Below are 57671 nucleotides of genomic sequence, written 5' to 3'. Positions count from 1 at the left end.
GGCGGATGCTGAAGTCGAGGATCCGCTCGTCGGTACGGCCGCCGAGCCGGTCGAGCAGCCACAGGTACGGGGAGACCTCGTCGATGGCCTTCTGCACCGCCAGCACCACGCGCGCCAGGATGTCGTTGATGAGCATGAAGTCGCGACGCAGCCCGTGAATGGCGGGGCCGGGGCAGGTGTCCGCCGCCGCGATCGCGAGGTCCAGATTGATGTGCGCGTTCACGCCGAGCAGCAGGTGCTGCACGATAATCGTGTCCCGGTCGGGAAGCAGCCCGAACGCCGTCCGCCAGCACCGGGGGCCGCCACGATCGCGCAGCCAGGCGTCGCGGGCGTCGAAGTAGCGGTTGCCGAACAGCGTGTCGAACCGGTCCATCCTCGGGCCGTCGTCGAACTGTCCACTGTGGATGGCGGCGCGCACCTCGACGGTCACCTGCCGGTACAGCGCCGCGAAGAACCCGGCCCGGTCGCCCGCCGCCCGCGCGTCGCGCACGATCCCGGCGAGCGCGGCCACCACCTCGTCGATGTTCCGTGCCGTCATGAGGGCACCTCCCTGGCACCAGCGTGCCCGCCCCGCCCCGGACCGCTCCCCGCGCCGTGTGGTAGCGACGCACATCACGTGCGCGGGAGCGCGAACGGGGAAACATCTCGCCGGGTCGCGCGTTGTACAGGGTGCCGGTAGGGAACCAGTCCCCGGGCCTCACCCCTCGCCTTCACGGAATACCGCTCCGGGCGGAGCCGTGTCGTGCCACCCGCCGCGAGGCGACGCCCTACCGGCCCTCAAGCCCCCGCTCCCGCTCGCAGGGTCTCCCCCACCCCTTCGCTGAGCGGGAGCGGGCCATTCCCCACTAACCCGGGCGGAGGACACGATTTGATCGCGCGCCCGGTAGCCCGGACAATGTCAGCTCGTGACAGACAGTGACCAACCTCGAGACGACGGGCAGCAGGCCGGGTCGGCGCCGATGACGCCGGCGGAGGCGCTCGCCGACGACCACCCGCTGATCCGCTACCAGGCCAGGCAGCAGCAACTGCTCGACAGCGGCGAGCGCCCGCTGTCGGACGAGGCGATGACCTCCCCGGACCTGATGCGCCAGCTGTGGCAGCGCAACCGCGACCGCATCCGCGCCCACCGGCGCCTGTCCGCGGTGCGCCCCCGGCCCGGCGGGCGCCGCTCCTGACCCGTTCCGCACTGTCGCGAGTAGACAGTCGATCGCCCGCCGCTGCGCCCGCGCGGCGAACTGCCCGAGGGACGCCCTGGGTGCTCTGGACGCACCAAGGGCGTCCCTCGCCGCGTTGGGCGCACCGAAGGCGTCCCTCGGCACAATCGGCACCCTCTCAGCCCCGAACGGCGGCCTCGAGATCCCGGCCGCCCCGCCCGGCCGCCGAGCCGGTTGTTGACGCGCCCCGCCGGCTGTGCTTATCGTCACATCTGCCATACGGAAGGCGCTTTCCGCATGGCGAAACACGCCAGCCACATCGGACCGTCAGGCCGGTGGGCCGCGGCGCGGCCCGCCCGCACGGAAGGATCGAGGCCCCATGCGGATTCCCCAGTTCCGGAAGGCCGCGCGCCGGCTCCGTCCCGAGGACGAGCGGCCTCCCGTCCGCCGCCAGGTCGTCTACGGCCTGCAGCACATCCTGTCCATGTACGGCGGGGTGATCGCGGTCCCGCTCATCATCGGCGGCGCCACCGGCCTGCCCCCGGAGCGGATCGCGCTGCTGGTCACCGCGGCGCTGTTCGTCAGCGGCGCCGCGACCATCCTGCAAACGGTGGGAATCCCGTTCTTCGGCTCGCAACTCCCGCTCGTGCAAGGCGCCACCTTCGCCAGTGTCGCCACGATGACGGCGATCGCGGCCCGCGGCGGCGGCCTGCCCTCGGTGTTCGGATCGATCATCGTGGCCAGCCTCGTCGGGCTCGTGCTGAGCCCGTTCTTCAGCCAGCTCATCCGGTTCTTCCCGCCGGTGGTCACCGGCACGATCATCACCGTGATCGGCATTTCCCTGCTGCCGGTGTCGTTCCGCTGGGCGATGGGCGGCACGGCGGGCACGCCCGGCTACGGGTCCGTCGGCAACATCGCCCTCGCCGGTCTCACCCTCCTGATCGTCCTGCTCGTGAGCAGGCTGCTCCAGGGTCTGCTGTCCCGGCTATCGATCCTGCTCGGCATCGTCGCGGGCACGCTGGCCGCGTTCGCCCTCGGCAAGGCCGACTTCTCCGGCGTCGGGCACGGGCCGGTCGTCGCCGTTCCCGAGTTGCTTCCCTTCGGCGCCCCGGTGTTCTCGGTGTCCGCGATCGTGTCCATGACCGTGGTCATCCTGGTGACGATGATCGAGACGACCGCCGACATCGTCGCGCTGGGCGAGATCGTCGGCACCGAGGTGAGCCCGCGCCGCGTCGGCGACGGCCTGCGCGCCGACATGCTCTCCTCCGCGGTGGCCCCGCTGTTCGGCAGCTTCCCGTGCACCGCCTTCGCCCAGAACGTCGGCCTGGTCGCGCTCACCCGCGTCAAGAGCCGCTACGTGGTCGCCACCGGCGGCCTGATCCTGGTCGTCCTCGGCCTGCTGCCGGTACTCGGGCGCGTGGCCGCGGCCATTCCCCAGCCCGTCCTCGGCGGCGCGGGGATCGTGCTGTTCGGCATGGTCGCCGCCAGCGGCATCCGCACCCTCGCCAAGGTCGACTACGAGCACAACCTCAACCTCGTCCTCGTCGCCACGGCGCTCGGCTTCGGCATCATCCCGATCGCCGTGCCGGAGTTCTGGTCGCACTTCCCCGGCTGGTTCGCCACCATCATGGACTCCGGCATCAGCTCGGCGAGCGTCGTCGCCGTCCTGCTCAACCTGGCGTTCAACGAGATCAGGGGACGGCGCGCCGCCGGACCGTCCACAGTGGCCGCGGCGCCGAGCCCGGGCGCGGTGCCACCGCGGACCGACGGCCCGGACACCACCGGCTGACACGCTCAGGCGTCCGGGCGCAGCGCCACCACCGGCAGCCGCGAAACCAGGTGCTTCCGCGCGACGTCGCCGCCGTCGTAGGGCTGGCCGAGCAACCCGCTCAGCACCCGGTGCAGCACCGGCCGGATCCAGCGGTTACGCCGTTCGTAGGCGGCCAGCACGGCGAACGCCTCGGCCTCGTCCAGCACCCGGTGCCGAGGCGTGAACCGGCGGCGGCCGATCCGGACCTCGACCGGCGGGCGGGCCAGGATGTTGCGGTACCAGTCGGCGCCGGGGCCGAGCCCGGCGATGACCATGACCTCGCCGGAGGCCGGATCGGCGCCGATGACCTCCAGCACGGTGCGGTAGGCGCGGCCCGACCGGCGCCCGAGATGGGTCAGGCACAGGAACCGCCCGCCCAGCACCCAGCCGAACCCGTGGTCGTAGAGCCGCAGCGGCGCCCGGAACACCGCCCGCAGGACGGGACCGACCTTGGTCATCGCGTTCTCCCTTCGTCGTTCCGGGACGGCACACGCGGCCGCCCGGATGGGCCGTCGTCCCGCAACCGGTGGATCAGGTCCGTCGGCCTGCCCGCCACCGCGGCGGTGACCAGCCGGTCCACGCCGGGCAGCCGGACGGCGCGCACCGCGAGCCTGCGCACGCGCAGGCGTGCCCGCGAGGCCGGGACGAACCACCGCGCGGTGGACCGGGCGTCCCGCTGGGTGCGCTCGGCCGCCGGTCGCCACATCCGTTCGTAGGCGGCCAGGCCCGCCACCACCGACGCGGAGCGCGCCAGCCGGTCGGCGAGGACGTAGGCACCCGCGACCGCGAGCGAGGCACCCTGGCCCGCGAGCAGCGAGACGGCGTAGGCCGCGTCGCCCAGCAGCACCACGCGATCCCGGCTCCACCGGGGCAGCTCGATCTGGGCGACCTGGTCGTAGTACACCTCGGCGGACGGCGGGCACCGGTCGAGCACGGCGGGCACGACCCAGCCCAGCGAGCCGTACGCGGCCCGCAGCGCGGCGGGGACGTCCGAGGGGACGGCCGGGTCCGGGGCGCGGTGCACGGCGAACACGGCGACCTCGTCCCCGCCGAGGCCGTAGCACCCCAGCTGCGCGCCGACCGCCTCGGTCAGGCAGAAGCGGCCCTTGAGCGCGGCGTGGATGTCCGGGTCGCGGAAGCGGTAGGCCGCGGTGTGGAAACCGAGGTAGCGCAGGAACTCCGGTTCGGGCCCGAAGCACAGGCGCCGGACCGCCGAGTGGATGCCGTCGGCTCCCACCAGCAGATCGGCCTCGACGACCGCGCCGTCGGCGAGGACGCACCGGACGCCGTCGCGATCCGTGTCGATGCCGGTGGGGGAAGCGCCGAACCGCAGGCGGACCCGCTCGGGCAGGCTGTCACGCAACACCTTCTCGAGGTCCGGGCGCAGGATGCTCGACAGCCTGCCCGCCACCGGCCCGGCGAACCGCGCGAGCCGCACTCCCCCGCGACGGCGCCCGGCCCCGTCGATCAGGACGGCCTCCTCGACGTCGTGCGCGCGGGCCCGGATCGCGGGCAGCACGCCCATCGCCTCGGCCGCGTCGTACCCGGGGCCGAAGAAGTCGATCATGTACCCCTGCTCGCGCGGTCCCCCGGCCTTCTCCAGCACCACGACCTCGGCGCCGAGCCCGGCCATCCGGTGCGCGCAGGCCAGCCCCGCGATCCCGGCCCCGCAGATCACCACCCTCATCCGGCTGCTCCCTTCCCGATCACGGCCGCACCGGCTCAGGCGCGGTCGACGAGGCGGCGTAGGACCGGCGCGACCGCGGCGCGCGTCAGGCCCGGGTTCAGTGCCCGGTGCAGCAGCACCCCGTCGATCGCGGCCGCCAGCACCGCCGCGGTCTCCGTAGGCGCCGGGACCTTCCGCGTGTCCAGCCACGCGGCGAGCTCGTCCCGGAAACCCGCGACGACCTCACCGATCGCCTCGCGCAGCCGGGCGTCGCGGTTCGCCGCGAGGTAGGCCTCCATGAACAGCACCGACATCGGATCCCGGCCGTCGTAGGGCTCCAGCGCGGCGAGCATCGCCTCCAGCAGTTCCCCCGGGGTCCGCACGCTCGCCAGTGCCGCCGTGGCCTCGGCCAGCAGCCCGCGCATCGCCGTCACGACGGCGTCGACGAGCAGCGCGCCCAGCGACGGGAAGTGATAGTGCACGACGCTCGGTGTCACCCCCGCGCGTTCGGCCAGCACTCGCGTGCTGACCGCCGCCCACCCCCGCTCGGGGATGAGTTCGACCGCGGCACGCGTCAGGCGCCTTCGCGCCTCCTCGCCCCGCTCCGCCGAGGTCCCCATCCGCCCCGCCCTTCCGGTAGGGCAGTCGCCCTGTACGACTGCCCTACCAGGATGCCAGACAACTATTGACCCGTGCAACAGTTGGCCGATGCCCCTTCGCGGCCCCGTGTTCCACCGGCAGCACCGTCCACAGTGGAGCCTCATGGTGGCCGCCACGGGCGGTGACCGGGGCCGTATTCGCCGGGTGGTCGCGCGGAACCGGACGCGGGGGCCTAAGTTCATGGGCATGACTTACGGGGGAGCAGGACACCACCCACAGCAACCCGGCTGGCAGCCACCGGGGCCGCCGCCCCAGGGCATGCCACCACAGGGGACGCCGTACCAGGGCGCGCCCCAGGCCATGCCACCGCAGGGCATGCCGCCCCAGGCGATGCCGCCGCAGGGAGCGCCTCCGCAGGGCGGGCCGTACCAGGGCATGCCGCCGGGCGCGCAGCCACCGGGCGTGCCGCCGCGGCAGCAGCCGTATCCGCCCCGGCCGGCCGGCGAGACCCCGCTGACCCTGCCCGGCTGGGGCGCGATCCCGGCCCTGCTCGGCGTGGTGCTGGCCGCGGTCGGCCTGTTCGCGCTCAAGTGGGCCGGTGACGCGACCTTCGCCGATCTCAACAAGGCCATCCGGCAGGCCGCGGCGGGCGCGAACGGGCTCTCCGGCAACGACCAGTGGATCAAGATCTACTTTCCGCAGGGGGTCATCATCGCGCTGGCGCTGGCCGCGATCCCCCCGGCGCTGTGGTCACTCGGCTCGATCCGCTCGGTGAAGGGCGCCAAGAGCCGCGGCGGGCTGACGAAGAAGAGCCTGATGGAGGGCAGAACCGGCCCGACAAGGACGATGCTCTCCGTGCTCGCCGGGCTCTGCCTGCTCTACCACGTGATCAGCCTGCTGATCCTCACCGACGGCGGCAAGCACCTCGACGGGCTCGGCCCCGGCCCCTGGCTGCTGGTGGCGGGGACCGCGTTGTCCGTCGCCGGCGCGGTGATCGGCCCGCGCGTGCCGGGGAACGCGGCGCGGCGCCCGTACTGACCGTTCCTCGGCGGCCGTTACGAACGGCCGCCGAGGACACCGGCGACGTTCGTCAGCGTGGTGGGCCAGGAGCCGACGATGCGGCTGCGCGCCCACCGCAGGGACACCCCGGTCGCGAGCACCAGATAGGGCCCGGCGCCCCAGCGTGTCGCCACCACGGCGCCGGTCCGGTCCGGCTCCCCCTCCGCCGGGGCGCCACCCGGGAGGAAGTCGATCGTGAACCCGCTCCCCGACCCGGACAGGTCGTCCTTCAGCCCGGCCGAGGCCGCGGTGTAGCGGCGCAGTCCCGCCCGGGCGGTCGCGTCCTCCGGCATCGGCGCGGCGGGGTGCGCGCTGTTGTAGGCGGCCAGGGTCTCGTAGCACGGCACGGTCATGATCGGCACCGTAACCGGCCCACGGCTCCGCGCACCCGCCGTTTACCACCCGGTTACTAACCACACAGCCCCTTCACAGGTACACCCACTCCCAACGTCCACAAAGGACGAGCCGACCGTCCAGGCACGCGAGCCGACCGTCCGGGTACGCGAGTTCGCCGTCCGGGTACGCGAGTTCGCCGGGATACGTTCCGGTGACAGCCCTTTTGAAGCCGGGGTTTTCGGGGTAGTCGTCAGGTATGCCGATTTTTGTCAGCACACGCGGGACCCGGGTCACGGCGATCGTGGCGGCCTCGCCCGGAAGCTAACCGCCGGACGCGCGTTTGCGCTTCCGCGCCACGAAGGCGGCCACGGTGCCGAGCAGCAGGGCACCGACGCCGCCGATCAGGGCACCCCACGGAAAGCCGCGGTCCTCGACGGCCGCGGCGGCCGCGCCCTGCCCGCCGGTCCAGCTCACCCCGCCCGGCGCGACACCACCGACCGTGGACGGCGGCGGACCGGACACCGACGGGGAAGCCGGCCCCGGCGCGGCGGACGAACTCGCCGGAGCGCCCGAAGACGGCGACGACGCCGACGACGGCACGGACTTCGGCGCGCCCTCCCGGCCCGGAATCGCGCTCTGCCACACCTGCGACGACGGCGGTGCCTCGACCGGCTGACCGGGCCGCACCGGGCCGAGCCTCGGCGGCGGGTTGGTGCCCGCGGTCTGGTCCTTCGAGAACGACCAGCCCTCGAAACTCCCCGGCGGCGGCCTGCGGTTCATCGCGCCGTACTGGCTGCTCTCCCAGCTGCCGCCGTTCGGCGCCGTCCAGTACATCCAGGCCGCGCTCGCCGGGGGCGTGTCCACGCAGTCCTCGCTGCCCGGCCCCGGCTTCCCCTCCAGACGGCAGACGAAGCCGAGTCCCCACCGCTGTGTCCCGGTCACCTCGACCCCGGCGTTCCGCAACGCCGCGAGCCCGCTTTCCTGCGCACCCCGCGCGCAGCGCACCAGCACGTCCCCGCCGAGCTGCTGGAAGTCCACGACCACCGTGACCCCGTCGCCGTCCGCGCAGTATCCCGGGCCGCCCCGGCCCTGATCGACCGCCGCCGCGGGGGCCGCCGCGCCGGCCAGCGCCACGCACACCGCGGGCAGGACCAGGTACTTCCGCTGTTCCCGCACCCGCTATCCCTTCGACGTCCGGCTCTTGCGCGTGACCAGCCAATAGCCCGCGACGGCCATCGCGAACCCCGCCAGCACCGAGGCGGCGATCCCCCACGGGCTCCGCAGGAAGTCCAGGAAGTCCGCCTCACGCGGTGGCAACGCCGCGGCGCCACCGATGCCGGCGACCGGTTCCGGCTCCGCGACCGCGACCGGCGAGGCGAGCGGGGGCACCGCCGGGGCGACGGTCGGCGGACCCACTTCCGGTGTGCCACCGGAGGATCCGGCGGCCGGTCCCACGCCCGGACCGGCGGCGGAAACCGCGGGCGCGACCGGGGACGCGGACGGGGCCGGTGGCTTCCCGGCCCGCGACGCGGGCACCGCGGGATCGGCGGGCGCCACCGGGGGCGGCGGCACCTCGCCCACCGGGGCGGCGGAAAGACCGAGGACCGCCTGCGCGGTCGCCCGCCGCAGCTGGTCCTGCTGCCCGGCACCGGCCCAGTATCCGGCCGGGTCACGCTGGATCGTCAGATAGGCGTCGGCGCTCGCGGCCACCGCCCCGGCCATCGCCGGCACCGCGCCACCGGCGGGCAGCTGCATCGACACCAGCCAGCCGTTGGCCCGTCCGGCGTCGGCGACGTCCCCGGCCTTGGTGAACGCCAGCGCCGCCAGACCGGTGCTGTTGGCGCTCGGCGCGCCGTCGCGGTTCTTGAAACTCCCGTCCGCCAACTGATGCGCCCGCAGCCACCCCACCGCCTTCGCGAGCGCGGCCGGGTCGCTCCTGGTCTCGGCCAGCGCCCAGGCCCCCATCGCGGTGTAATCCGCGTCCACCACCGTCTTCTCGTCCGCGCAGGCCGCGACCGGGTCGGCCGGGGGCGGCAGCGCGCGGAAACCGCCGCCGGGGCACTGCTGACGCAGCAGATAGCCCAGTGCCTTCGCGTGATCGCCGGTCCGGCCCAGTTCGTGCAACGCGATCATCGCCAGCGACTGCGAAAAGACGTTGGACGCGTCCCGTCTTGGATCATACGAACCGGCGTTAAGATCACGGTACCGGCCGTTTTCGTCCATAGTGGACTCCAGCCGTCGCACCAGGTCGATCGGTTTCCCCTGCGAATCCGTACCCCACGAGGCCGGATCCACCCCGGCCCTGGTCGCGACCATCAGGTACTTCGCGACGAACCCGGACGCGGTGAGCGCGCCGTTGAAGAACGACTTCCGCAACGCCGCCGTCGCCGCGGTGAACTCGCCCCCGGTCATCCCCGCCGCGTGCATCCCGATCAGCGCGTCGGCGATCACGCCACCGTCCGGGTTGCCCGTTATCGGTGACGGATAACTGTGGCCGAGCCGGGCGAACTCCCGTGCCAGGAAGCCCGCAGCCGACGTCGCCGCGGGAGACGCTCCCGCGGCCGACGACGGGATCGCCGGTGTGGCCAGCACACCGGCGATCAGCAGGCACCCGAGCAGGGCACCGGCCCGGCGCGAGATCATCGGCCGGGCGGGTTCCAGTTGGGGTCCTTCGCCTGGGCCAGGGTCAGGCTCATCGCGTTCGGGTCCGACGCGGTACCCGCGCCGAACGAGAAGCCGAGCACGACACCGGACGCGGGGTGATAGGTGTCGACACCCTCCAGCGCGTAGGTCCAGTTCGCATTGGCCGTGTCCGGGACCCAGAATCCCCAGTACCCGGCGTCGGGCACGAACCCGGTACACGGGTCCTCGGCCGCGGTCGGGTGCCCGTCGATCCGGCACAGGTACTCGTACGGGCCGTTCTGCCCCTGCCCGGTGCCGTGCTCCGGGGAAAGCCCCACCTCGGCCAACGCGGCGAACGCGGTCGCCGGGCTACCCGTGGCACACCGGCGGACCACCTTGCCACCGGGGAACTTCGTCAGATCCGCGACCACGGTGATCCCCGGCGTACCGGCGCACGGGCCCTCGGTCCAGGCCGCGGTGGGCGCGGCGTTCGCCGGGGCGGCCGTGACCACCAGTGCGGCGAGGAAGGCGAACAGGACACCGAGCGTGCGCCGGTACCCGCGTCTGTCGTTCATGAGCCGTGCTCCCCAGGTCCAGACCACGGTGCCGGGCGGCACAACGGTCGATTCACGATGGCGGAACCAGCCGAGCCGCAAGCTCTCCGCCCCCAGTTTCGGACCGCGTTCACACGGCCCTCCGGAAAGATTAACGCACTCCGGACCGGCACGGAAGCTTGATCGTTTCCGGCGGCACCACGTCCGGAACCCGGCACGAAACCTCCTCGCGGGCAAGGAAATGCGACCCAGACCACAGCGGCCGACCGGACTGCTTTTCCGTCCATCCGATTTCCGGCCGGAGAAATGTCAAGGTGTTTTTCCCGTCGATCGTGGGACACATTCAATTCGCGCGTTTCGTGATTGGTCGGTTCGGCGGACGGCGACGGTGCGACCAGCACGTACGATGAATGACTGGCTGGCCGCGCAAAATCCGTCCCCGCATTCGGCATCATCGACTCATCAGGGGTGGAAATGCTCATGTCCCCCGTGAAAACCCGTCTCGCCGCGCTGTTCGGCGCCGCGCTCCTCGTCCTCGGCGGCACGGCCGCCGCCGCGGCGGAATCCTCCGGTCACCGGTTCGGCGACTGGCCCACCTGGCAGGGCAGTCCCTCCGGGTCGCGGTTCAACCCGGCCGAGCACCGCATCACCCCGCGCACCGTGGGCGGGCTCGGCCTCAAATGGGCCTTCGCCTACCCGAAGTCGTTCTTCCCCGTCAAAAGCCAGCCCGCGGTGGTCGGCGACGGCGTCTATTTCGGTGGCCCCGACGGCAAGTTCTACGCGCTCGACAGCGATTCCGGCGCCACGCGCTGGACCTTCGACCTCGGCACCGTGGACAAGGGCGGTGTCGTCATCGACGGGCCGTCCGTGGCGCGCGGCAAGGTGTTCTTCGGCGACAGCCGGGGATACCTGTACGCGCTGGACCAGCGGACCGGGCGGCTGGTGTGGGCCAAGCAGACCGAGCCGCACCCCGCCGGGATGCACACCAGTTCGCCGCTCTACCACGACGGCCACGTCTACGTCGGCTCGTCCAGCGGTGAAATGCTGAACCCCGACGTCAAGTACCCGTGCTGTACCTTCCGCGGGCACCTCGACTCGTTCGACGCGGACACCGGCGACCTGACCTGGCGCTACTACACGGTTCCCGAGCCCAAGGCCGTCGGCACCTGGCCGAGCGGGGCGACCCGGTACGAGCCCTCCGGCGCCGGGGTGTGGAGCTCGCCGGTGGTCGACGAACGCACCGGCACCCTCTACGTCGGCACCGGGCAGCTCTACTCCGGTACGACCGGCGACTTCGACAGCCTGCTGGCACTCGACGCACGTACCGGCGCGGTGCGGTGGAAGCAGCAGGTGACCAAGGCCGACACCTGGCGGCTGCTGTGCGGCAAGCCCGACAACGAGGGGTACTGCCCAGGACAGAAGGACGGTACCGCGCTGGACTACGACATCGGCGCGACCCCGACGCTGTTCCGGGTGGGCGGGCGCACGATGGTCGGCGTCGGCCAGAAGAGCGGCGTCTTCCACGTGTTCGACGCGCGCACCGGCGAGGTTTCCTGGCGGCGCCAGCTTTCCGAGCCGATGCCGGGTGGCGGCCTGTCCGGTATCCAGTGGGGCACCAGCTTCGACGGCCGGAACCTCTACGTCGCCACGAACTGGGCCAACCCCGGCACCCTGTTCGCCCTCGACCCCGAGGACGGCGACATCGTGTGGCAGACGCCGAGTCCCGCCGACGGCTGCACCACCGGCGGCGCGGCCCAGTTCCCCACGGTGTGCAAACGGGCGCACACCCCGGCGGTGACGTCCAGTCCCGGGCTGGTGTACGAGGGCAGCGTCGACGGCAAGATGCGCGTCTACGACTCGCGGACCGGGGCGGTGCTCTGGACCTTCGACACCGTCCGCGACTTCGCCGGGGTCAACGGCCTGACCGGGCACGGCAGCGCGATCTCCGGCAACGGCGGCGCGGTGGTGTCCCACGGCACCCTCTACGTCCAGTCGGGCTACTGGCCCAGCTATCCGAGTGACCACGGAAACGTCCTGCTCGCGTTCGGGCCGATCTGATGCCCGGCTACCCGCCGAGGAGCTTCCGATGAGCATCTCCCCGTTCCGGCGCTTCGCCCGCGCGGCGCTGGTGGGTGTCCTGGCCGTCTCGCCGCTCACCGCGGCGGCGTCGGCGCAGGCCGCCGAAAGGACGGTCACGGTCGCCGAGGGCACCAACCTCGCCGTGACGGTGTCCCCGCGCGACGGCACCGTCGTGTTCGACCTCCAGGGTCAGCTGTTCTCGATACCGCGCGAGGGCGGCGACGCCACCCCGGTCGGCGACGACCGGCTCGACCCGTTCTGGCCCGTCTTCTCCCCCGACGGCAGGGAACTCGCCATCCAGTCCTACGCCGACGGCATGTTCCACATCGCCGTGGTCGCGCCGGACGGCAGCGCGGTACGGCAGCTCACCTTCGGGGAACACGACGATCTGCAGCCCGCCTGGTCCCCCGACGGCACGAAGATCGCGTTCAGCTCGGACCGGGCGGGCCGCGCCGAGATCTGGACCGTCGACGTGCGCAGCGGCGAGACCCGGCAGATCACCAGGGGCGGCGCGCCGAAGTCCCAGCCCACCTGGGCTCCCGACGGCGGGAGCATCGCCTACGCCGCCGGTTTCACCATCGACAGCGTGGACCTGGCCACCGGCGCCGTGCGCACGGTGGTCCCGGCGGCCAAGGCGTTCCTCGGGGCGCCGTCGTGGTCCCCGGACGGGCGCACGCTCGCCTTCCTGCGTTCCGGCGCGGAGGGCAGGACGCTCATGGTCAGCGAGTCCGGCACGGTACGCCAGGTGGGCACCTACACCGACGTGTTCCCGTTCCCCGCGCGCTGGCTGTCCGCGCACGAACTGATCTACGGTGCCAACGGGCGGATCGCCGTCTCCGACACCCTCACCGGCGCGGCGCGCGAGGTGCCGTTCTCGGCCACCTTCACCCTCGACCGGGATCGGTACCAGCGAAAGGCCCACGACTTCGACTCACGGAAGCCGCGGCAGGCACGCGGCATCGCGGGCCCGGCGCTCTCCCCGGACGGCCGCGCGGTGGTCTTCAAGGCACTCAACGACCTGTGGCTGCTGCCGATCGGGGACAAGCCGCGACGGCTGACCCACGACCAGTTCTCCGAATGGGACCCGGTCTGGTCGCCGGACGGCAAGAGCATCGCCTACGCCTCCGACAAGGCGGGCACCGAAGACCTCTACGTCCTCGACGTGGCGAGCGGGCAGGAAAAGCGGGCCACGTCGCTGCCCGGCGCCGAGGTCTCCCCCGCCTGGTCCCCCGACGGGAAGAAACTCGCCTTCGAGGACCAGGAAGGCGGTCTGTTCACCGTCGATCTGGCCGGTGGCGCGGTGACCCGGGTACTGAAACCGCTGACCACGCCCGGCAGGCCGAGCTGGTCCCCGGACGGGAAGTTCCTCACCCTCACCGTGTCCGCCGGTCAGCGTAACCAGATCCTGCTCGTGGACGTGACCGCGGGCACGAGCAGGACGATCGAGCCCTCGCCGTACGGCTCGGTGTCCACGCGCGGCGACGACGGCCCGGTCTGGTCGCCGGACGGCCACTGGCTCGCCTTCTCCCAGGACAGCGTGATCACCCTGCTGCCGGTCGACGCCACGGGCGCGCCGACCGGGCCGTCGCGGCGTGTCACCGACGAGGCCAGCGACGCGCCGAGCTGGAGCGGCGACTCGAAAACGTTGCTGTACCTGCACAACGGCACACTCCGGCTGACCACAGTGGATGGTGACGCGCCGAGGGACGTCCCGCTCGACCTCACCTTCGCCCAGGACCAGCCGACGGGTGGGCTGGTGATCCACGCCGGGCGGCTGTGGGACGGCCGCCATCGCGAGGCACGCACCGACGTCGACATCATCGTGGTGGGCAACCGCGTCAAGCGGATCGAGCCGCACCGGGAGGACCGGCAGCGCGCGGGCTGGCAGTTCGTCGACGCGAGCAAGCTCACCGTCACGCCGGGCCTGGTGGACATGCACAACCACCAGGAGATGCAGGCGAAGTTCTTCGGCGACCGGCAGGGCAGGCTGTTGCTGTCCTACGGGATCACCACCACCCGCTCCACCGGCGACCCGGCCTACCGGGCGCTGGAGGACCGCGAGGCACTCACCTCCGGTGACCGGATCGGGCCCCGGTTCTTCATGACCGGCGAGATGCTGGAGGGCTCGCGGGTCAGCTGGGAGTTCGCCCGGCCGGTCCGCGATGAGCGGCAGCTCACGCTGGAGATGTCCCGGGCACGCGAGCTCGGCTACGACGTGATCAAGACCTACCAGCGGTTCCGCAACGACTGGCAGGCCGAGGTCACCGAGCAGGCGCACGAGTTCGGCGTCCCCACCACCTCGCACTACCTCTACCCCGCCGTCTCCCACGGCGTCGACATGAAGGAGCACCTCGCCGGGCCGTCGCGCTGGGGATTCGGGTTCTCCCACGAGGGTTCGCTCAGCGGGCCGTACGAGGACGTCATCCAGCTGGCGGCGCGGGGCGGGATGCCGTTCAGCAGCACGCTGTTCAGCTCCAGCTCGCTGCTGGCCGACGACCCCGCCATGGTCACCGATCCCCGGCTGCGAGCGCTCTACACCGGCACGCAGCAGCAGGCCCTGCACGCCAAGCTGCTGTGCGCGCAGGGCAAGGGGCCGTGCGGTTTCCTGGACGGCACGCCGGAACGGGCCCGCAAGGACGTCGACGTGATCAAGCGCCTGCTCGCGGCGGGCGGTGTCGTGCTCGCCGGGACCGACGCGCCGCTGGACAGCACCGCGGTGGGGCTGCACCTCAACCTGCGGTCGATGGCGAAGTACGGCGTCGACCCGTTCCAGGTGCTCCAGAGCGCGACCCTGCTGTCCGCCCGGCAGCTCGGGGTGGAACGCGATCTGGGCAGTGTCGAGGAGGGCAAGCTCGCCGACCTGGTGTTCACCGAGGGCGACGCGTCGCACGACGTCAACCGGCTCATGGACGTCCGCATGGTGGTGAAGAACGGCAAGCTCCACACCGTGGACGAGCTGACCGCGCCGTTCCGCACCCCGCCTCCCGGGGCATCGAAATGAGCGGAGCGCGCAAGCCCGACTTTCGGGCCTACAAGCCGGTCCGCCGGGGCACCTACCGTGGTGTGGTCTAGACCTCTCATGAGAGGAACCCTGCGATGAAGATTTCCCGCTCCGCCGTCAAGGTCGCGGTACTGACCGCCGTGCTCGGCGCGGCCTCGGCGTTCACCGCCGTCCCCGCACTGGCACACGGCTCGATGGGCAACCCGATCAGCCGGATCATGCAATGTTTCCAGGAGGGCCCGGAGAACCCGCAGTCCGCCGCCTGCAAGGCCGCCATCGCGGTGGGCGACAGCTGGCCGATCTACGACTGGGACGAGGTCAACATCGGCGACGCCAGCGGCCGCAGCCGTGAGATCATCCCGGACGGCAAGCTGTGCAGCGCCGGCCGGGACAAGTACAAGGGGCTGGACCTGGCCCGGGACGACTGGCCGGCGACCACGATGCCGAGCAGCGGCCCGTACACCTTCCAGTACCAGCTGACCGCCGCGCACGAGGGCACCTTCGAGCTGTACGTCACCAAGCCGGGCTACGACCCGACGAAACCGCTCAAGTGGTCCGATCTGGAGGACACCCCGTTCTACAAGCAGGACAACCCGCCGATCGCCGGTAACGCCTACCAGCTCCGGGCGAACCTGCCCGGCGGGCGCACCGGCAGGCACCTGATCTACTCGATCTGGCAGCGGCATTGGCCCGACTCGGGCGAGGCCTTCTACACCTGCTCGGACGTGATCTTCCACTGAAACACGAGGGCGGTCCCGCGCCGGAATGCCCACGCGGGACGCGCCTTTTCCACCGGTGTGCGTCTCGCCCGGGAGGATGTGCGAGGCGCACATCCTCCCGGGCGAGACGAGACATGAAGCGAAGGGGACTTTCCGCTCGTCGCGCGAGCGAAAAGTCCCCTTCTTCTCACGGTGCGGGAAAACGATTGCCGCGCCGGTGATCGGTCCCGGTGCCGGATGCCACCGGGACCGATCACGGATCAGGCGGCGCTCTTCTTCCGCGGCTTACGCTTGCGCGGAGCCTCGGCCTCGGCCTTCTGCGGAGCGGCCTCGGCGCTGTCGAACGCCTCCACGACCTCGGTCGGGATCCGGCCGCGGTCCGACACCGCGTAGCCGTTCTCCAGTGCCCAGGCCCGGATGGCACGGGAGCGCTCCCGGTCCACCGGTGCCGCGCCGGTGGCCGTGGCGGACTGCCCCGCGGCCAGCCGCACCTTGCGCCCGCCGACCCGCCGCGCCGCGGACACGTACTGCGCCAACGCGTCCCGCAGATCGTCCGCGTTGTCGTCGGACAGGTCGATCTCGTAGCTCACACCGTCCAAACCGAACGGCACCGTCTGCTGTGCCTCGCTACCATCGATGTCGTCCGTGAGCTGGACAAGCACCTTCTGCGCCATCGTTTGTTCTCTCTCGTCGTCATTCAGGAACAACCCGGGTACCGGTCAGTTCCCGGAGTATTGTCCTCCCCCATCCGGCGGCATATTACCTGAATGTCGTATCGGTTGTCGCCTCGAGGAATTGATCGATACCCTTTTTTCTCTCCCCGGCGGTCCGGAGTGTCCTGGACGACACCGGAGCAGGACATCGGACAATCGGCACACGCCGCGCGTCGTCCACACTGGACCGGGCGCTAGCCCGCCATGATCCGCGTCACGGCCTCGGCGACCAGTTCGTCGCGTTCCCCGGCCGAGAAGAGGTCCGGCAGGGTGAGCTGATCGACGATCAGCCAGTTCAGCGCCAGATAGAGCAGCCGGACGCCGGTGGCGTCGCCGGGCAGGCCGGACGCTTCGTGATAGGCCACGTTCGCGTCGAGGTCGGCACGGACCCGTTCGGTCAGCAGCGCGCGCAGGCCGGGACGCCGGGTGGCCTCCAGCCGCAGTTCCAGCAGGGCGAGGAAGCCGGTACGGAACTCGGCGATCCTGCTCACGACTTCGCGCATCACCACCGTGTAGGCCTCCCGCCCCCGCGCCTTCGCGATCCGCCGGGCGAGAGCGGGGTCCTCGGGCTGGAGCCGCTGGTACACCCTCGCCCCCGCCTGCACAAGCAGCGCGTCGCGGTTGGCGAAATAGTTCGACGTCGTGCCCACGGGTACGGCCGCCCTGGCGTCGACGGCCCGGAGGGTCAGCCCGCGCGCCCCCAGTTCGGCCAGCAGCTCGATGGCCGCGTCGACGAGGGCGGTGCGGCGTTCGGTGTTCGTACGCATCGGTTTTGACACCACTTCAGTTGAAGTACTACAGTTGAACCACTGCACTTAGAGTACTTCAGGGAGACCCCTTTTGCGCAAGCTCGTCTACTACATCGGCATGTCCCTGGACGGCGTCATCGCCGGACCCGAGGGGCAGGTCGACTTCTACACCCGGGGAACCGAGGCCGACGCCGCGTACGCCGCCTGGGTCAACGAGCGCTACCCCGAAACCGTCCCCACGCCGATGCGGCCCGGCGCGGGGCTGGAGAACGTGCCCAACAAGCGTTTCGACACCGTCCTGTTAGGACTGGGCACCTACCGCACCGTCCTCGACGCCGGTCTCACCAGCCCGTACGCCCACCTTCGGCAGTACGTGGTTTCCAGCACGCTGGGCGAGATCGCCGACCCGGCGGTGACGCTGGTCGGCGCCGATCCGGCCGGGTTCGTGCGCGAGCTCAAGCAGGAGTCCGGTTTGGACATCTGGCTGTGCGGCGGCGGCAAGCTGGCCGGCGCGCTGCTGCCCGAACTCGACGAGCTGATCATCAAGACCTACCCCGTCGTGGCCGGGGCCGGTGTCCCCGCGTTCGGCGGCGGGTTCGGCCCGACCCGGTTCACCCCCGCCCGGCGCGAGTCGTTCGAGAACGGGACCACCATGACCTGGTACCACAGGATCTGACGTGCGCCCTGCCCGATCGCGGGTTCAGCCGTTTCCCTCTTCCTGATGACAGCCGGGCTCCGGGAGGTCGAGGGTGGGATTGCGGTCGAAGAAGCCGTCCGGCCGGAGCGTGAAACCGGTGTGGTCGACCGGCATCACCGGCCAGTCCTCGGTCCGCACGAAGTGGGTGAGGCCGAAGGTGTGCCACAGCACCACGTCCTCGCCGTCGATCGGCCGGTCACCGGCGGTGTAGGCGGGCAGCCCGTCGCCGCCGGGGTTCTGGTTGACCGTGTAGCCGGCGGGCCACAGCTCGTCACGGTCGTACCGGGTGACCCACAGGTGCTTGCGCGCGAAGGCGGCGCGGCGGGCGATCGAGGACCGCTCGTCCACCAGCAGCGCCGGTTTGCCCTGTGGGTGGAGCACGTACGAGGTGGGCCTGCCCATCCGGTTGGTGCGCTCGGCGCTGGAGATCGCCCACACGCGGTCGAGGTGGTTCGCCGCGACGCGCCGCGCCTCGTGTTCGGTGCGCAGCCGGGTACGCCTGCGCGTGATCGCGTTGCCCCACGGATTGCCCTCCCCCATCGGCACCGGCGCGGCCTCCAGTTCCTCGACGTGGTTGCGCACGCCGTCCACGGTCAGGTCGAGCCGCGCGGAGAACAGGTGCTGGTGCACCGGGGCGCCGAGGCCGGGCCCGAGCGCGGCGAAGTAGGGATCCTCACCGTCGTGGGCGGAGGGGAACGGGATGCCGGTGGCCTTGACCTCCAGCTCGATCGTGCCGTCGAGGGAGAAGTACCAGGAGAAACCGTAGTCGTAGTTGCCGACGGTGCCGAAGAACGACACCACCAGCCGGCGCTGCCGCCGCGTGTCCGACGAGCCGGTGAACAGGTCGCTGTGTTTCCACAGCACCCCGGTGTCCTCCTCGTGGACGCAGATCGCGTCGCGGATCACCCTCGGCCGCAGGTGGTCGTCGGCCACCACGGCGTCGAGGTAGGTGATCTCGCCGAGGCAGTCGCAGCCCGGTTTCAGCGAGCCCGCCAGCCGCCCGAGCTGGTATTCACCGAGGTCGAAGTAGTTCTGCCAGCCGTGGGTGGGCCCGGGATCGCCGTAGTTGACCACCATCTCCGCCACCGACGCCCGGTAGAGGACCGGCCGCGGCACGCCGCCGTCGGTGAACGAAACCTGGTGCAGGGTCAGGCCTTCCCTGGCGTTGAATCCCGGCCGCAGCCGCCAGTTCTGCCAGCGCAGCTCGCCGTCCGCCCAGGTGAACGAGACGCCTTCGGGCTGGGTGACGGAGATCGGCCGGAGGCCGGTGCGCAGCGGGCCGCGGACCGACTCGTCCCGGTAGTCGCCGGACTCGGCGGGCACGTGCCCGACCGCGGTTTCGACCACCCGCAGCACCCGGCGCCCGGTCACGTCGACGTGCGCGATCACCCCGCCCACCGGATGCGCCCACGGCGGTTTCCCCTCGCCCGGCTGGTGGAACGCCAGCACCCGGTAGACGCGCGCGCCGACCTCGTCCGGGTAACCGAAGACCCCGGCGGTCAGCGGAACCACCCGGACCGTGGCCACGTCGTCGATCCCGCGTTTCGCGATCGCCTCCAGCCAGCGCCGGTCGGCCTTCACGATCTCGCCCACGAGGGCGAAGTCCTCGTCGAGGCACGGCCCGACCCCGGACTCCGCCGGGTCCAGCTCGGTCCGTGAGACGACCTCGCCCGCGTCGAGGTCCACGACGACTGCGCGCAGCGCGAGCGGTTCGAGCTCGGTCAGCAGCAGCGAGACCTCGCGGGGCAGCGGATGTTCCCCGTCCCAGGCCAGCACGTCCTGTTTGGACGGTTCGCGGAGCAGGACGTAGGAGAACCGGGTCGCCGCGGTCACCAGCCCCGCCCGGTCCAGGATGTCGCGGGTGGCGTCGAACTCGGCGGGGGTCAGCATCGCCAGCGGGTGCCGCGCGGTGGCCGCGGGCCCGGTGTCGGAGGTCGCGGGGATCGTCATGGGCCCTTCCTCGGTCGGCTCCGGGAGGATTCGGGGACCGTGCCGCCCGGCGACCGTCGGCGCCGCCGAGCTCGCGTTCCACCTTCCGGCGCGCCGAGCGACCTTGTCAAGCGGGGAATGCGCGGGATAGCTTTCGCGCCGCCGATCGCTCCACCGGTGCCGGTCGTTGCTCCACAGTGGACACTTTTCGGGCGGACCCGCCGACCGGCCGACGCGCCCCCGCCACCCGGCTGGAACCACACCGGCGACCGTCGTACACCGGCGAAAAGGACGGGCGGGTACTCACCGCGGGCCGTTAGTGTCGGTTTCACCAGGAAACCGGCTCGAACGGAGTAACAGTGGACCGGGCAGCTCACTCGTGGTTCCGGGGTCTGCCGTGGTGATCTCCCGGCAGACCGTGCTGGCGCTGACCGCCGTACTGGTCGTCACGGCCGCGATCGTGGCCAGGCTCGTGCTGTGGACGAGCCCGCCGCCACTGTTCACCCTCGCGGGCACGGTCCACCCCGCCCGCTGCGCGGTTCCCCCGCGCTCCCCCGCGCCGGTGGAGGTCATCGCGACGGACGGCACCGTGCTCGGCGTCGGCACCGCCCGGCCACCCGCCGTGCCGGGCCCGGGATGCGCGACGAGCTTCGCGGTACCCGACGTCCCGGCGGGCCAAGGCCGTTACGGCATCCGGGTCAGCGGGCTCGGCGAGCAGGTGCACTGGACGGACGAGGACGAGTCGCGGGCGGGTGTCCGCATCACCGTGCCCGCCTGAAACCGCGCCCCGGACCGGGAATTCCGAAGGAGAGGCAGATCATGACCAGCGCGGGTTCTTCCTGGGAAGACCTCGCGGACGCGAGCCGCGACGAGCCGGACGGCGGTCCGGTCAAGGTCGACCGCAGACGGGTGTGGCGGCTGTTCGCGCCGTACCGGTGGCGGCTCGGCGGGCTGCTCGCGCTCATCGCGTTCACCTCGGTCCTCGGGATCTTCACCCCGTTCATCGTGCGGGCCATCGTGGACGACGCGCTCGCGAACCGGGACCTCGTGCTGCTGTGCGTCCTCGTCGGCGCGCTGGTCGGATTCGCCGCGGTGGCGGCGATCGTCCAGGTCGGGGAGGTCCTGATCGCCTCGAGGGTCGGCCAGGCCGTGATGCACGACCTGCGGGTGCGCGTCTACCGCCACCTGCACCGGCTTTCCCTGCGGTTCTTCACCTCGTCGCGGACCGGGGAGGTGCAGTCGCGGATCTCGAACGACATCGGCGGCATGCAGTCGCTGGTCACGAACTCCGCGGTGGAGCTGACCCGCAGCGCCGGCGCCGTCTGCGTTTCGCTGGCCGCGATGCTGGTACTGGACTGGAAACTCGCGCTGTTCTCCTTCCTGTCGCTGCCGCTGTCCCTCTGGGTCAACCGGCGCATCGGGATCGCCCGCCAGCGCGTCACCACGCGGCAGCAGGAACGGCTCGCGGACATGTCCTCGCTGGTCCAGGAATCCTTGTCGGTACAGGGAATCGTGCTGAGCCGGACGACGGGGCGGTCCCGGCGGCAGGTCGAGCGCTTCACCCGCACGTCGCGCGACGTCGCCAGGCTCGAGGTCCGCTCGCACACCGCGGGACAGTGGGAGTACTCGCTGGTGATCCTGCTCGTCTCGGCGATGCCCGCGCTGACCTACCTGCTGGGCGGGATCCTGATGGGCACCGGCTCCCCGGTCACGATCGGCACCCTGGTGGCGATGATCGCCCTGCAGGAGGCGCTGATCTGGCCGCTGGAGGAGCTGTTGCAGCTGGGTGTCCGGTACCGGGCCGCGACCGCGTTGTTCGCGCGGATCTTCGACTACCTGGACCGGAAGGTCGACATCGTGGAGGCGAAGGACCCGGTCGTGGTGGCGCCCGGGGACGTGCGCGGCGACATCCGGCTGGCGGAGGTCACCTTCCGCTACGCCGAGGGCCTGCCGCCGGTGCTGCGGCGGATCGACCTGGAGATCCCCGGCGGCTCGCGGGTGGGCGTCGTCGGGGCCACCGGCTCCGGCAAAAGCACACTCGGCCTGCTGCTCGCGCGACTGTACGATGTGGACTCCGGCGCGATCACCATCGACGGCGTGGACGTCCGCGAACTCGCCTTCGAGTCACTGGCCGGGATGCTCGGGGTGGTCACCCAGGAGCCGTACCTGCTGCACGCCTCGGTCGCCGACAACCTCCGGTTCGGCAAGGAGGACGCCACCGACGCCGAGCTCGTCGCGGCCGCCAAGGTAGCGCGGATCCACGACGTCGTCGCGGCGCTGCCGCAGGGTTACGAAACCCTGGTCGGGGAACGGGGGCACCGGTTCTCCGGCGGGGAAAAGCAACGGCTGGCGCTGGCCCGCACCATTCTCACCAATCCGCCGATCCTGCTGCTGGACGAGGCGACCAGCGCGCTCGACACCCGGACCGAGCGCGCCGTCACCGAAGCACTCGACACGCTTTCGGCCGACCGCACGATCATCACGATCGCCCACCGCCTTTCCACCGTCCGCCACGCCGACCGGATCATCGTGCTCGACGGCGGGGAGATCGTGGAGCAGGGCACGCACGACGAACTCCTCGCCCGCGACGGCCGCTACGCCGACCTCGTCGCGGCGAACCGGCTGGCCACCGGCTGAACCGGGGTCACGACGACCGGCGCCACACGAAGCCCCGGCGGCTGCTATGGTCGGAAGGGAGATCGTCCGAAAGGGAATCAACGTGGCAGGTGAAGACGACATCTCCGGGTGAGCCCGGAGAACGCAGGCCCCCGGCACCCGTGTCGCCGTGGCGGCCGCTTTCGTCGTCCACCTTTTCCCGCAGGGCACCCTTCCGCCCTCGCCACACTCCGAGGTCTCACTCACCATGTCCGATACCTGCGTTGTCGTGTCCGGCCTGTCCTTTTCCTGGCCCGACGACACCCCGGTCTTCGACCAGCTGTCCTGCACCGTTCCCGGCGGCCGCACCGGCCTCGTCGCGCCGAACGGCGCCGGGAAGACCACCCTGCTCAAACTCCTGGCCGGCGAACTGCGGCCGTCCTCGGGCAGCGTCACCGTCGAGGGCCTGCTCGGCTACCTGCCCCAGGACCTGCCGCTGACCGGCGAACCGACCGTCGCGGAAATCCTTGGCGTGGACGGGATTCTGCGGGCGCTGGCGGCGGTGGAATCCGGCGACGTCGACGAAGAGCACTTCACCACGATCGGCACCGACTGGGACATCGAAGAACGCACCCGGGCCCAGCTGGACCGCCTCGGCCTCGCCGACGTCGAACTCGACCGGCGGCTGGGCACGCTCAGCGGCGGGCAGGTCGTCTCGCTCGGCCTCGCGGCGCAACTGCTCAAACGGCCCGATGTGCTGCTGCTCGACGAACCCACCAACAACCTGGATCTCGACGCGCGCCAGAAGCTCTACGGCGTGCTCGACGACTGGAACGGCTGCCTCCTCGTGGTCAGCCACGACCGGGCACTGCTGGACCGGATGGACCGCATCGCCGAGCTCGACGGCGCCGAAATCCGGTTCTACGGCGGGAACTTCACCGAATACGAGCAGGCGGTCGAGGCCGCGCGCGAGGTCGCCGAGAAGAACATCCGCAACGCGGAACAGGAAGTCAAACGCGAGAAACGCGAAATGCAGCAGGCACGGGAACGCGCCGCGCGCCGGGCCAGCAACGCGCAGCGGAACCTCGGGAACGCGGGACTGCCGAAGATCTTCGCGGGCACGATGAAACGCAACGCGCAGGAGTCCGCGGCGAAGGCGGACGGCACCCACGCCGCGCGGGTCAGCGCGGCCAAGACCAAGCTCGACCAGGCCGAGCGCTCGCTGCGGGCCGAACAGAAGATCAGCCTCGAACTGCCGAAGACCGCGGTGCCCGCCGGGCGGACACTGTTCCTCGGCGAACACCTCCAGCTCAGCTACGGCGAACGTGCCCTGTTCGCCGGTGCCGGCGCGGACCTGGCGATCCGCGGGCCCGAGCGGATCGCGCTCACCGGCCCCAACGGCGCCGGGAAGTCCACGCTGCTGCGGCTCGTCCTCGGTGAGCTGCCGCCCGGCGGCGGGGAGATCACCCGGGCCGACGGGCGGATCGCCTACCTGTCACAGCGGCTCGACCTGCTCGACGGCGACCGCACCGTCGCGGAGAACCTCGAAGCGGCCGCACCGGCGATGCCGCCGTCGGACCGGATGAACCTGTTGGCGCGCTTCCTGTTCCGCGGCGCGCGGGCACATTTGCCGGTCGGCGTCCTGTCCGGCGGGGAACGGCTGCGCGCCACGCTGGCCTGCGTCCTGTTCGCCGAACCGGCGCCGCAGCTGCTGTTGCTGGACGAACCGACGAACAACCTCGATCTGGTCAGCATCGGACAGCTGGAAAGCGCGCTCAACGCCTACCAGGGCGCGTTCGTCGTGGTCAGCCACGACGAACGCTTCCTCGCCGAGATCCGGATCGACCGCTGGCTCCGCCTCGAAGACGGCAGCCTGCGCGAAACCGCCGCCCCGCTTCACTGACCCACGCCACCCGATCCGTCCATAGTGGACCAAAGTCCGTGAATGCCACATTGAGGGACTCTGAGTCCCTCAATGTGGCATTCACGGACCTGCCCGGCGATACGGGGGGGGAACCCGGGGTGTCAGAGGTGATCGGCGTCGATGATCGCCTGTGCGAAGGGGCGCGGGGCCTCCTGCGGAACGTTGTGCCCGATCCCGTCGAAGATCCGGTGGACGTACTTGCCGGTGAACTTGCCCCGGTAGGCCATGCCGTCCTTCGCCCCGGCGTCGAAGTCGCTGCCGATCGTGATGGCGGGCACGGAGATCGCCGGCCCGGTGGCGAGTTTCCGCTCGTACTCGTCGTACCGCGGCTCGCCCGCGGCCAGGCTCAGCCGCCAGCGGTAGTTGTGCACGACGATGTCGACGTGGTCGGGGTTGTCGAAGGCCGCCGCGCTGCGGTCGTAGGTGGCCTCGTCGAAGTCCCACCGAGGCGAGGCGTTCTTCCAGATCAGCCGGTTGAAGTCGCGCCGGTTCGCCCGGTACCCCGCGCGCCCGCGCTCGGTCGCGAAGTAGTACTGGTACCACCAGCCCAGCTCGGCCACCGGGGACAGCGGCTGCTGGCTCGCCTCCAGGTTCGTGATGATGTACCCGCTCACCGCCACGATCGCCTTGCACCGCTGCGGCCACAGCGCCGCGATGACGTCGACCGTGCGCGCGCCCCAGTCGAACCCGCCGAGCACCGCCTTGTCGATCTTGAGCGCGTCCATGAACGCGACGACGTCGAGCGCGACCGCCGACTGCTGTCCATTGCGGACGGTCCGAGGGGAAAGGAACGTGGTCGCGCCGTAGCCGCGCAGGAACGGGACGAGCACCCGGTACCCCGCCGCGGCGAGCAACGGCGCGACGTCGACGTAGCTGTGGCCGTCGTAGGGCCAGCCGTGCAGCAGGAGCACCGGCTGCCCGGTGGCGGGACCGAACTCGGCGTAGGCCATGCTCACCACACCCGCGTCGACGTGCTTGATCGGGCCGAGCGAGGTGTGCTCGCCCGCCCCGGCACGCAGGTCCGACCCGGCACGGGGATCCGGGGTGGCGGCCCCGGCCGGGGCCGCGGGCGCGTTCGACGAGCACGCGGCCAGCGACGTCGCCGCCACGCCCGCCGCGAACACCTGCGTGAACCGTCGCCTGCTGATCATCTGAACTCCTGCGCGAAAGACCTTCGGGAACGACAGCGACGTTAAGAAGCCGTCGAGGGCCTTCGCGCCCGTCGGATGACGCAGCGGGTGTACGTCACCGGCGCGGCGGGTTCACTCCCCGAGCGTGGCGAGCGCCGAAGCGAGATCTGCGCGCGAGGAGACGCCGAGTTTGGGGAAGATCCGGTGCAGGTGGGTGCCGACCGTCCGGTGCGAGAGGTACAGCCGCTGCCCGATCTCCCGGTTCGTGAGCCCCTCGGCGGCCAGCCGCACGATGCCCAGCTCGTGCGGCGTCAGCTTCTCCCGCGCGCCCGGGTCGCGGTTCGGGCTCGACTCCCCGGCGCCGCGCAGCTCCCGCCGGGCCCGCTCGGCCCAGGCGGTCATGCCGAGCGCGTCGAAGGTCTCCCTGGCCGCGCGCAGATGCGTCCGGGACTCCACCACGCGGCGACGGCGCCGCAGCCACTCGCCGTAGGCCAGGTGCGCGCGTCCGCGCTCGGCGGGCCAGCCGTGCAGATCCGCCCGCAACGCGGCCAGGAACAACGCCTCCGCCTCCTCGCCGGGCGCGAGCACCGCACGCGCGTACCGCAGCCCGATGTGCAGCGCGGGCGAGGACGTCGACACGGCAAGGGGTTCCAGCTCGCGCAGGAACTCCCGCAGGGTGTCGGTCCGCCCGGCCCGCACCGCGGCCTCGGTGAGCTCCGCGAGGAAGTACGCGCGCAGGGCCAGCTGATAGGCGGGGTCGGCCGGGTCGAGAATCCGGCTCAGGTCGGCGAACGCGTCCTCGAACCGGCCCTCGCCCAGCGCCGCGATCCCGCGCGCGAGCTGGACGGTGGCCAGCACCGGCCGGGCACCCGCGGCGAGCGCCGCCCGTTCCGCCTCGTCCGCCAGGGTTTTCGCCGGGCCGTACTCGCCGCGCAGCGCGGCGATCTCCGCCTGGACGGCGATGGCCAGCCCGCGCATGAACGGCTGGCCGGTCTCCGCCGCGAACCGGACGGCCTCGGCCGCGACCGGCACCGCGGCGGCCAGGTCGCCGAGCCGGGTCCGGCTCCACGCCTGCACGGCCAGCGCCCTGGCGAGCAGGCCGAGCCGCCCCTGCGCGCGCAGGCCGGGCGCCGCGGCCTCGGAGAACCGGGCCGCGAGGTCGAAGGCCCCGATCTGCAACGCGGCGCTGCCCAGGTAGCGGTCCCGCTCCGGGTCCGCGCCGGGCTCCAGCGCCAGCGCGCGCAGACCCGTCAGCACCGCGTCACCCCGCTCGAACGGCGCCACGTAGGCGGAAACGGCGACCGCGCGCGGGTCGTCCTCCTCACTCAGGACCCGGTCCGCGACCGTGAGCAGCGTGCGCCGGGTGTCCGCGCCGGGCTCGCACCAGAAACAGCGCATCGCCGCGCCCCAGAGGATCCGGCCTGCGGCGTCCGGCTGTGCTTCCCCGGCGACCTCCCCGGCGAGCGCCGCCAGCTCCGCCACCCGGGAGACGTCCTCGCGCACGCCGTCCTCGAACCCGCTGAGCAGCCAGCTCGCGGTGGCGCGCAGCCGGGGCGAAAGCTCCGTGGTGCGTGCTTCCCGTACCAGGCGTTCGGCCGTGTCGCGGCGGCCGGAGTCGACCGCCAGCTCGGCGGCGCGCAGCAACCGGCCCGCCATGGCCTCCGGTTCCGCGCTCAGCAGGGCGGCCTGTTCCAGCGCGGCGACGGCGGCCTCGGCACCGCCCCGGCGCTGCGCCCGGTCGGCGGTGCGCTCCAGTTCGGCCGCCACGTCCTCGTCGGGTCCGGTGGCCGCGGCGGCGTGGTGCCACGCGCGCCGGTCCGGGTCGGCGGCCAGTGTCCCGGCGAGCGCCAGGTGGGCGCGCCGCCGTTCGGGAGGCTCGGCGCCCGCCGGGATGGCCGCGCGCATGAGGGGATGGCGGAAGGTCACCGTGCCGGGCCCGAGCTCGACCAGCCCGGCTTCGGCCGCGGGCACCAGGATGTCCGGCTCGGGCAGGGACCCCAGCATCCGGCCGGTGGCCGCGAAGATCTCCGCGGCCGAACCGCTCTGGTTGAGTGCCGCGACCAGGAGCGCGGTACGCGCCGGCGCCGCCAGCCCGGCGACGCGGGCGGTGAAGGCGCGTTCGAGCCGGTCGCTCAGCGGGAGCACCGGATCGAGCCCGTCGAGCTCCGCGGTCGCCGGAAGTTCGTTCAGTGCCAACGGGTTCCCGGCCGCCACGGCGAGCAGCCGCGTCCTGGCCGCGGCCGGGAGCCCCGGGGCGACCGCGTCGAGCACCTCGGCGGCGACGTCGTCGGGGAGCCGCCCGACGGGCATCGGCGTCAGCCCGGCTTCGCGCAGCGGCGAGGGCTCGCCGTCCCGCACCGTCGCGATCAGCACGACCGGCTCGGATTCGATCCGCCGGGCCACGAAGGCGAGGACGTCCGCGCTCGCGCGGTCGAGCCAGTGCACGTCCTCGGCGACGACCAGGAGCGGACGGTCCGCCGCCGCGTCGGCCAGCAGCGTCAGCGTGGCCAGGCCGACGAGGAACGCGCCGGGTTCGGCCCCGGCCGCGAGGCCCAGCGCGGTCCGCAACGCGTCCCGCTGTGGCGCGGGCAGCGCGTCCATCCCGGCCCGGACCGGGTGGAGCAGCTGGTGCAGGCCCGCGTAGGTCAGGTTCCGTTCGGCTTCCGCGCCGGTCGCCGTCAGCACCCGCAGGCCGGCCACCGACGCCGTGGAAACGGCCTCCGCCGCGAGCGCGGACTTCCCGCTCCCGGCCTCCCCGTGCAGGAGGACACCACCGCGCTCGGCGGGCCCGCCGACGAACTCGGCCAGGACCTTCAGCTCGGCGTCCCGTCCGAACAACGGCATGGTTCCCCCTCCTGGACGTGCTGGGCCAGACGATACCCACCGGGCATCGGCCCATCGCGCCATCCGGGCCCGCGTCACACGGCCGCGACCTACAGCGGCAGCGTCATCCGACGGGCGCGGGCGTGGTGTCCGCCGCCTTAGCGTCGTCCCGTGCCGAACTTCTCCGGAACTCCACGCGGGCCGCTGCTCGGCGCCGCCGCCCTTTTCCTCGCCGCGCTCGCCACCGCCTGCTCGGCGAGTGCTCCCCCGGCGGCGGCGCCTTCCCCGGCCCGGGTCGCCCCCGCCACGGCCCCCGTGGGCGACCCGGGCTGGTCCCCCGCACCGGTCGTGCCGCTGCCGGCGCAGCCGCCGCCGTCACTGGTCGTCGACGCGCCGCTGCCCGAGCAGCTCGCCATGGGACTCGCCGTCATCCGGTACCGCGCGGAAAACCTGCGGATCGTGCCGGTCTACGGTCCCGGCGCGCTCGACGTCTCACCGCGGATCGGTCACCTCCACGTCGTCGTCGACGACGCGCCGTGGCACTGGGCGGACGGCAGCGGCGAACCCCTCATCCTGCAGGGACTGCCCGCGGGCCCGCACAAGGTGTGGATCGGGCTGGCCGATCCGACGCACAAGGTCATGGACAGCAGGACCGTGGAATTCGTCGTTCCCGCGCACACCGGTCACCATTGAGCGCGCGGCGCGGACCGGGCTAACGTCGGAGGCGACCACCGGCCGCGCTTGGGGGAACGATGACCAGACGGCGGATCCTGCTCGTGCTGTCCGTGCTCGTGGTCCTGCTCGCGGGGACGCCGCCGGTGTCGGCCGCGCCGGCCGGGCGGACACGCACCGACGCCACGTTCTTCAACGACGCGAAGACGCCGGGAGCCGATCCGTACGTCCGGTACGACCGGGCCACCGGCTACTACTACGCCTACTCGACCGAGGGCGCCGACCCCGGCCACCACTTCGGCGTCTACCGCTCCCCCGACCTGGCCACCTGGGAACACCTGCCCGGCGGGGCACTGCGCGCGGACGATCCGGGCACCTGGGCACACGACTGGTTCTGGGCGCCGGAGGTCTACCACAACGAGAAGACCGGGCTGTACTACCTGTTCTACGCGGGCCGGATGAACACCCACGTCGCGGAGCACTTCAAGTACGCCGACTTCGAGGAGCCGTCCAAGGTCGGCGTCGCGGTCTCCCGCTCGCCCGGCGGCCCCTTCACGAACCTCGCCGCGGCGCCGATCGACTACTTCCCGTACGACCCGGCCTACCACGACGTGAACCTGATCATGGACGCGGCGCAGAAGAAGCCACCGGCCACCCTGGAAGAGGGACGAAAGGCGCCGCTGGGCACGTATATCCCGTTCATCGACCCGAACGTCTTCTTCGACGACGACGGCCGGATCTACCTCTACTACTCCCGCAACGCCTACCGGAACTGGGTCTGGGACACCGATCTCGGCAAATACGTCGAGGAGTCGAACATCTACGCGGTCGAGCTGACCCGCGGCTGGTGGGACGACCCGACCGGCACGACGATGCCCGCCATCGCCCCGGCCTACCGCGACACGCACCGCGCTCCCGCCGACCCACCGGGCGTCCGCAAGGACGGTTTCACCCCGATCCTGTCGTACGCGGCGGACAAGCAGTCCTGGGAGAACGCGCACGTCGACGACTACGCGAAATCCGGTGGCGCGAAGAAGGACCGGCGGTGGGCCGAGGGCTCGACCACCGTCAAGACCCGCACCGGGACCGGCCGGCCGGTCTACTACCTGACCTACTCCGCCAACAACTTCGAGAACGAGTACTACGGCGTCGGCTACGCCGTGGCGGACAGCCCGCTCGGGCCGTGGCGCAAGAGCCCGGCGAACCCGGTGCTCGGCCAGATTCCCGCGCAGCACCTGTACTCCACCGGGCACGGCAGCGTCGTGGCGTCCCCGGACGGCCGGGAACACTACTACGTGCACCACGGCCGTCCCTCCACTGTGGACGATCGGCGGCTCTACACCGCGCGGCTGCGGCTCGACCCGGCGCGGGCCGGGCTGAGCATCGAGGGCACCACCGGGGACCGGCCGCTGCCCTCGGGGGTCGCGCCGTTCCGGATCGGCACGGCGGACCCGGTGCTGTTCGCGCCCACCGGGAAACCGGTGCGCACCACGGTGTCGGTCCGCGCGCACGACGGCGCGCGGTTCGACCTGGCCAATCCGCTCGACGGCGTCCGAGCGGAACTGCGTCCCGCGTCGGCGGGCACCGCGCGGGTGGACGGCGACCGGGTCTCGGTCACCCTCACGCACGCGGGCGTCGCCACCCTCACCGTGACCTACCAGCGCGCGCTGGCCGGCGGCGGGCGCGCCGACGTCACCCAGTCGACGGGCGGCCACCCGGCGGAACCGGTCGCGGTGACCGTGCCCGTCCTCGGATTTCCCGCGTAGCCGGGGTTCCGCGCCTACGCCGTGGCGTGCCGCTGTTTGCTGCGGTCGCTCATCTCGGTGTTCTGGAACGCCGCGCACTGCCACCGGCCGTCACGACGGACGAGGCTGAAGGTCTGGAACTTGTCGTACTCGACGGGCTCGTTCGTACCGATGCCGCCGACGGTGAGTACCGACGCGACGTCCTCGCCGAGCATGGTGACCGAGACCGGTTTGACGGCCATCTTCGTGCCGCGCTGCCACTTGGTCAGCACGTCGGCGTGGGTGCTCCCGATCTGCTCACGGCCGCGGAGCACGTCGCCCATGAAGATGACGTAGGTGGCCTCCTCGGTGAACTCCCGCGCGTAGGCGTCCGCGTCCGCGGCGTTCCAGGCCCGCGTGACGCGCGCAAAGAAATCGTCGACCGTGTCCGTAGTGGTGGTCATGTTTCGCTCCTCTGTTCGGGTTTTTCGTCCGGCCTGTCCGGGACCGGCGGGGTGACCGGCCCGTCGTGGGCGTGCAGGGTCCGCCACCACTGCACACCGTCCAGCTCCCCGGACTCGATTTCGCCGATGAGCCGGCGCACGTAGGCCAACTCGGCGTCGAGCAGGGTCGCGTGGAACTCGCTTTCGATCCACAGCAACCTCGGCACCCGCTGGTCCCGGTACACCTCGCGGGCCGCCCCGGCCTGGGCGATGGTGACGTCGAGGCGGGCGGCCCGGTCGCGCAGCAGGGTCAGCGCCTCCTCCGGCGGCAACGCGACCAGCAGCGCCAGCGCGGCCTCGAAGTTCGGGTACTCCTTGACCGGGGTGCCGACCAGTTCGGCGAGCCAGTCGTGGATCTCCGCCCGGCCCGCGTCGGTCAGCTCGTAGCTGGTCCGTTCCGGCAGGCGGCCCTCCCTGCTCACCCCGGACGCGACGATCAGGCCGCGCCGCTCCAGCGAGGTGAACACCGAGTAGAGCGAGCCGTAGTTGAGCCGGACGCTCTCGTGCTTGTTCCGCTGACGCAGGGTGGTGGCCACCTCGTAGGGATGCATGGGCCGCTCGTAGAGACAGGTCAGCGCGGCCAGCGCCAGCGGGTTGCCGCGGTGTCGGCTCACCATCGGTCCTCCATCTCAAGTACTCGACTTAGAGTACCCGAGTGGACAGCACGAAGAAAAGGGGGGTCGCCGAAACGCGGGCGCGCCGAACAGACGGCCGGCTCCACGCCGCCCGTCCGCCCTGAAACGCGACTCGCTACGACACCGCGCCGAAGAGAACGAAAAGAAGCCCGCTATGTCCTTTGTGGACACCGAGTACGCGCCCCGGCGTCCCCCGGCTCACGCGAGCCGTTCGGCCACCGCCGGAAGACGCCAAGGCTCGACCCCGGTCTCGTCACTGAGCGCCTGCTCCGCGGCCCGGTCCAGCATCGCCGTCACCCAGTTGTCGAAGTCGACCCCGGAGTGGTCCGCCGCCCGGCGCCACCACACGAAGCGGTTGTCGGGCACCTCGATGCGCCGGACCGCCGACGTCGCCTGCTTCCGGTCACCGTCGCCTTCGACCCGCTCTTCGCGGACCTGGCCCCGCAGCTGCTTGGTCGTCCACATCGCCTGTTCGGCCCGGTCGAGCCAGAAGTCCTGCTCCTCGGCGGGCAGCGAGGCGACCTCGGCGTGGTGCTGGAAGCTCAGCCGGGCCCGCCGCCTGCCCAGATCGAACCGGCGCGCCACCCACGCGTAGTTGCGCAGGGTCTGGTACTGCAGTCCGGCCGCGCGAATGGCCCGGCGGTAGCGGTCGGTGTAGTGCTTCTTGCCGTAGACGAGCCAGTCACCGAGCCACCACGAGGACGAGTCGACGATGCCGGAAAGCTGCCGCCCCGCCCGCTCCCAGCCCTCGAAGCTCAGATCGGCCGGAATGCTCAGGCCCACCCCGGTCATCAGTACCTGGTCATCATCCCGGTCCGGCGACGCCTCCGCCGGCAACCGCGCCGGCACCGGCTGCGCCAAGGCCCCGGTGACCCCCGGGACCGGGACGTTCTCGGTCGTGCTCATTGAAGCCCCCAGTCAAACCCGATTCGGAGCGCGCCCGGCCGAACCCCGTACGGCCACGGCAAATACGCGTCACTCCGGCACACTCCCCAGTTTCCACGAACCCGTCCGTCCGTTCTCGCACACTGTTCCAAACCGTGAAGTTACCGAGAAACCTCCGAACGGGTGATCCTGGCAATCCGATTGATCGCGTTCTACCCCTCATGCCCGCAGGTCAAGCCGCCTTTTGGGGCACTGGGAGAACAGGCCGAACACGCGCTGACAATGCCGGATACCCCTCGGCATCTTGCCTGTCGCTGAATCGAATGATATAGAAGCGCGCCCGAAGCCCTGTGCCATCGGGTGCCCGAATGGCACACCGGACACGGCCCGCGACGGGGAACCGCTTACCGAATTTCGGCACGGTGAATCGCCACCGGCCATTCACCACCCCGCCCACCAGGCCCGGGAAACGGCGGCGCGGACAGATACCGATGCGAATCCGAAACACGCTCATATCTCGTCGCCGATTTATGATCCGGCCATGACCTCCGACCCGCTGAGCCGCGAGCAGATCGTCCGGGTCGCCGTCGAACTGCTCGACGCCGAGGGCGTGGACGGGCTGAGCATGCGGCGGCTCGCGGGCCGGATCGGGGCCGGGGCCACCTCGCTGTACTGGTACGTCCGGAGCAAGGAGGAACTGGTCGCGCTCGCCGCCGACGCGGTGTTCGGCGAGGTCGGCCTGCCCGATCCGGGACGGGAGGGCTGGCGGGCCGCGGCGGGCACGATGGCGCGCGGGCTGCGCGCGACGGTCCTGCGGCACCCCTGGCTCCCGCTGGTCGCCGCCTCCCAGCCCGTCGTCGGGCCGGCGACCGCCCGCTACACCGACCACGCCTTCGCCGTCTTCCGCGCCGCCGGGTTCACCGGCGCCGACCTGGTCCGGGCGAGCAACGCGCTGGTCGCGCTGGTGTACGGCACAACGCTGAGCGAAGCGACGACGAACCAGGGAGCGCCCCCTCGCGAAGAACCGCCCGACCCGGCGGGCGAAACCGCGATCCCGTCCCCCCGGCTCCGCGACCGGTCCGACGGCGCCGCACGGGACCCGTCCTTCGAATTCGGCCTGCGCACCGTCCTCGACGGTCTCGAAGCCCGGCTCACCGGCCCGGCGGCCGATGCCGATCGTCCATAACGGACAGATCGTCACGGCGCGGGTGTCATCGGCACCTGTCCCCGCGCGACGCCGTTCGCGTCGAGCAGCCTGCCCATCCGCTTCGGCATCCACGTGGTGATGCTCCGCTCGGCGATCCGCACGCCGGGCAGGCGGCTCGCCAGCGTCGCCTCGAAGTCCAGGCAGCCCACCGGCGAACGGAACCAGGTGGACAGCACCAGGTTGTGCTCGCCGGCCACCGCCGCGCACAGCCGCGTCTCCGGCAGCGCCGAGACCACCCGGCCCACCTCGTCCAACCGGTCGCCCGGCACGTCGAGCCGGTACCCGCCGATGACCGGCCAGCCCGCGACACCGTGCGCGAGATCGCAGCGGAAGTCCAGTCCGTGATCGACCAGCATCCTGGCGAGCCTGCGGCGGACCGCGGACTCGCTCATCCCGCAATCCCGTGCCAGCTCGGCGAAACTGCGGCGTCCGTCCGCGCCGAGCGCGTGGACCAGCGCCTCGAAGTCCGTGTCGTTCCACCGCGCCGGGGCCACCAGCCGCGCGCGCTCGGCGGTGTCGTCGAGCACCGCCCGCTGTTGTGGCGTGAGGGTGTGGACCAGCCAGCCACTCCCCTCGCGGTACACGCGGGTGGCGACGGCGAGGCGGACCGCGGTCACCCCGTCGAGATCGCCGAGGCGCCGCGCGACCAGCCGGTCCAGCCCGGCGAGCCCGTGCGCGGACACACCGACGAAGAGCTGGTAGCGCCCGGTGGTCCGCTCCAGGTTGAACACGCACTGCCAGCCGCACAGCCGCTCGGTCAGCGCGGTAAGCGCTTCCGGACGGCACGCGATGTCGAGGTAGCCGACGGTCAGCGTCGGCACGGTGACGTACGCGGTCAGCCAGGCCAGCCCCGCCGAGGTGAGCCGCTCCCAGCGCCGCGCCGCGGTGGTGGCGTCGACGCCGATCGCGGTGCCGATCCGCGTCCACGGCGCCCGCGGATCCACCTGCAACGCCTCCACCAGCGCCAGGTCGAGCGCGGTCAGCAGGGCGCTTTCCGGCGGCACTCCCCGGGAAGGGCCGGATTCCGGCGCCCGCACGACCTGCCGCGACATGGGCGCATTGTGACGCATCCGTCACCGATTGCCAACCTGCCCGCCGGAATCCAGCACAGCGACCGTCCGGACGCCGTGATCCGCCGAGGTGTCCACCCCGGACCGGAAACCATCCCTTAGTAGGTACCGGGCCCCGAACCCGCCGCGAAAACTTTGTCCAGTTCTTCCCTCTTCCCCGCCGATCCGGACGCTCCTTCGGTGTCCGCACCCCAGGGCGTCCACATAGGACAAAGGAGTGTGCCTCGTGAGGACGAAGAGTCTCGCCCTGCGCGGGCTCGCGACGGCGTGCGCGTCCGTCGTCGCCCTGCTCGCGTCGCCGGCAGCCGGCACCGCCGCACCGAACGCCAGGACCGATCTGCGCATCACGATGCAGGCGCAGGAAAAGGACCAGTGGTGCTGGGACGCCAGCGGCAACACGATCGCCGACTTCTGGGGCCACAAGCTGACCCAGACCCGGTTCTGCCAGATCGCGCACAACGAGTCCGGCCGCGACTGCGCGAACAACCAGGGCTATCTCAGCGACCAGCAGCGGGTGTTCCGTTCCCTCGGTTTCCGCAACGCGGGCACCTACAACTCGAACGGCCAGATCCTCAGTTTCGCCGCGATCAAGAACCAGATCGACGCCAAGCACCCCATCGGCACGCGGATCGGCTGGAACTCGGGCGGCGGGCACATGCACGTGCTCTACGGCTACGACAACAGCAACGGCGTGACGAAGGTCGAATACGGCGACCCGTGGCCGAACAACAGCCGCTACAACTCGATGAACTACAACGCCTACAAATCGAACAACCAATTCCGGTGGACGCACACCGTGTACGGGATCGAGGGCTGAGACGATGAGGAACCTCTTGCGCGCGGCGGTACTCACCGGCGCCGGACTGTTCGCCGTGCTCGGCGCGGGCAGCGCCTCCGCCGCCGAATCCCCCGCCGGGCAGCCGAACGGGGCCGACCTGACCGCGATCGGCACCCTCGTGTCCGGAAAGGACACCGCCGATCGGCTCGCCGGCACGGTGTTCCCGAACGGCACCCGGGTCTCCGCGGAGGCCGCCGCCCGGACCGCGAAGGCGGATCCGGCCCGGCCCGTCGCGGTGTACGAACCGTCCGCCGCGTTCGTCACCGGGAACTCCGCAGTGCCCGCCGAACTCGCCTACGTCGCCGTGCCGGCCAGGACCGGTGACGGCGCGACGGCGACGGTGCAGGCCCAGCGCGACGGCCGGGACTGGTCGGTGTTCAACGTCGCTTCCGGCGATGTCGAACAGCGGCTCGCGGCCGAGACGGGCAAGGGCTACCTGCTGCACGAACCGCAGGTGAACGCCTGGTACGCGGTCGAGGGCGACACGGTGCGGGTGCTCGACGGCTCGGTCACCGGGACGGCGAAGGGCGCCACGATGAGCGTCGAGAACTTCCGCTCGGCGCTGCGTGAACGCTACGGCGACAAGCTGCCCGGCTCGGCCTACGACCGCGAAGGCGCCGGTGGCGGCTACGGCCCCGCGGCGGCGTCCGCGACGGCCCGGCCGGACGAGCCCCGCGACCTGCTCCTCTCGGTGCTGCTCGGTGGCGGCGCGCTGGTGCTCGTCGCCGCCGGGATCTACGCGGTGCGCCTGCGCAGGCAGTGACCCGGCGCCTGGACGGACGACCCGGCCCTACCGCCGAGTCGTCCGTCCAGGCACGCGAGTTCTCCATTCCGGTACGCGAGTTCGCCGTCCAGGCACGCGAGTTCTCCACTCGCGAACCCGCCACCAAGCCGGAGCCGCGCCCCGATGTGACGTCTCGTACGCGTCGTTGGGACGCGGGGTCAGCCGGGCAGGCGGCGGGCCCGCAGCACCGCCGCGTCCAGCGGCAGGTCATGCCGGTCGACCAGCTCGAAACCGGCATCGGCCAGCAAGCGCGCGTAGTGGCTCTGGGTCCGTTCCCGGCCGCCGACGTTGCAGAGCATGTGGACGTCCCACGGCACGGCGAGCGAATCCGCGCCGTCCTCCGGGAGCAGGCGTTCCACCACGTACAGCTCGGCGTGCGCCGGCATCGCCTCGGCGCACCGGGTGAGGATCTCCGCGCACCGGTCGTCGTCCCAGTCGTGCAGCACCCGCGAGAGCAGGTACGCGTCGCCGCCGGGCGGCACCCGCTCGGTGAAGTCGCCGGAGACCAGCGCACACCGGTCCGCGCACCCCGAACTGTCCATAATGGACTTCGCGGCGCGCAGGGCGTGCGGCTGCTCCAGCAGCACCCCGCGCAGTCGTGGCCACGTGGTGAGCAGCCTGCTCAGCAATGCCCCGTTGCCACCGGCGACGTCCACCACGACCCGTGCCGCGCCGAGGTCGACGACGCGGACGAACTCGCCGAACATCGCCGAACTCGCCGCCATCGCCCGGTCGAACAGATCGGCCAGCTCCGGATCGGCGGCCATGTGGGCGAAGTGGTGCGCCCCGAAGACGCGCTCGTAGGACTCCGTCCCGGTGCGCACCGAGTCGCCCAGCCGTGCGAAGGACGCGTAGAACGGACCGCCGTAGATCCGGGCGAGTGGGTGCAGCGAGTCCGCGACACCCGTCCTCAGCAGCGCGCCGAGTTCGGTGAGCGCGTACTCGCTACCCGACGCGCGGACCACGCCGAGCCCGGCCAGGTACCGCAGCAGCCGGACCAGGCTGTCGTGGTCGGTCCCGGTCGCCGCGGCCAGCGCCACGGTCGTCGCACCCCGGTCGAGGTGATCGGCCAGCCGCAGTTCGGCGGCCACCGCGATCGCCTGCGTCGCCCACGCCCCGGTCATCAGGCGCAGCAGCCGCGTGCCCGCGTCCCCGGTGCCCCGGCGGTGTTCGGTCACGGCGCCGGGAAAATGCCCGGCACCGACCAGACCCAGCCTGCGGCACAACGGATCGGCGATCGTCGCGTCGCGGAAGTACAGCACCGTCGAGTCCTCGTGGCCGTTGTAGCCACCACCGTCGGCGCTCAGCCGCGCCCGCGCGGCGAGCAGTGCCCGCAGCCCGTTCAGGACGACGTCGTCCGGCGCGGTCAGCTCCAGCGCGACATGGCTTTCGTGCCCGTGCGCCCGTTCGTCCTCGGCGATCCCCGCGTGCCCCGCCCCCGGTGGCGAGGTCATGGCGAAGATCTCGAGCGCGCACGGCTGCCCGGAGCGGTCCGCGACCGGCGCGCGGAGGACGTCGATCCGCACCTCCGCCGCGGGCAGCCCGGACCGCCTGCTCACCCTGTCCCGCACCACGACGCTCGGTGTCGCCTCCCCGGCGACGAGGCCGAAGCCCCGCAGATCCTCCCGCAGCCCGTCGAGCGTGCCGGGGAACACGAGCAGCGCGGCGTGCCCGAAACGGCTGTGCCCGCGCAACGCCGACCGTTCTCCCGGGGTGAGGCCGGGCAGCGCCTCGGTGAGCACCGAGACGGTGTCGTGGGCCCGGACGAACTCCGTCGCGTGCCGGATCCGGGCCAGATCCGCCACGTCCAGTCCCGGCGAAGCGCCGACACCCCGGACTATCGATCCGGTCATCACTCCCCCATTTCCCTTCCCCGCCGGGGAAGGATCAGATGCCGACGTAGTTCTCGGCGAAGAAGTCCTGATGTGCGCGTGAAGTACGGAGATCGTGCAGCCGGGCCCGTTGCAGCGCCCTGCCGAACACCGCGTCCGCGTCGTCGCCCGCCGGGCCGTGCAGGAGGTGGATCATCCAGTGTGAGAACTCCTGCGCGTGCCAGATGCGGGGCAGACAGGTGGCCGAGTACTCCGCGAGCGGGCCCTCGTCCTCCTTGGCCAGCGCGGAGACCAGCGCGCCGGCGAGCACGTCCGCCTCCAGGATCGCGAGGTTGGCGCCCTTCGCCGCCGACGGGCTGATCAGGCTCGCCGCGTCCCCGGCGAGGAAGAGGCTGCCCCGCTGGATCGGATCGAGCACGTCCGAACGGAACCGCACCACCCGCAGGTCGAGGATCGGCCCGGTGCGCAACGGGCCGTACCTCTCAGTCCGCATGCGGTCGTCCAGTTCGGCCCACACCCGCTCCACCGGCCAGTTGCCGGGATCGTCGTCCGGCGGGCACTGCAGGTAGTAGCGGGTCACCGACGGGCTGCGGGCCATGTGCCCGGCGAAACCGTTCTCGTGGATCGCGTAGGTCACCGCCGTCATGCTGGGCGGGGCCTCGACCAGGATCGCCAGCCAGCCGACGCCGTGGTCGCGGGTGTAGCGCGCGGCCGAGCCGTCGAGCACGGCCCGGCGGGCCACGCCGAGGTTGCCGTCACACCCCGCCACGAACCGCGCCGTGACCCGGTGCTGTTCGCCGTCCGCGCCGACGTAACGCACCGACGGCCGGTCGGTGTCCGCCCCCTCGACGTCGAGCGCGGTCGCCTCGAAGCGAATTTCCCCGCCCCTGGCGAGAAACTCCGCGATCAGGTCGGTGACCAGGTCCTGCTGCGGGTAGACCGTGTGTCGTTCGCCGCGGCCCAGCGCGCCGTAGTCGAGTTCGAACCCGCCGTGCTCGTCACGGAACGCGCAGACACCGTGCGACTGTCCTTTGTGGAGCAATCCGGCGGCGAGCCCGTGCCCGGTGAGCACGCGTACGCTGTTCTCGGCGAGGAATCCCGCCCTGGCACGGCGTTGCACGTGCTCGCGGGTACCGCGTTCGAGGATCAGGCAGCCGATCCCCTCGGCCCGCAACAGGTTCCCGAGCACCAGCCCGGCGGGACCGGCGCCGATGACGACGACGGCCGGACGTTCATCGGCTCTTTTCCCCGATATGGCCACGATTGTTCCCCCAGTCGCGCGCGACGGTGGAGCACGCGCCCTGTTTCGCGCGTGGACTCACCTGGCACCCCAGGGAAAATATCGCAGTGACGCCCCCTTCGGTTACGCTTCGCCCGGCCCCTGCCCGTTCGCATGGGAAACGTAACCCGGGAACCCCTTCACCATGCCGGGCGACCGCGCCCAAGCACCCGCATACCGGACCAAACCGGCCGGAACGCCACCTTCGGCGCCCCGGCTTCGGGCCGTCAGCCGCGGGGCCCCTGCCGCCTGCCCACCGACCGCCCGACGAAGTAGCCGAGGACGAGACCGAGGATCAGCCCGATCGCGACGAAGAAGATGATGGTCGCCGCGGCGATCTTGCCGACCGTGCCGAGAAAGCCCTTGGCCTCGATGTCCTGTGCGAGGGCCGCGGCCTGGAGAAGCGCGTGCTGAGTGGTCATGACGCCAGGATCGCATGACCGAGGGAACGGGAACTGTCGGTGGTCCATGCGAACATGTGTTCGTGACCAACGAGGGCCCGATCCTGCACGCCGACCTCGACGCGTTCTACGCCTCCGTCGAGCAGCGTGACGACCCCGGCCTGCGCGCCCGCCCGGTGATCGTTGGCGGGGGCGTCGTGCTGGCCGCCAGCTACGAGGCGAAGGCCTTCGGCGTGCGGACGGCGATGAGCGGCGCCCAGGCCCGCCGGCTGTGCCCGCACGCCGTCGTCGTGCCGCCCCGGATGCCGGCGTACTCGGCGGCCAGCAAGGCGGTGTTCGCGGTGTTCGAGAACACCACCCCGCTGGTCGAAGGGCTCTCGATCGACGAGGCGTTCCTCGACGTCGGCGGCCTGCACCGGATCTCCGGCAGCCCGAGCACGATCGCCGCGCGGCTGCGCCGGGAGGTGGCCGAGCGGGTCGGGCTGCCCATCACCGTCGGCGTCGCGCGGACCAAGTTCCTCGCCAAGGTCGCCAGCGGCGTCGCCAAGCCGGACGGGCTGCTCGTCGTCCCGCACGACGGGGAGCTGGCCTTCCTGCACCCGCTGCCGGTGGAGCGACTCTGGGGCGTCGGCAAGGTGAGCTCGGCCAAGCTGCGCGAGCGCGGCATCAGAACCGTCGGCCAGGTCGCGGCGCTGCCGGAGGTGGATCTCACCTCGATGCTCGGCCGCGCCGCCGGGCGGCAGTTGCACGCGCTGGCACACAACCGTGACCCGAGGCCGGTCCAGGTGGGGCGGCGCCGCCGCTCGATCGGCGCCCAGCGCGCGCTCGGTCGCCGGGAACGCTCGCCCGCCGAGCTCGACGCCATCCTCATCGCGCTGGTCGATCGGCTCGCCCGCCGGCTCCGCGCCGCGCGGCGCGTGTGCCGCACCGTCACGCTCCGGATGCGGTTCGCCGATTTCAGCAGGGCCACCCGGTCCCGGACGCTGACCGAGGCGACCGATCACACCGAGACCGTGCTGTCGGCCGCCCGCGGTCTGCTGGCCACCGCCGCGCCCCTGGTCGAAACGCGCGGCCTGACGCTGCTCGGCTTCGCGCTGTCCAATCTCTCCCAGGACGACGCGGTGCAGCTGGCCCTGCCGTTCGACCAGCGGCAGGCCACGGCGCTGGACACCACACTCGACACCCTCCGTGAGCGGTTCGGCGGTACCGCGATCACCCGGGCCGTCCAGCTGGGCCGGGACGAGGGGCCCACGGTGCCGCTGCTGCCCGATTGACCGGCGATCCGGCCGGAAAAAGTCACCCGAAAAACCCAGGCCGATGTCGAATCCAGCGGTCCGTGTTCGACCTCTTGGTGAAGGTGGCGCGAGAAGCGCCCACGGCACCGGAAGGGGAACGGGCCATGAACACGACCACGGTTACCGAACTGCGAGCGTCCCGGACGCCGGAACAGCCGGTGAGCCATCGGGGGATGGCGATGCTGCGCGCGGTCGGCGCCGGGCGCGCCCAGCTGGCACTGAGCCAGGAGCCGGACCTGTTCGTCGACGGCGTCCCGTGCTGCGACCAGTACACCGCGCACACGCTGGCGCACCGCGGGCTGCTGCGCCCCGGCCGCCCCGGCGCGGTGGGCCAGCGGGTGCCCGCGGTGCTGACCGCGGCGGGCCGGGCGCTGGTCGCGCCGGGGCACGCGGCGGCGTGAACCCGCTAAGGTCCGGATGTGCGTGACGTACCGGGCGACGGAAAGCGGCTGTCCTACTACCAGTTCGGCAGCACGGCGCTGTTCGCCTCCCAGTACGACCAGCGATTCTCCTACTGCCTCCACGTCCCGCGCGGCTACTCCGAGGACGACGAACGCCGGTACCCGCTCGTCGTCGCCGTGCACGGGACCGCCCGCACCGTGCAGACCTGCCGCGACGAGTTCGCCGGGTTCTGCGAGGAGCACGACTGCGTCGTGCTCGCTCCCCTCTTCCCCGCTGGCATCGGCGAACCCGGCGAGCTGAGCAACTACAAGTACATCTCCTACCGAGGCATCCGGTACGACCACGTGCTGCTCGCGATGATCGAGGAGGTCGCCGGGATCTGGCGCGTCGATGCCGGGCGGTTCCTGCTCACCGGCTTCTCCGGGGGCGGCCAGTTCGCCCACCGGTTCACCTACCTGCATCCCGAGCGGCTGCGCGCGGTGTCGATCGGCGCGCCCGGCGTGGTGACCCTGCTCGACGAGGAGCATCCGTGGTGGGTCGGCGTCGGCGACCTCGAAGAGCGTTTCGGCAGGGCACTGGATCTGGACGCGTTGCGCCGCGTGGCCGTGCACCTGGTCGTCGGTGGGGCGGACACCGACACCTGGGAGATCACCGTGACACCGGACAGCCCGCGGTACCAGCCCGGCGCGGACCTGCAGGGCGCGAACCGGATCGACCGCATCACCGCGCTGGCCCTCGGGTTCGAGCGGCACGGTGTCCCGGTGCGGCTGGAGATCGTGCCGGGCGCGATCCACGAGCGGGAGCCGCTGATCCCGTCGACGCTCGCGTTCTTCCACACCGTCCTCAGTGGACAGTAGGGGTCAGCCGCGCGAGCCTTGTCCTGGCAACCGGAAGCAGTTCGCGAAGATGGCGCCGAAGTCGGCGCCGGAGACCGTCGAGGACGCCCAGCCAGCCGGCGGGTCCCGGCGCCGCGACGGCCACCGTCACGATATTCCGTAAAACGAGAACCTCAGGCAACGAAAAACGCTAACCGAAACGATCATGGATGCCTCCGGCGCCATCCTGAACTCGATGACCGGAAAGGCATAAATCATACCCCGACAAACTACCGAGCCATGCGGATAATTGACGACGCCGACCACGGCCGAGATGCTTGTTCTGCACGACGCACCCCTTGCGGTTGCCCAGTGAACTCCTGGTTCAAACTCGCCTTGAGGAGAAATGATGATCTCGAAAACCAAACGAATCGCGCGTTCCGCGGCCGTGGCGGTCGCCGCGACCGCCGCACTCACCATGATCGCACCGGTCGGCAGTGCCTTCGCCATCGACCATATCCCCTGCCGCGGCGGGGAGCCCTTCCTGAAGATCTGGTCACACCTCGGCGGACGGAGCAGCGTGGACTGCTACGCGAACGGCGGGAGGACCGACTTCGGCGGCTGGTGGGTCGACCGGATCTACACCGGCAACAACGACTTGATCTACTACGACGCCAACGGCGATTCGGTGCGCATCAACCGGTGGACCGACATCACATTCCCGAACCGCCCGCCGAAGGTCAACGCCATCGAAATCGTGTGACGCGCCGACAAGCAGGCGACTCGAAAAACAACGGCGCCGGTAGCTCAATTCCGACCACCGCCAATTCCGGGCGCGTACCGGATTTCCACATTTCGAACCGCACACCGATGCCGGCCACTCCCCTTCTGGGCGTGGCCGGCTTCGGCCGTCCCGGACCACGTCCGCCATTCGTCCCACGGCCAAGACGAAGGTAGCGCGGCCGTTCAGGGCCTTTTCCGGGCGGCACGGAGCAATCCACCCGCCGGAACGATCGTGGCGGGGCCCGCTCGCCCTAGCCTGCGGTGATCGGGCACACGCGCGGGAGGGTGCGATGAAGACGGGTTCGTGGCTGGCGGCCATCGCGATCGCGACCGGCGGTCTGGTGGGTGTCACGCCCGCCGCGGAGGCCGACGTACTGGGCGCGAACGCGCCGGGCGCGATCGAGGGCAGCTACGTGGTGGTGCTGAAGAACCCGACGGCGCCGCACGAGCTGGCCGCCCGGTACTCCGGCACGGTCTCCCGGACGTTTTCCCATGTCTTCCCGGGGTTTTCGGCGCGGATGAGCGCCCGTGAGGCGCGCCGGCTCGCGGCCGATCCCGCGGTGTCCTACGTCCAGCAGAACCAGCGGGTGCGGGTCGCCGGGGACCAGGCCGATCCGCCGTCGTGGGGGCTGGACCGGGTCGATCAGCGGAACCTGCCGCTGGACGGCCACTACCGATACCCCGGCACGGCCGCGAACGTCACCGTGTACGTGGTCGACACCGGGGTGCGGATCAGCCACCAGGACTTCGGCGGGCGCGCGGTGTGGGGCACGAACACCGTGGACAACCAGAACGAGGACTGCCACGGGCACGGCACCCACGTCGCGGGCACCGTCGGCGGGCAGAGCTACGGCCTGGCCAAGGGAGTCCGGCTGGTCTCGGCCAAGGTGTTCGACTGCGGCGGCCAGGGCACCAGCGAGAACGTGGCGGCGGCGCTGGACTGGGTGGTGGCCGACCACACCTCCGGTCCGGCGGTGGCGAACATGAGCCTCGGCGGCGACGCCCCGGACAAGGTCATCGAGGACGCCGTCCGGCGCACGATCGCCGACGGCGTGGTGTCGGTCGTCGCGGCGGGCAACGAGTCCGACGACGCGTGCCGCCATTCGCCGTCACGGGTGCGCGAGGCGCTGACCGTGGCGTCGAGCGACTCCTCCGACGCCCGCTCGTACTTCTCCAACTACGGCACCTGCGTCGACCTCTTCGCGCCGGGCGAAAGCATCACCTCGTCGTACAACGGCAGCGACACCGATTCGGCCGACCTGTCCGGCACCTCCATGGCGACGCCGCACGTGTCCGGCGCGGCGGCACTGCTGCTTTCCCGCACCCCCACCCTGACCCCGGCCCAGGTCGCGACCGCGCTGGTGAACGACTCCACCAAGAACGTGATCTCCGGCGCGCAGGGCTCGCCGAACCGGCTGCTGATGGTCAATCCCGGCTGACGCGCCGAAAATCACAAGCGTTCGCCGGGGCCCTCGGCCTATGCTGCGACGCAACGCGATGACGGAGACGAGTAGCCGAGGGACCACGCGAGTCGGAGAGAGCCGCCGGTAGCTGTGAAGGCGGCCTCGCGCCCGAGGCGAAGACCCTCCCGAGTGCGGGGAGGAACGGCCTGTGCCCGATGCCTCGCCGGCCGGCCCCCGTGACAGGGCCGTGAACGAGGCCGCCCGTGTCGGCGGTGAAAGTGCGGTGGCACCGCGAGTCCCCTTCTCGCCCGCACTCCCAAGGGATCGCGCACAGCCACTCCGGGAGTGTGATGATCCACCGTGTTCTCGCCGCCGACCTGCCACGGCACGTCGGCGAGCACGTCCTTCTCGCCGGTTGGGTACACCGGCGGCGAACGCTGAAATCCGTGACGTTCCTGGTGATCCGGGACCGGACCGGGCTCGCCCAGGCCGTCGCGGCACCCGGGGAACTGCCGCCCGTGCCCGAGGAAACCGTCGTCGAGGTGCGCGGCAGGGTGACCGCCAACGCCCAGGCGCCCGGCGGTGTCGAGCTCACCGGGCCGGTGGTCGTGCCGGTGGCGGAACCGCTGCGGCCGCCGCCGTTCGACCTGTACCGGCCGACGATTCCCGCGTCGCTGCCCACGATTCTCGACCACGCGCCCGTCGCGCTGCGGCACCCGCTGCTGAAGGCACGCGCCGCGATCGCGGCGGCGAGTGTCGCCGGATTCAGGGAATCCCTTGACACGCAAGGGTTCACCGAGGTTCACACGCCGAAAATCGTCGCCACCGCGACGGAATCGGGCGCGAACGTGTTCGAGATCGACTACTTCGGACGGCCCGCCTACCTCGCGCAGTCGCCGCAGTTCTTCAAGCAGGCGCTCGTCGGCGTGTTCGAGCGGGTGTACGAGGTCGGCCCGGTGTTCCGCGCCGAGCCGCACGACACCGCGCGGCACCTCGCCCAGTACACGAGCCTCGACGCCGAACTCGGGTTCGTCGGCGACCACCGCGACGTCATGGCCGTGCTCCGGCACGCACTCGCGGGCATGGTCGAGCATGTCGCGGCCCGCGCGGCCGACGCCGTCGGGTTGCTGGGAGCGAAGCTGCCCCGGGTTCCCGACCGGATCCCGGCGATCGAGTTCACCGAGGCACAGGAACTCCTCGCCCGGCACACCGGCGAAGACCCGCGCGGCGAGCCGGACCTGGCGCCCGCGCACGAACGCTGGCTCGCGGACTGGGCGCTGCGTGTGCACGACTCGGAGTTCCTGTTCGTCACCGGTTACCCGATGGCGAAACGGCCGTTCTACACGCACCCCGACCCGGCGCGGCCCGAGTACTCCCGCAGTTTCGACCTGGTGTTCCGCGGGCTGGAGCTGGTCACCGGCGGCCAGCGGCTGCACCGCCACGCGGACTACGTCGAGGCGTTGGAAGCACGCGGGGAACGGCCGGCGGACTATCAGGGGTACCTGGCCGCGTTCGCGCACGGGATGCCGCCGCACGGCGGCTTCGCGCTCGGCCTGGAACGGTGGACGGCGCGGCTGGCGGGCGACGCCAACGTCCGCGTGGCGACACTGTTTCCCCGCGACCTCCACCGCCTCGCGCCGTGACGGGAGCCGACCTGGCATTCTGACAGCCATGACCGCACACCTGCCGGAGCTGGTTTTCCGGGGACGCCGCGCGGCCACCGGCCGCGCCCTCGTGATGGCGATCGTCAACCGCACGCCCGACTCGTTCTACGACAAGGGGGCGACCTTCGCCGACGACGCCGCGAGGAGCGCGGTCGACCGCGCGGTGGCCGAGGGCGCGGACATCGTGGACATCGGCGGGGTGAAGGCGGGCGAAGGCCGCGAGATCGGTGTCGAGGAGGAGATCGAGCGCGTCGTGCCGTTCGTCGCCGAGGTGCGGCGCCGGTACTCCGAGCTGGTGATCAGCGTCGACACCTGGCGTCACGAGGTCGGCCGCGCCGCCTGCGAGGCGGGTGCCGACCTGCTCAACGACACCTGGGCGGGCGCCGATCCGAAGCTGGCCGAGATCGCCGCGGAGTTCGGCGCGGGCTACGTCTGCTCGCACACCGGCGGGCTCCCGCTGCGCACCGATCCCTACCCGGAACGGCTGAGCCCGGACATGTTCTGGCCGGAGTACGAGGACGTGGTCGAGTCGGTCCTCACCGAGGTCTCCGAGCGCGCGGAGCGGGCGGTGGCACTCGGCGTCCCGCGCGCCGGCGTGCTGATCGACCCCACCTTCGACTTCGGCAAGTCCACCCGGCACGGGCTGGAGCTGCTCCGGCACCTCGACCGGCTCGTCGGCACCGGCTGGCCGGTGCTGGTCGCCCTGTCCAACAAGGACCTGATCGGCGAAACGCTCGACGTCGAGGTGAGCGACCGGCTCGCGGGCACGCTGGCCGCGACGTCGCTCGCCGCCGCGGCCGGTGCCGCGGTCTTCCGCGCCCACCACGTCCCGGAGACGCGGAAGGCCGTCGAACTCGTCGCCGCCGTCGGGGTCTGACCTCGTCCGAAGGTCCGTGGGGGCCTCCTTGAGGGACTCCAGCTCCCTCAAGGAGGCCCCCACGGACCACGCGCGCAGCTCTACTCTGAGTGGTTGTTTGTGGGGTACCCACATCACATCGAGTGACCTGAATAAGGTCATGATCGTCTCTCTCGGTGACCGAATCGCCACGCCGTGGCGCGGCACCCGAGAACCCATGGACCGGCTTCGCGCCGGTGACGAGGAGGATCATGACCAGGAGCAGCACCCGTCGCGGCATCGCCGTTCTCGCGATCGCCGGCGCCACGACGGCCGGCGTAGCGCTGCTGGGCACGGCGGCGCGGGCGACGCCCCACGACCTGGACGGCTGCGCCGCGAGTCAGCTCGACGCCGCGCTGATCGCGGGGTCCCCGGGTGCCGGACAGCGCTACGCCGCGGTGCAGTTCACCGCCCGGCCCGGGCAGACCTGCGACCTCGAAGGCGTGCTGCCGGTGACCGCGCGGGGCGCGTCCGGGCTGACCGTCGAAGCGGACCCGGCCGGTTCGGCCAGGGTCACGCTCACCCCGGGCGGGTCCGCGCACCTGGTGCTGCACTGGACGAGCATCGAGGCGCCGGCCGAGCAGGTCACGCCGTGCGGGATCACCGTGGCCGTGCCCGGTTCGAGCGGCGAAAGTGTCGACCTGCCCTGGCGGCAGGGCCCGGTCGACAGCTCCGCCCCTGCCCACCGGTTGACGGTCGGCGCCGTCCGGCCGGGCCCCGCCCCACGGGCCTGAAAAGTCCGAAAAGGACAGTGCCCCGCACCGGCGGTCCGGTGCGGGGCGCTTCCCGCCGCCACTCAGTCGATCGCGGACATCACGTGCTTCACGCGCGTGTAGTCCTCCAGCCCGTACATCGAAAGATCCTTGCCGTAGCCCGAGTGTTTGAACCCGCCGTGCGGCATCTCCGCCACCATCGGGATGTGCGCGTTGATCCAGACGCAGCCGAAGTCGAGCCGCTTCGACATCCGCAGCGCGCGGGCGTGGTCGCGGGTCCACACCGAGGACGCGAGACCGTATTCGACGCCGTTGGCCCAGCGGATGGCCTCGTCCTCGTCGGTGAAGCGCTGCACGGTGATGACCGGGCCGAAGATCTCGTCGGTCACGATCTCGTCGCCTTGGCGCAGCCCGGAAACCACGGTGGGCGCGTAGAAGTAGCCGCGCTCCCCGACCCTTGTTCCTCCATTGTGGACTTCGGCGTGGCCGGGCAGGCGGTCGACGAACCCGGCGACACGGGCGAGCTGACCGGCGCTGTTGAGCGGGCCGTAGGCCGCTTCGGCGTCCTCGGGCCCGCCGGTCCGCGTGGCACTGGCCTGCGCGGCGAGCGCGGCGACGAAGTCGTCGTGCACACCCGGCGCGGCCAGCACCCTGGTCGCGGCGGTGCAGTCCTGCCCGGCGTTGAAGTACCCCGCCTCGGCGATGGCCGCGGCCGCCGCCTCGACGTCGGCGTCGTCGAAGACGACGACCGGCGCCTTGCCGCCCAGTTCCAGATGCACCCGCTTGACGTCGGCGGCCGCGGCCCCGGCGACCTCCATCCCGGCGCGGACCGATCCGGTGATCGCGGCGAGCTGCGGGATCCGGTGCGAGACCAGCGCTCGGCCGGTGTCCCGGTCGCCGCAGACGACGTTGAACACGCCCGGCGGCAGAAACTCCCCGGCCAGCTCGGCGAGCAGCGTGGTGGAGGCCGGGGTGGTGTCGGAAGGCTTGAGCACCACGGTGTTCCCGGCGGCGAGCGCGGGCGCGATCTTCCAGATCGCCATCATCAGCGGGTAGTTCCACGGGGTCACCTGCGCACAGACACCGATCGGCTCGCGCCGGACGTAGGAGGTGAAGCCGCGCATGTACTCCCCGGCGGACTTGCCCTCCAGCACCCGCGCCGCGCCGGCGAAGAAACGCACCTGGTCGACGGACGCGGCGATCTCCTCGCTCTTGGTCAGCGCCAGGGGTTTCCCGGTGTTGGCGGACTCGGCCGCGACGAACTCGTCGGCCCGGCGTTCCAGCGCGTCGGCGATCTTCAGCAGCGCGAGCTGACGTTCGGCGGGCGTGGTGTCCCGCCAGGTTTCGAAAGCGGTGGCGGCGGCGGAAACCGCGGTGTCCACATCGGACTCACCGGCCAGCGGCGAGGTGGCGTAGACCGCCCCGGTCGCCGGGTTCACGATGTCGAGGGTGCGTCCGTCGGCGGCGTCGGTGAACTCCCCGTTGACGAAGTTGCGGAAGACTTCCTTGTCACTCACTTGAGTTTTCTCCATGGTCGGAAGGTGCTGATCGGGTTCGGAGCTAGTCGGCCGGAACGGTCACCACCCAACGCTCGCCCGCGCGCGGCCGGAGGTAGAACCGCCAGTATCCGGCGGCCAGCACCAGGACCGCGAGCGTGATCACCAGATCGGATGCCGCCTGCCGGGACAGCACGTAGAGCAGCACGACGGCGGTGAGCACCGGCAGCACGGGCCAGCCCCACATCCGCCACGCCGGGGCGGCGCGGTGGTTTCCGCGCCGTGCCACCAGTGTCGCCGCGACGACCCCGAAGTACAGCGCGGCGACCACCACGCTGGTCACGCCGTTGAGCGTGGCGATCGGCACCAGACACAGCACGGCGCCGGACAGGCCGACCACCAGCGTCGCGGGCCACGGCGAAGAGAAACGCGCGCCGATCGTACCGAGCGCGCGGTTCACCACGTCCGGCCAGGCGCGGTCGCGGGCGGAGGCGTAGAGCACCCGCGAGTTCTGGATGACCATCACCACGACCGCGTTCACGATGGCGATCGCGATGGAGAGGCTGACGAACACCCCGACCGCCGGGGAACTCCAGCCGGTCACCATCGCCGCGACGTCACCGGCGGCCAGCGTGGTGGCGTCCGGGGCCCCGAGGACGATCGCGACGACCGGCACGAGCACCACGAGCGCGCCGGCGGCCAGCGTCCACAGCACCGTGCGCACCACGGTCCGGCGCGGCGCGCGCATCTCCTCGGACAGGTAGACCGCGGTGGTGAAACCCTGGAGCACGAACAACGCGACCGCGAGCCCGGCGATGATCGTGACCGGGCCGAGGACGCTCCCCGCGCCCGGCTCGGCCAGCGTCGGCTGGACCAGCACCGACGCCGGGCGCCGGGCGTGCGCGAACCCGAGGAAGGCCACCACCCCGGCGGCGACGACCTCCAGCCCGAGGAAGATCCCGGTGATCCAGGCGTTGGCGCGGAGGTTGAGCAGGCCCATCACGGTGCCGAGCAGCATCACCGCGACACCGACGGCGCGCTTGTCGAGGTCGAGCACGGGCGCGAGATAGTCGGCGGTGCCGACCGCGAAGATCGGCGGGATGACCAGGACCACGACGAAGGACAACGCGAACATCAGCCAGCCGGAGAACCGCCCGGCGACCGTGCCCACCATCGCGTACTCGCCGCCCGCGCTCGGCACGAGCGTGCCCATCTCCGCGTAGCAGAGCGCGACCGCGACACACAGCACCCCGGCGAGCACGATCGTCAGCGCGGCGCCGGTCCCGGTGAGCGCGAGCAGCGGCGGGACGACGACGAACAGCGAGGACGCCGGGGTCAGACAGCTGAGCGTCAGCAGGGTCCCGCCGAACACACCGATCGAGCGCGGGAGCCTCCGAGCCCCGCTCGCCGGGGCGTTCACCGACGCCGGGGTGGCCGGGGGACGGTCGGCCGTCATCGCCATGGTCACTCCCTCGATCCGTTCCCGACGCGGGTTGTGACGCATGAAACAGCACGAATTCGGCGGCGTCAACCCGCGATTCGCGACGAAATCCGTTGCCAAAGTACGGCCAGGCCGTCGTTATTGATGTCCGAACGCGACAGTCGCCACACCGATGGACGCCCTGCCACGACCGGCGGCGAGACCCGCTCCCCGGCCGCGCGATGCGGAATCCGCAGCACGCCGCGGCCGGCCCAGGCGAATTTCCGGCACCCGCCCCGGATTCACGCTCCACGAGGCGCCGTATAGGTCGTTATACATACTGGGCGGTCCCCTTCGGCTGTCTCACGAAGTGAAGCCGCCGGACAGGGGCCGCCGGATGAGTATCCTGGGACTTACGGGGCAGGGTGGTACCCGGACACCGGCCGGGTACCACCCTGTTTTTCGAACTACCCTCTGTCTCTCTTCGCCTGCTAGTGGCAGTAGGCGAGGATGGTGAGGGAGCTGAAGAGGACCGAGTCGGTCGTCTCCAGGCTCTGCAGCTTGAGCACTGCCGCCATGACGCTTCACCTCCTTTCTCGTCACGATGGTGTGGTCGGCCCGATCACCGGGGAGTCACACCGGCGACCGGTCTGCTTGACCGGCGCACCACCCCAGCCCGGGCAGCACCGGCCCGCCGGTCTGCGCGGCGGAAGCCCCCAGCAGGACACCCGCCGCACCGGTGGCCAGATCCATGGAGAGCCGAAGCAGCTGATCACCGGCGAACGCGATTCCGCCGTTTCCGGTGACGATCGCGTGCCGGAGGAGCGTGGGCAGTTCCTCGACACGGCGGGAGTAGGCGACGAGGCCCGCTCGCCCGCCGAACAGGCCCACGTGCGCGCTCCACGCGGGGACCGCACAGCCTCGGCGCAGGGCGTCCCTCGACACGGCCAGTGCCGGATCCTCCCGATGCCGGAGGATCGCGTCCGCGGCCAATGCCACCCCGGCGCCACCGTCGGCCAGGTAAGGCAGCAACCTCCGGCCGTCGTCGACGTACCAGGCACCGGTGTCGTCCGCGGTGCAGCGCGCCAGGTCGCGGAGCAATGCCTCCTGCGCCGCGTCGAGCCAGAGACGATCGTGCGTCAGGTCGTACAACCGGCAGAGCGCGAGGCTGATCCCGGCGTAGCCGCGCGACAGCCCTGGTGCGTCGGGCGGGGCGACCCGCGCCGGCTTTCCGGTGACGAGCCCGCGAAGATCGTGCCCGTGCACCAGCGCCTGCTCCAGCAACCTGTCACCGAGCAGCTCACCCAGCTCGACTTTCGCCAGGACGAGGCCGGCCAGCCCTCCGGCATAGTGAGCGGCGACCAGCTCCGACTCGGCGGTGCGGTTGCGCGCCAGGATCTCCCGCGCTGTGTCCACCTTGCCGAGATGCGCCGCCGCCAGCGCGATACCGATCTGTCCGTGCAGGAGCCCTGGTGCCCCTGCGTGATTAGCGAGTGCGCGCCTTTCCAGCCATGAAACGTGCTCCGCGGGAACGTCGTAACTTGCCGCCGAGAGGGCATACAGCACTCCTGCCGCACCATGGGCAAGGCCGAGACCATCGCCGGGCAGCTGCATCGCGTCGCCTGGGTAGAGCCGGTCGTCGCGTTCGGGGCTGGCACTGTCGAGCACGGCGTCGACGATCGACCGCGCGGTCCGCGACCCCCACCGCTCCGGTACCACGGGTGAGGTCTCGCTCCCGTCCAGGCTCAATGTCTTCCCGACCCGTGCCACCAGGCCTTTGGCAGCAGGGAACTCTTCACCGACCGCGGCGAGCAACGGCACCGAGCGCGTACGGTCGAGTTCCATGATCGAGGTCAACGGCAAGAACGCGAAAAGCGCCAGGCACCCGAAGCTGTACCAGTCGGCCGCGCCAGGCTTCATACCAGGAGGCGGCCGGAAACCGGGTGCGGCCATGGGACTCCCGCTCTCACACCCGAGGTCGGTCGCCGCTTCGAAATCGATCAGGCACAACCGCCCGTCAGGACGCAGGATGACGTTCTGCGGATGGACGTCCCCGAACGCGATACCACGATCGTGGAGCTCGTCGAGTATCCGTGACAACTCTTCCAGTATCGGTACCAGCCACGCGAGATAGGCGGTTCGTTGTGCTTTGTCCGCTTGGGGCCGCAGCAAGGGGTTACGGAGGGAAAGCTCCTGATAGAGGGTCGCCCCCTCAACGTGTTCCAAAGCCAGGAAGTAGTGCTCGCCCACGACCAGGTGCTCGTGCAGCGCGGGAACGAAGCCCTTGTCCCGCAGTCGAATCAGTACTTCCCGTTCCCGGTGCAGCCTGATCACGGCATCCTGGCCGAGGTGATCGACGCCGGCGTGCGGACGGGCCTCCTTGAGCACCACTTCGGGCCCCTTCACCAGCTTGCCCCGGTACACCCCGCCTCCGTTGGAAAAGTGCAGCACACCGGTGATCTCGAAAGGAAGCGGCTTGGCGGCGTCCCGTTCGAACCGTTCGATCAGCGGCTCGAGGAAAGCCGGCACCGCGGCCCAGTTCGGGGGTGTGAACACCGGCTGGCGGACGTCGGGTACCAGTCTTCCGTCCGGGGCCTCGATCGCCGGCACCCGGCGTCCGTCACGATCCAGCATGGTCCTGTCCGCGAAACCGCCGAACCTGACGAACACCGGACCACTTCCCACCCTGAGATCACTGAGCACGTAGGGACCTTCGCGGCCCGCGAGCAGTTCTCCGAGGTCCCGGAGCACTTCTTCGAGCGCCGAATCGTCCGCCGGGTAGAGCGTGAGCACCTTGCCGCTGGAGGATCGAGGAGCGTATTTCCCGTTCGTCAGCCGGACCGCGAACTCACTCCGCAGGAACTTCACCGCGACCGCGTGGGCGACGCAGTAGGCCAGTACGTCCCGGATGGTCTTCTCCGCCTCGTGCCATCGCGCGGAGACGTGGATCTTCCATCCCTGCGCGGGCAATTCGCCCGGTGGTGCGAAGGACACCCACAGGCCGTGACGGCCTCGACTCCAGCCGGCGGGCAGTTTCATCCCGGCCACCTCGAACGGTTCGTCGTCGGTACGCGCGGGATCGTCGTAATAGTCGGGGTCCGCGGTGATGGCCAGCGCGTAGCGTTCCAGTTCGCTCATCGGATCGCTCCCTCCGACCCCCGCGTCAATCGGACGGGCAGCGCCTCGGGTGCGCGGACGACCGCCCGCACGGCGTACCGAGGCTCCGAAACCAGTTCCGCCGCGGGGAACTGGTCCGCCAGGCGTCCGAACGCCGCCGACAACACGAGCCGTGCGGTGGAAGTGCCAAGACAGGAATGCGTCCCCCAGCCGAACGCGAGATGCGGATTGGGCCGCCGATCCAGCCTGATATCGTCCGCTCCGGGAAATCTTTCGGGGTCACGATTCGCCGCGCCCAGCAGAGCGAGTACCAGTTCCCCCTTACGCACCGGGGTGCCGCGGAAGTCGAAGTCAGAACGGCACAAGCGCCCCAGTGCCTGAACGGGCCCGCAGTAGCGCAACAACTCGTCCACTCCGGTGTCGCGACTCAAGCAGGTCAGGGGCAAGTTGTGCGCGCGCAGTGCCACGAACGCGTTGGCCGCGGCGGTGGCCACGGACATGTAACCGGGCGAAAGCAGGAGGCGGAAGCTGTGCACGAGCACACTGCGCGGGACGTCGAGCCGCCGGTGGTTCCGCGCGACGTGGCCGAGCACCCCCGACCCGTCCGAAGAGCGAAGACACGAGTCGACGACCCTGCTCAACGCGGTGCGTGAGCCGATCGCCGCGGCACGCCGTTCCGGATCGAGGACACCGTCCATACTGGCTGCCATCGTTTCGGCCGATTCCGCCACCACGGCACGCTGGGTCGCGGGAATCCCGACCAGTTCACAGATCGCGTACAGGGCCACGGGCTTGAAATAGTCGGCCAGCAGATCGGCCACCGGCCGCGCCGCGAGATTCGTCAGTATGGCGGAAGCGAACCTCCGCACGGCCGTGGCGAGCACCTCGGCGCGCTGGGCACGGCAAGCGGCGGTGAACACCTCCCGAAGGGCCAGCTGTTCGGGAGGATCCATGGTTTGCATGGTGTAGTCCGCACGCGCTGGGGCGAAACCCGCCGTGGCGGGGTCGGAGGTGAACCTCGTCGTGTCGCGCAGTACTTCGACGCAGTCGTGGTACCGGCTCACCAACCACGCCCCGGTCCGTCCGTCACGATACAGCCGTTGTTCCTCACGCAACGTGGAGTAAAACGAGTAGGGATCCGCGAGCACGGATTCGGCAAGAAGGTCGATCTCCCGTATGGGCACGCTATTCCCCCAGCACAATCAGCAGTTCATGTCAAGCCCTTTGAGCCGACAGCGAAGCAGCGAAGGATTCGACCGGTCCGAATAATCACATCTCGCGGCCGAAGCCAACGTAAGACGGCCACCGAAGCGTTGTCAACAACCGTCCGGCAAAGATATCCAGCTCGGCCACGCACATCCCGCCGAAAGGTGTGCACCTGTCGATCATTTCGATTATTTTTACTCGCCGATTATGGCGGGTACTCGACTACTTACGAAGTGCGACCGCGAGTCGTTGTTGTCGACCACGCGCCTGCGTGGCGGATATACTGACGCGTCATCGGGGCGAGACGGAGGGGGAGTCGGCATGTCTGCCGCCGAAAGAGCCATAGGCTTGGTGTTCCTCGGGGGGAACGATCTGTTCCACGACGGCATGGAGGCACTGCTGTCCGCAGAACCCGGGCTTCGCCTGCTGGGCGGCAGAGAAGAGCTGGAACACGCGAGCGAGGGCACTGTGGTTCTCGTGGATGTGGGCGCAGTCGGCACAGTGGAGACTTTTCAGCTCATCAGCCGTTCACCCACCTGGCGCATCGTTCTCATCGGCGACGAGCTAATGACAGGGCAAGCCCGGGAACTGCTGACGCGCGGCGCTTCGGCCTATATCCGCCGAAGCGATCCTTTCGGACACCTGGTGACTACGATAAAAGCAGTCAGCGCCGACTTCAACGATGTTTTCATATCGGTTTCACGAGACACCCTTCCCACCTTGGACCTACTGGGCGGGGTACGTCTTTCCGAACGTGAAACCGCGGTACTCAGGCTGGTTTTCCGCGCGTTGAAGAACGATGAGATTGCCCGCCTGCTGTACATCTCCCCGGGTACCGTGAAACGGCACCTGGCCAACATATACGCGAAGCTGGGCGCGGTGTCGCGGATCGATGCCCTGAACAAGGCGGTGGCCGCGGGCCTGCTTTCGGTACCGCACGGCGAACCCGGGCCGGCGATGCGCTGAGCGTCAAAGCAGCCGGCGCGCCACGTCCGACGGGCGCTCTCGCAGACACACCAGGGCGGGCAGCACGGCCGAGATCACGGTCAGCGTGAACGCACACCCCACGATCGCCAGGTACTGGCCGGGAACCAGTACCGGGACCCAGCTCCCGCTGAGATTACGAGCGGTCGCCACGAGCCCGGCCGAAGCCGCGAAAGTACCCGCCACGACACCGAAGAGGGCGATCAGGCAGGCCTGCGCGCCGACCATGACGACCAGCTGCCGCCGACGGGCACCGAGCAACTGGAGCCTGGACAACTCCGCTCGTCGCTGCAACGTCGAAGTCACCAGGGCGTTCGCCACGGCGACTGCGGCGTAGACCCCCACGATCCCGACAACGAGATAGCCCGCCCACTGCGTCTCCCGGATCGCGGACCTCGCCGCGGTCAGGTAGGCGGATCGCGACTGGACGCTCAACCCGAGCGTGGCCAGTGGGCCCTCCTCGAGCCGCCGAGCGGTCGCGTCCGGATCGGGAGAGCGCAGATACAACACGCGATATGCGCTTTCGTCACTGTTCGCGAACGCGAGTTCCACCGGGACGATGAAGTCGGCGAGTCCCAGCGAGTGGGTGAACAAGGCACCGATCCGCAACACCCGCGAAGTACCGTCACGGTTCCAGGCATGTACCTCGTCCCCCAAATTCCAACCCGCACTCGCGGCCAGCGCGGCGCTCACCCCGACGGTGTCCCCGCGGATGGCACTCAGACTGCCTCCCACGACCCCTGGATCCATCGCGGGATCGGGTTGGCCGGAGACCATGGCGATCGCCGGGTGCGTGAACGGGCGGGTCTCGCCGAACTCACGGCGATCGACGACCACACTGCCGGGAACGACTCCGGTCGTCGCGGTGACTCCCGGCACCGCGCTGATGGCCGGCGTCATACCGGGCAGGACTTCCGCACGGCCGGCGGTCACGACCAGTTCGGCCGTCGTCGTCCGCTCCTGGATCTCCGCTCGCGCGCTCGCCTCGGTGCTGCCGTTGAACAGCAGGCTGCAGCCGACACCGACCGCCAGCGCGATCGGCACCGCCGTGGTCGCGAACTGGCGCAGGTTGAACGCCGCCTCCGCGCGGGCGAGCAGCCCGGCGGACCCCAGTGAACGCAGCAGCCCACCGGCGATCGCGATCACGGGGCGGGCGAGCACCGGGCCCAGCAGGACGAAGGCGACGAGGAACGCGATCGACACCGTCGAAGTGATCGCGAGTCCTCCCGCCCCGCCCAGCGACGCGCCGAGCAGGGTAAGCGCCACACCGCAGCAGAACACGGCGATTCCCGCCGTGACACGCAGCCAGTGCGCCCCACGCGCGGGCACGGCGGCTTCCCGCATCGCCTCGGTGGGTGCCGTTCGCGCGGCATACCTGGCCGAGGACGACGCGGCGAGCTGAACGACCGAAACAACGAGTACCGCTGTGCAGAGGAAGGGGAGAAAGGTGTACGCGGCGACGAAGTGTGCGTCCGCGATACCGAGCCC

The 57671-nt window shown here is 71.1% G+C and carries 49 protein-coding genes (2 of these 49 running past the window's edge); 24 read left to right on the top strand and 25 right to left on the bottom strand.

Going from position 1 to position 57671, the window contains the following annotated elements; translation table 11 throughout:
* On the bottom strand, window positions 1–538 hold the 5' portion of the coding sequence (locus ABD987_RS31605) for a DUF5995 family protein (protein WP_345402289.1). It extends 236 nt beyond the left edge of the window; 538 of the gene's 774 nt are visible here — the first part of the coding sequence; its start codon is at window positions 536–538; its stop codon lies beyond the left edge, outside the window.
* 367 nt (window positions 539–905) lie between these two features.
* Between ABD987_RS31605 and ABD987_RS31600 the strand changes: the two genes are divergently transcribed.
* Window positions 906–1175, top strand: coding sequence for a hypothetical protein (locus ABD987_RS31600; RefSeq protein WP_345402286.1), 270 nt, complete (start codon window positions 906–908; stop codon window positions 1173–1175).
* Window positions 1176–1533: 358 nt separating this feature from the next.
* The gene (locus ABD987_RS31595) at window positions 1534–2943 is read left to right on the top strand and encodes a nucleobase:cation symporter-2 family protein (RefSeq protein ID WP_345402284.1); all 1410 of its coding nucleotides are present in this window, start codon (window positions 1534–1536) and stop codon (window positions 2941–2943) included.
* A gap of 5 nt (window positions 2944–2948) precedes the next feature.
* Here ABD987_RS31595 and ABD987_RS31590 read toward each other — a convergent pair whose 3' ends face one another.
* From ABD987_RS31590 to ABD987_RS31580, 3 genes are read right to left on the bottom strand one after another with little or no spacing between them, the layout of a single operon-like run.
* Entirely contained in the window at window positions 2949–3422 is a 474-nt protein-coding gene (locus tag ABD987_RS31590; RefSeq protein ID WP_345402281.1) for a nitroreductase family deazaflavin-dependent oxidoreductase, read from the bottom strand.
* Window positions 3419–4651 (bottom strand): FAD-dependent monooxygenase, encoded by a 1233-nt coding sequence (locus ABD987_RS31585; protein ID WP_345402278.1) that lies wholly within the window; start codon window positions 4649–4651, stop codon window positions 3419–3421. The genes ABD987_RS31590 and ABD987_RS31585 overlap by 4 nt, the downstream gene beginning before the upstream one ends.
* Window positions 4652–4686: 35 nt before the next feature.
* Window positions 4687–5250, bottom strand: a complete 564-nt coding sequence (locus ABD987_RS31580) for a TetR/AcrR family transcriptional regulator (RefSeq protein WP_345402275.1) — start codon at window positions 5248–5250, stop codon at window positions 4687–4689.
* A gap of 226 nt (window positions 5251–5476) precedes the next feature.
* On the opposite strand from ABD987_RS31580, the gene ABD987_RS31575 reads away from it, so the two are divergent.
* Window positions 5477–6268 carry a hypothetical protein gene (locus ABD987_RS31575; RefSeq protein ID WP_345402272.1) on the top strand — a complete coding sequence of 264 codons (792 nt, stop codon included), beginning with the start codon at window positions 5477–5479 and terminating at the stop codon, window positions 6266–6268.
* A 17-nt stretch (window positions 6269–6285) separates the two neighbouring features.
* Here the strand turns inward: ABD987_RS31575 and ABD987_RS31570 are convergent, their stop codons facing one another.
* The 4 genes from ABD987_RS31570 to ABD987_RS31555 form a co-directional block, all read right to left on the bottom strand.
* Window positions 6286–6642, bottom strand: coding sequence for a hypothetical protein (locus ABD987_RS31570; protein ID WP_345402269.1), 357 nt, complete (start codon window positions 6640–6642; stop codon window positions 6286–6288).
* Between the two features lie 304 nt (window positions 6643–6946).
* Window positions 6947–7801 carry an ABC transporter substrate-binding protein gene (locus ABD987_RS31565; protein WP_345402266.1) on the bottom strand — a complete coding sequence of 285 codons (855 nt, stop codon included), beginning with the start codon at window positions 7799–7801 and terminating at the stop codon, window positions 6947–6949.
* Between the two features lie 3 nt (window positions 7802–7804).
* The gene (locus ABD987_RS31560; protein WP_345402263.1) at window positions 7805–9268 is read right to left on the bottom strand and encodes a prenyltransferase/squalene oxidase repeat-containing protein; all 1464 of its coding nucleotides are present in this window, start codon (window positions 9266–9268) and stop codon (window positions 7805–7807) included.
* Entirely contained in the window at window positions 9265–9822 is a 558-nt protein-coding gene (locus ABD987_RS31555) for a hypothetical protein (protein ID WP_345402260.1), read from the bottom strand. Before ABD987_RS31555 ends, ABD987_RS31560 begins: the two co-directional genes overlap by 4 nt.
* 459 nt (window positions 9823–10281) lie before the next feature.
* On the opposite strand from ABD987_RS31555, the gene ABD987_RS31550 reads away from it, so the two are divergent.
* From ABD987_RS31550 to ABD987_RS31540, 3 genes are all read left to right on the top strand, one after another.
* On the top strand, window positions 10282–11859 hold the full coding sequence (locus tag ABD987_RS31550) for an outer membrane protein assembly factor BamB family protein (protein WP_345402257.1): 1578 nt from the start codon (window positions 10282–10284) through the stop codon (window positions 11857–11859).
* Between the two features lie 28 nt (window positions 11860–11887).
* Window positions 11888–14881, top strand: a complete 2994-nt coding sequence (locus ABD987_RS31545) for an amidohydrolase family protein (RefSeq protein ID WP_345402254.1) — start codon at window positions 11888–11890, stop codon at window positions 14879–14881.
* Window positions 14882–14976: 95 nt separating this feature from the next.
* Complete coding sequence (locus tag ABD987_RS31540) at window positions 14977–15621, top strand: lytic polysaccharide monooxygenase auxiliary activity family 9 protein (protein ID WP_345402251.1); 645 nt, start codon at window positions 14977–14979, stop codon at window positions 15619–15621.
* 239 nt (window positions 15622–15860) lie between these two features.
* Here the strand turns inward: ABD987_RS31540 and ABD987_RS31535 are convergent, their stop codons facing one another.
* Window positions 15861–16274 (bottom strand): histone-like nucleoid-structuring protein Lsr2, encoded by a 414-nt coding sequence (locus ABD987_RS31535; RefSeq protein ID WP_345402248.1) that lies wholly within the window; start codon window positions 16272–16274, stop codon window positions 15861–15863.
* A 233-nt stretch (window positions 16275–16507) separates the two neighbouring features.
* Complete coding sequence (locus ABD987_RS31530; protein ID WP_345402246.1) at window positions 16508–17080, bottom strand: TetR/AcrR family transcriptional regulator; 573 nt, start codon at window positions 17078–17080, stop codon at window positions 16508–16510.
* A gap of 73 nt (window positions 17081–17153) precedes the next feature.
* Between ABD987_RS31530 and ABD987_RS31525 the strand changes: the two genes are divergently transcribed.
* On the top strand, window positions 17154–17738 hold the full coding sequence (locus tag ABD987_RS31525) for a dihydrofolate reductase family protein (protein ID WP_345402243.1): 585 nt from the start codon (window positions 17154–17156) through the stop codon (window positions 17736–17738).
* A gap of 24 nt (window positions 17739–17762) precedes the next feature.
* Here the strand turns inward: ABD987_RS31525 and ABD987_RS31520 are convergent, their stop codons facing one another.
* A complete protein-coding gene (locus ABD987_RS31520) occupies window positions 17763–19709 on the bottom strand; it encodes a primary-amine oxidase (RefSeq protein WP_345402240.1) in 1947 nt (648 codons plus the stop codon).
* Window positions 19710–20067: 358 nt separating this feature from the next.
* On the opposite strand from ABD987_RS31520, the gene ABD987_RS31515 reads away from it, so the two are divergent.
* The 3 genes from ABD987_RS31515 (at window position 20068) to abc-f (ending at window position 24186) form a co-directional block, all read left to right on the top strand.
* Complete coding sequence (locus ABD987_RS31515; protein WP_345402237.1) at window positions 20068–20466, top strand: hypothetical protein; 399 nt, start codon at window positions 20068–20070, stop codon at window positions 20464–20466.
* Window positions 20467–20507: 41 nt separating this feature from the next.
* Entirely contained in the window at window positions 20508–22325 is a 1818-nt protein-coding gene (locus tag ABD987_RS31510) for an ABC transporter ATP-binding protein (RefSeq protein ID WP_345402234.1), read from the top strand.
* A 226-nt stretch (window positions 22326–22551) separates the two neighbouring features.
* Window positions 22552–24186 (top strand): ribosomal protection-like ABC-F family protein, encoded by a 1635-nt coding sequence (abc-f, locus tag ABD987_RS31505; RefSeq protein WP_345402231.1) that lies wholly within the window; start codon window positions 22552–22554, stop codon window positions 24184–24186.
* Window positions 24187–24308: 122 nt separating this feature from the next.
* Here the strand turns inward: abc-f and ABD987_RS31500 are convergent, their stop codons facing one another.
* Both ABD987_RS31500 and ABD987_RS31495 read right to left on the bottom strand, forming a co-directional pair.
* Window positions 24309–25358 (bottom strand): alpha/beta fold hydrolase, encoded by a 1050-nt coding sequence (locus ABD987_RS31500; RefSeq protein WP_345402228.1) that lies wholly within the window; start codon window positions 25356–25358, stop codon window positions 24309–24311.
* Window positions 25359–25469: 111 nt separating this feature from the next.
* Complete coding sequence (locus tag ABD987_RS31495; RefSeq protein ID WP_345402225.1) at window positions 25470–28181, bottom strand: ATP-binding protein; 2712 nt, start codon at window positions 28179–28181, stop codon at window positions 25470–25472.
* 150 nt (window positions 28182–28331) lie between these two features.
* Here ABD987_RS31495 and ABD987_RS31490 point away from each other — a divergent pair, with 150 nt between their 5' ends.
* On the top strand, window positions 28332–28853 hold the full coding sequence (locus ABD987_RS31490; protein ID WP_345402222.1) for a DUF6130 family protein: 522 nt from the start codon (window positions 28332–28334) through the stop codon (window positions 28851–28853).
* A 59-nt stretch (window positions 28854–28912) separates the two neighbouring features.
* Window positions 28913–30598, top strand: a complete 1686-nt coding sequence (locus ABD987_RS31485) for a glycoside hydrolase family 43 protein (protein ID WP_345402219.1) — start codon at window positions 28913–28915, stop codon at window positions 30596–30598.
* A 14-nt stretch (window positions 30599–30612) separates the two neighbouring features.
* Here ABD987_RS31485 and ABD987_RS31480 read toward each other — a convergent pair whose 3' ends face one another.
* The 3 genes from ABD987_RS31480 to ABD987_RS31470 all read right to left on the bottom strand — a co-directional run bounded on the left by ABD987_RS31480 (window position 30613) and on the right by ABD987_RS31470 (window position 32600).
* Window positions 30613–31020, bottom strand: a complete 408-nt coding sequence (locus tag ABD987_RS31480; protein WP_345402217.1) for an SgcJ/EcaC family oxidoreductase — start codon at window positions 31018–31020, stop codon at window positions 30613–30615.
* Window positions 31017–31676 (bottom strand): PadR family transcriptional regulator, encoded by a 660-nt coding sequence (locus tag ABD987_RS31475; protein WP_345402214.1) that lies wholly within the window; start codon window positions 31674–31676, stop codon window positions 31017–31019. The genes ABD987_RS31480 and ABD987_RS31475 overlap by 4 nt, the downstream gene beginning before the upstream one ends.
* Before the next feature lie 216 nt (window positions 31677–31892).
* Entirely contained in the window at window positions 31893–32600 is a 708-nt protein-coding gene (locus ABD987_RS31470) for an LmbU family transcriptional regulator (protein ID WP_345402211.1), read from the bottom strand.
* Between the two features lie 520 nt (window positions 32601–33120).
* Here ABD987_RS31470 and ABD987_RS31465 point away from each other — a divergent pair.
* Window positions 33121–33765 carry a TetR/AcrR family transcriptional regulator gene (locus ABD987_RS31465; RefSeq protein ID WP_345402208.1) on the top strand — a complete coding sequence of 215 codons (645 nt, stop codon included), beginning with the start codon at window positions 33121–33123 and terminating at the stop codon, window positions 33763–33765.
* Between the two features lie 11 nt (window positions 33766–33776).
* On the opposite strand, the gene ABD987_RS31460 is transcribed toward ABD987_RS31465, so the two are convergent.
* Window positions 33777–34838 carry an Lrp/AsnC family transcriptional regulator gene (locus tag ABD987_RS31460; RefSeq protein ID WP_345402205.1) on the bottom strand — a complete coding sequence of 354 codons (1062 nt, stop codon included), beginning with the start codon at window positions 34836–34838 and terminating at the stop codon, window positions 33777–33779.
* Window positions 34839–35082: 244 nt separating this feature from the next.
* Here ABD987_RS31460 and ABD987_RS31455 point away from each other — a divergent pair, with 244 nt between their 5' ends.
* Window positions 35083–35673 carry a papain-like cysteine protease family protein gene (locus tag ABD987_RS31455; protein ID WP_378214123.1) on the top strand — a complete coding sequence of 197 codons (591 nt, stop codon included), beginning with the start codon at window positions 35083–35085 and terminating at the stop codon, window positions 35671–35673.
* A gap of 4 nt (window positions 35674–35677) precedes the next feature.
* Window positions 35678–36457, top strand: a complete 780-nt coding sequence (locus ABD987_RS31450; RefSeq protein ID WP_345402202.1) for a hypothetical protein — start codon at window positions 35678–35680, stop codon at window positions 36455–36457.
* A 179-nt stretch (window positions 36458–36636) separates the two neighbouring features.
* Here the strand turns inward: ABD987_RS31450 and ABD987_RS31445 are convergent, their stop codons facing one another.
* The 3 genes from ABD987_RS31445 to ABD987_RS31435 all read right to left on the bottom strand — a co-directional run bounded on the left by ABD987_RS31445 (window position 36637) and on the right by ABD987_RS31435 (window position 40011).
* Complete coding sequence (locus tag ABD987_RS31445; RefSeq protein ID WP_345402200.1) at window positions 36637–38331, bottom strand: methyltransferase; 1695 nt, start codon at window positions 38329–38331, stop codon at window positions 36637–36639.
* 34 nt (window positions 38332–38365) lie between these two features.
* Window positions 38366–39571 carry a 4-hydroxybenzoate 3-monooxygenase gene (locus ABD987_RS31440; protein ID WP_345402198.1) on the bottom strand — a complete coding sequence of 402 codons (1206 nt, stop codon included), beginning with the start codon at window positions 39569–39571 and terminating at the stop codon, window positions 38366–38368.
* A 245-nt stretch (window positions 39572–39816) separates the two neighbouring features.
* On the bottom strand, window positions 39817–40011 hold the full coding sequence (locus ABD987_RS31435) for a hypothetical protein (protein ID WP_345402195.1): 195 nt from the start codon (window positions 40009–40011) through the stop codon (window positions 39817–39819).
* A gap of 62 nt (window positions 40012–40073) precedes the next feature.
* On the opposite strand from ABD987_RS31435, the gene dinB reads away from it, so the two are divergent.
* From dinB to ABD987_RS31395, 8 genes are all read left to right on the top strand, one after another.
* On the top strand, window positions 40074–41264 hold the full coding sequence (dinB, locus tag ABD987_RS31430) for a DNA polymerase IV (RefSeq protein ID WP_345402192.1): 1191 nt from the start codon (window positions 40074–40076) through the stop codon (window positions 41262–41264).
* Between the two features lie 125 nt (window positions 41265–41389).
* Window positions 41390–41686 (top strand): hypothetical protein, encoded by a 297-nt coding sequence (locus ABD987_RS31425; protein ID WP_345402190.1) that lies wholly within the window; start codon window positions 41390–41392, stop codon window positions 41684–41686.
* Window positions 41687–41704: 18 nt separating this feature from the next.
* Window positions 41705–42544 (top strand): alpha/beta hydrolase, encoded by an 840-nt coding sequence (locus tag ABD987_RS31420; protein WP_345402188.1) that lies wholly within the window; start codon window positions 41705–41707, stop codon window positions 42542–42544.
* A 367-nt stretch (window positions 42545–42911) separates the two neighbouring features.
* Window positions 42912–43265, top strand: a complete 354-nt coding sequence (locus tag ABD987_RS31415) for a beta/gamma crystallin domain-containing protein (RefSeq protein ID WP_345402185.1) — start codon at window positions 42912–42914, stop codon at window positions 43263–43265.
* A gap of 310 nt (window positions 43266–43575) precedes the next feature.
* Window positions 43576–44724 carry a S8 family peptidase gene (locus ABD987_RS31410; RefSeq protein WP_345402182.1) on the top strand — a complete coding sequence of 383 codons (1149 nt, stop codon included), beginning with the start codon at window positions 43576–43578 and terminating at the stop codon, window positions 44722–44724.
* Window positions 44725–45038: 314 nt separating this feature from the next.
* A complete protein-coding gene (gene aspS, locus ABD987_RS31405; protein ID WP_345402179.1) occupies window positions 45039–46331 on the top strand; it encodes an aspartate--tRNA(Asn) ligase in 1293 nt (430 codons plus the stop codon).
* Between the two features lie 28 nt (window positions 46332–46359).
* Window positions 46360–47229, top strand: coding sequence for a dihydropteroate synthase (gene folP, locus ABD987_RS31400; protein WP_345402176.1), 870 nt, complete (start codon window positions 46360–46362; stop codon window positions 47227–47229).
* 230 nt (window positions 47230–47459) lie between these two features.
* Complete coding sequence (locus ABD987_RS31395; RefSeq protein WP_345402174.1) at window positions 47460–47981, top strand: DUF4232 domain-containing protein; 522 nt, start codon at window positions 47460–47462, stop codon at window positions 47979–47981.
* Between the two features lie 62 nt (window positions 47982–48043).
* Here the strand turns inward: ABD987_RS31395 and ABD987_RS31390 are convergent, their stop codons facing one another.
* The 4 genes from ABD987_RS31390 to ABD987_RS31375 form a co-directional block, all read right to left on the bottom strand.
* A complete protein-coding gene (locus tag ABD987_RS31390; protein ID WP_378214121.1) occupies window positions 48044–49477 on the bottom strand; it encodes a gamma-aminobutyraldehyde dehydrogenase in 1434 nt (477 codons plus the stop codon).
* Window positions 49478–49520: 43 nt separating this feature from the next.
* Complete coding sequence (locus ABD987_RS31385; protein ID WP_345402169.1) at window positions 49521–50918, bottom strand: APC family permease; 1398 nt, start codon at window positions 50916–50918, stop codon at window positions 49521–49523.
* A 591-nt stretch (window positions 50919–51509) separates the two neighbouring features.
* Window positions 51510–54014 (bottom strand): class III lanthionine synthetase LanKC, encoded by a 2505-nt coding sequence (lanKC, locus tag ABD987_RS31380; RefSeq protein ID WP_345402166.1) that lies wholly within the window; start codon window positions 54012–54014, stop codon window positions 51510–51512.
* Window positions 54011–54946 (bottom strand): cytochrome P450, encoded by a 936-nt coding sequence (locus tag ABD987_RS31375; RefSeq protein WP_345402162.1) that lies wholly within the window; start codon window positions 54944–54946, stop codon window positions 54011–54013. The genes lanKC and ABD987_RS31375 overlap by 4 nt, the downstream gene beginning before the upstream one ends.
* A 574-nt stretch (window positions 54947–55520) precedes the next feature.
* Between ABD987_RS31375 and ABD987_RS31370 the strand changes: the two genes are divergently transcribed.
* A complete protein-coding gene (locus ABD987_RS31370) occupies window positions 55521–56165 on the top strand; it encodes a response regulator transcription factor (protein WP_345402159.1) in 645 nt (214 codons plus the stop codon).
* Between the two features lie 3 nt (window positions 56166–56168).
* Here the strand turns inward: ABD987_RS31370 and ABD987_RS31365 are convergent, their stop codons facing one another.
* Window positions 56169–57671: the 3' portion of an FtsX-like permease family protein gene (locus tag ABD987_RS31365; RefSeq protein WP_345402156.1), read on the bottom strand. Its footprint extends 1035 nt past the window's final position; the window shows 1503 of its 2538 coding nt (coding positions 1036–2538); the start codon falls outside the window, past its right edge — the gene reads right to left on this strand; it ends in the stop codon at window positions 56169–56171.

Origin of the sequence: Amycolatopsis samaneae (assembly GCF_039541975.1) — a bacterium.
GTDB classification, from domain to species: domain Bacteria; phylum Actinomycetota; class Actinomycetes; order Mycobacteriales; family Pseudonocardiaceae; genus Amycolatopsis; species Amycolatopsis samaneae.
Note: the sequence above shows the minus strand (reverse complement) of the source record. Positions and strands in the feature narration are given on the sequence as shown.

Bases quoted from the DNA above. Each gene is read 5' to 3' on its own strand.
- ABD987_RS31595 (WP_345402284.1), top strand. From the start codon at position 1,534: ATGCGGATTCCCCAGTTCCGGAAGGCCGCGCGCCGGCTCCGTCCCGAG.
- ABD987_RS31590 (WP_345402281.1), bottom strand. From the start codon at position 3,422: ATGACCAAGGTCGGTCCCGTCCTGCGGGCGGTGTTCCGGGCGCCGCTG.
- ABD987_RS31585 (WP_345402278.1), bottom strand. From the start codon at position 4,651: ATGAGGGTGGTGATCTGCGGGGCCGGGATCGCGGGGCTGGCCTGCGCG.
- ABD987_RS31580 (WP_345402275.1), bottom strand. From the start codon at position 5,250: ATGGGGACCTCGGCGGAGCGGGGCGAGGAGGCGCGAAGGCGCCTGACG.
- ABD987_RS31575 (WP_345402272.1), top strand. From the start codon at position 5,477: ATGACTTACGGGGGAGCAGGACACCACCCACAGCAACCCGGCTGGCAG.
- ABD987_RS31570 (WP_345402269.1), bottom strand. From the start codon at position 6,642: ATGACCGTGCCGTGCTACGAGACCCTGGCCGCCTACAACAGCGCGCAC.
- ABD987_RS31560 (WP_345402263.1), bottom strand. From the start codon at position 9,268: ATGATCTCGCGCCGGGCCGGTGCCCTGCTCGGGTGCCTGCTGATCGCC.
- ABD987_RS31555 (WP_345402260.1), bottom strand. From the start codon at position 9,822: ATGAACGACAGACGCGGGTACCGGCGCACGCTCGGTGTCCTGTTCGCC.
- ABD987_RS31550 (WP_345402257.1), top strand. From the start codon at position 10,282: ATGTCCCCCGTGAAAACCCGTCTCGCCGCGCTGTTCGGCGCCGCGCTC.
- ABD987_RS31545 (WP_345402254.1), top strand. From the start codon at position 11,888: ATGAGCATCTCCCCGTTCCGGCGCTTCGCCCGCGCGGCGCTGGTGGGT.
- ABD987_RS31540 (WP_345402251.1), top strand. From the start codon at position 14,977: ATGAAGATTTCCCGCTCCGCCGTCAAGGTCGCGGTACTGACCGCCGTG.
- ABD987_RS31535 (WP_345402248.1), bottom strand. From the start codon at position 16,274: ATGGCGCAGAAGGTGCTTGTCCAGCTCACGGACGACATCGATGGTAGC.
- ABD987_RS31530 (WP_345402246.1), bottom strand. From the start codon at position 17,080: ATGCGTACGAACACCGAACGCCGCACCGCCCTCGTCGACGCGGCCATC.
- ABD987_RS31520 (WP_345402240.1), bottom strand. From the start codon at position 19,709: ATGACGATCCCCGCGACCTCCGACACCGGGCCCGCGGCCACCGCGCGG.
- ABD987_RS31510 (WP_345402234.1), top strand. From the start codon at position 20,508: ATGACCAGCGCGGGTTCTTCCTGGGAAGACCTCGCGGACGCGAGCCGC.
- abc-f (WP_345402231.1), top strand. From the start codon at position 22,552: ATGTCCGATACCTGCGTTGTCGTGTCCGGCCTGTCCTTTTCCTGGCCC.
- ABD987_RS31500 (WP_345402228.1), bottom strand. From the start codon at position 25,358: ATGATCAGCAGGCGACGGTTCACGCAGGTGTTCGCGGCGGGCGTGGCG.
- ABD987_RS31495 (WP_345402225.1), bottom strand. From the start codon at position 28,181: ATGCCGTTGTTCGGACGGGACGCCGAGCTGAAGGTCCTGGCCGAGTTC.
- ABD987_RS31485 (WP_345402219.1), top strand. From the start codon at position 28,913: ATGACCAGACGGCGGATCCTGCTCGTGCTGTCCGTGCTCGTGGTCCTG.
- ABD987_RS31480 (WP_345402217.1), bottom strand. From the start codon at position 31,020: ATGACCACCACTACGGACACGGTCGACGATTTCTTTGCGCGCGTCACG.
- ABD987_RS31475 (WP_345402214.1), bottom strand. From the start codon at position 31,676: ATGGTGAGCCGACACCGCGGCAACCCGCTGGCGCTGGCCGCGCTGACC.
- ABD987_RS31470 (WP_345402211.1), bottom strand. From the start codon at position 32,600: ATGAGCACGACCGAGAACGTCCCGGTCCCGGGGGTCACCGGGGCCTTG.
- ABD987_RS31465 (WP_345402208.1), top strand. From the start codon at position 33,121: ATGACCTCCGACCCGCTGAGCCGCGAGCAGATCGTCCGGGTCGCCGTC.
- ABD987_RS31460 (WP_345402205.1), bottom strand. From the start codon at position 34,838: ATGTCGCGGCAGGTCGTGCGGGCGCCGGAATCCGGCCCTTCCCGGGGA.
- ABD987_RS31450 (WP_345402202.1), top strand. From the start codon at position 35,678: ATGAGGAACCTCTTGCGCGCGGCGGTACTCACCGGCGCCGGACTGTTC.
- ABD987_RS31445 (WP_345402200.1), bottom strand. From the start codon at position 38,331: ATGACCGGATCGATAGTCCGGGGTGTCGGCGCTTCGCCGGGACTGGAC.
- ABD987_RS31435 (WP_345402195.1), bottom strand. From the start codon at position 40,011: ATGACCACTCAGCACGCGCTTCTCCAGGCCGCGGCCCTCGCACAGGAC.
- ABD987_RS31425 (WP_345402190.1), top strand. From the start codon at position 41,390: ATGAACACGACCACGGTTACCGAACTGCGAGCGTCCCGGACGCCGGAA.
- ABD987_RS31415 (WP_345402185.1), top strand. From the start codon at position 42,912: ATGATCTCGAAAACCAAACGAATCGCGCGTTCCGCGGCCGTGGCGGTC.
- ABD987_RS31410 (WP_345402182.1), top strand. From the start codon at position 43,576: ATGAAGACGGGTTCGTGGCTGGCGGCCATCGCGATCGCGACCGGCGGT.
- aspS (WP_345402179.1), top strand. From the start codon at position 45,039: ATGATCCACCGTGTTCTCGCCGCCGACCTGCCACGGCACGTCGGCGAG.
- folP (WP_345402176.1), top strand. From the start codon at position 46,360: ATGACCGCACACCTGCCGGAGCTGGTTTTCCGGGGACGCCGCGCGGCC.
- ABD987_RS31395 (WP_345402174.1), top strand. From the start codon at position 47,460: ATGACCAGGAGCAGCACCCGTCGCGGCATCGCCGTTCTCGCGATCGCC.
- ABD987_RS31385 (WP_345402169.1), bottom strand. From the start codon at position 50,918: ATGGCGATGACGGCCGACCGTCCCCCGGCCACCCCGGCGTCGGTGAAC.
- lanKC (WP_345402166.1), bottom strand. From the start codon at position 54,014: ATGAGCGAACTGGAACGCTACGCGCTGGCCATCACCGCGGACCCCGAC.
- ABD987_RS31375 (WP_345402162.1), bottom strand. From the start codon at position 54,946: ATGGATCCTCCCGAACAGCTGGCCCTTCGGGAGGTGTTCACCGCCGCT.
- ABD987_RS31370 (WP_345402159.1), top strand. From the start codon at position 55,521: ATGTCTGCCGCCGAAAGAGCCATAGGCTTGGTGTTCCTCGGGGGGAAC.